Annotated in this window: 50 protein-coding genes; 24 read left to right on the plus strand and 26 right to left on the minus strand. The window is 71.1% G+C overall.

The annotated features are described in order from the left end of the window. Both ACZ6R6_RS43910 and ACZ6R6_RS43915 read left to right on the plus strand, forming a co-directional pair. Positions 1-180: AraC family transcriptional regulator (locus ACZ6R6_RS43910; RefSeq protein WP_470102882.1), on the plus strand; the 180-nt coding region annotated here is incomplete at its 5' end. 568 nt (positions 181-748) lie between these two features. After that, positions 749-1132 (plus strand): hypothetical protein, encoded by a 384-nt coding sequence (locus ACZ6R6_RS43915; RefSeq protein WP_470102884.1) that lies wholly within the window; start codon positions 749-751, stop codon positions 1130-1132. Positions 1133-1563: 431 nt separating this feature from the next. Here ACZ6R6_RS43915 and ACZ6R6_RS43920 read toward each other — a convergent pair whose 3' ends face one another. Then, the gene (locus ACZ6R6_RS43920; RefSeq protein ID WP_346117410.1) at positions 1564-2202 is read right to left on the minus strand and encodes a TetR family transcriptional regulator; all 639 of its coding nucleotides are present in this window, start codon (positions 2200-2202) and stop codon (positions 1564-1566) included. Between the two features lie 3 nt (positions 2203-2205). Continuing rightward, entirely contained in the window at positions 2206-3078 is an 873-nt protein-coding gene (locus ACZ6R6_RS43925; protein ID WP_470102886.1) for an enoyl-CoA hydratase/isomerase family protein, read from the minus strand. Between the two features lie 97 nt (positions 3079-3175). On the opposite strand from ACZ6R6_RS43925, the gene ACZ6R6_RS43930 reads away from it, so the two are divergent. Continuing rightward, on the plus strand, positions 3176-3814 hold the full coding sequence (locus ACZ6R6_RS43930) for a DedA family protein (protein WP_470102888.1): 639 nt from the start codon (positions 3176-3178) through the stop codon (positions 3812-3814). A gap of 838 nt (positions 3815-4652) precedes the next feature. Here ACZ6R6_RS43930 and ACZ6R6_RS43935 read toward each other — a convergent pair. Next, a complete protein-coding gene (locus ACZ6R6_RS43935; RefSeq protein ID WP_470102890.1) occupies positions 4653-4886 on the minus strand; it encodes a heavy-metal-associated domain-containing protein in 234 nt (77 codons plus the stop codon). Between the two features lie 165 nt (positions 4887-5051). On the opposite strand from ACZ6R6_RS43935, the gene ACZ6R6_RS43940 reads away from it, so the two are divergent. Next, a complete protein-coding gene (locus ACZ6R6_RS43940; protein WP_470102892.1) occupies positions 5052-6017 on the plus strand; it encodes a helix-turn-helix transcriptional regulator in 966 nt (321 codons plus the stop codon). A 113-nt stretch (positions 6018-6130) separates the two neighbouring features. Here ACZ6R6_RS43940 and ACZ6R6_RS43945 read toward each other — a convergent pair whose 3' ends face one another. Then, entirely contained in the window at positions 6131-6400 is a 270-nt protein-coding gene (locus tag ACZ6R6_RS43945) for a hypothetical protein (RefSeq protein WP_470102894.1), read from the minus strand. 52 nt (positions 6401-6452) lie between these two features. Between ACZ6R6_RS43945 and ACZ6R6_RS43950 the strand changes: the two genes are divergently transcribed. Then, positions 6453-7118: a GNAT family N-acetyltransferase gene (locus ACZ6R6_RS43950; RefSeq protein ID WP_470102895.1), complete on the plus strand. Its 666-nt coding sequence runs from the start codon at positions 6453-6455 to the stop codon at positions 7116-7118. Positions 7119-7324: 206 nt separating this feature from the next. On the opposite strand, the gene ACZ6R6_RS43955 is transcribed toward ACZ6R6_RS43950, so the two are convergent. Then, on the minus strand, positions 7325-8017 hold the full coding sequence (locus ACZ6R6_RS43955; RefSeq protein ID WP_470102896.1) for a Mut7-C RNAse domain-containing protein: 693 nt from the start codon (positions 8015-8017) through the stop codon (positions 7325-7327). A 247-nt stretch (positions 8018-8264) separates the two neighbouring features. On the opposite strand from ACZ6R6_RS43955, the gene ACZ6R6_RS43960 reads away from it, so the two are divergent. Further along, the gene (locus tag ACZ6R6_RS43960; RefSeq protein ID WP_470102898.1) at positions 8265-9128 is read left to right on the plus strand and encodes a universal stress protein; all 864 of its coding nucleotides are present in this window, start codon (positions 8265-8267) and stop codon (positions 9126-9128) included. 4 nt (positions 9129-9132) lie between these two features. Here the strand turns inward: ACZ6R6_RS43960 and ACZ6R6_RS43965 are convergent, their stop codons facing one another. Then, positions 9133-9528 (minus strand): pyridoxamine 5'-phosphate oxidase family protein, encoded by a 396-nt coding sequence (locus tag ACZ6R6_RS43965; RefSeq protein ID WP_470102899.1) that lies wholly within the window; start codon positions 9526-9528, stop codon positions 9133-9135. 161 nt (positions 9529-9689) lie between these two features. Between ACZ6R6_RS43965 and ACZ6R6_RS43970 the strand changes: the two genes are divergently transcribed. Next, positions 9690-10391 (plus strand): hypothetical protein, encoded by a 702-nt coding sequence (locus ACZ6R6_RS43970; protein WP_470102901.1) that lies wholly within the window; start codon positions 9690-9692, stop codon positions 10389-10391. 171 nt (positions 10392-10562) lie between these two features. Beyond that, positions 10563-11414: a universal stress protein gene (locus ACZ6R6_RS43975; RefSeq protein ID WP_470102903.1), complete on the plus strand. Its 852-nt coding sequence runs from the start codon at positions 10563-10565 to the stop codon at positions 11412-11414. Positions 11415-11522: 108 nt separating this feature from the next. Here the strand turns inward: ACZ6R6_RS43975 and efeO are convergent, their stop codons facing one another. Further along, a complete protein-coding gene (gene efeO / locus ACZ6R6_RS43980) occupies positions 11523-12662 on the minus strand; it encodes an iron uptake system protein EfeO (protein WP_470102904.1) in 1140 nt (379 codons plus the stop codon). 13 nt (positions 12663-12675) lie between these two features. Continuing rightward, complete coding sequence (gene efeU, locus ACZ6R6_RS43985) at positions 12676-13509, minus strand: iron uptake transporter permease EfeU (protein ID WP_470102906.1); 834 nt, start codon at positions 13507-13509, stop codon at positions 12676-12678. Positions 13510-13809: 300 nt separating this feature from the next. On the opposite strand from efeU, the gene ACZ6R6_RS43990 reads away from it, so the two are divergent. Together ACZ6R6_RS43990 and cydB are read left to right on the plus strand one after the other, a co-directional pair. Further along, a complete protein-coding gene (locus ACZ6R6_RS43990; RefSeq protein WP_470102908.1) occupies positions 13810-15198 on the plus strand; it encodes a cytochrome ubiquinol oxidase subunit I in 1389 nt (462 codons plus the stop codon). 24 nt (positions 15199-15222) lie between these two features. Beyond that, entirely contained in the window at positions 15223-16206 is a 984-nt protein-coding gene (cydB, locus tag ACZ6R6_RS43995) for a cytochrome d ubiquinol oxidase subunit II (protein ID WP_470102910.1), read from the plus strand. Positions 16207-16283: 77 nt separating this feature from the next. On the opposite strand, the gene ACZ6R6_RS44000 is transcribed toward cydB, so the two are convergent. The 6 genes from ACZ6R6_RS44000 to ACZ6R6_RS44025 form a co-directional block, all read right to left on the minus strand. After that, entirely contained in the window at positions 16284-17258 is a 975-nt protein-coding gene (locus ACZ6R6_RS44000; RefSeq protein ID WP_470102912.1) for an ABC transporter ATP-binding protein, read from the minus strand. Continuing rightward, positions 17255-18259 carry an ABC transporter ATP-binding protein gene (locus tag ACZ6R6_RS44005; RefSeq protein WP_470102913.1) on the minus strand — a complete coding sequence of 335 codons (1005 nt, stop codon included), beginning with the start codon at positions 18257-18259 and terminating at the stop codon, positions 17255-17257. The genes ACZ6R6_RS44000 and ACZ6R6_RS44005 overlap by 4 nt, the downstream gene beginning before the upstream one ends. Then, positions 18256-19245 carry an ABC transporter permease gene (locus ACZ6R6_RS44010; protein ID WP_470102915.1) on the minus strand — a complete coding sequence of 330 codons (990 nt, stop codon included), beginning with the start codon at positions 19243-19245 and terminating at the stop codon, positions 18256-18258. Before ACZ6R6_RS44010 ends, ACZ6R6_RS44005 begins: the two co-directional genes overlap by 4 nt. Continuing rightward, a complete protein-coding gene (locus tag ACZ6R6_RS44015) occupies positions 19242-20195 on the minus strand; it encodes an ABC transporter permease (RefSeq protein WP_470102917.1) in 954 nt (317 codons plus the stop codon). The genes ACZ6R6_RS44010 and ACZ6R6_RS44015 overlap by 4 nt, the downstream gene beginning before the upstream one ends. After that, positions 20192-21901 (minus strand): ABC transporter substrate-binding protein, encoded by a 1710-nt coding sequence (locus ACZ6R6_RS44020; RefSeq protein ID WP_470102918.1) that lies wholly within the window; start codon positions 21899-21901, stop codon positions 20192-20194. Before ACZ6R6_RS44020 ends, ACZ6R6_RS44015 begins: the two co-directional genes overlap by 4 nt. Before the next feature lie 133 nt (positions 21902-22034). Further along, on the minus strand, positions 22035-22991 hold the full coding sequence (locus ACZ6R6_RS44025) for a LysR family transcriptional regulator (RefSeq protein ID WP_470102920.1): 957 nt from the start codon (positions 22989-22991) through the stop codon (positions 22035-22037). A gap of 266 nt (positions 22992-23257) precedes the next feature. On the opposite strand from ACZ6R6_RS44025, the gene ACZ6R6_RS44030 reads away from it, so the two are divergent. Next, entirely contained in the window at positions 23258-25831 is a 2574-nt protein-coding gene (locus tag ACZ6R6_RS44030; protein ID WP_470102922.1) for a collagenase, read from the plus strand. Between the two features lie 193 nt (positions 25832-26024). Here ACZ6R6_RS44030 and ACZ6R6_RS44035 read toward each other — a convergent pair whose 3' ends face one another. Together ACZ6R6_RS44035 and ACZ6R6_RS44040 are read right to left on the minus strand one after the other, a co-directional pair. Next, complete coding sequence (locus ACZ6R6_RS44035) at positions 26025-26207, minus strand: hypothetical protein (protein WP_470102924.1); 183 nt, start codon at positions 26205-26207, stop codon at positions 26025-26027. Between the two features lie 5 nt (positions 26208-26212). Next, on the minus strand, positions 26213-26461 hold the full coding sequence (locus ACZ6R6_RS44040; protein WP_306858469.1) for a hypothetical protein: 249 nt from the start codon (positions 26459-26461) through the stop codon (positions 26213-26215). A gap of 412 nt (positions 26462-26873) precedes the next feature. Here ACZ6R6_RS44040 and ACZ6R6_RS44045 point away from each other — a divergent pair, with 412 nt between their 5' ends. Beyond that, positions 26874-28046: an SEL1-like repeat protein gene (locus tag ACZ6R6_RS44045; RefSeq protein ID WP_470102926.1), complete on the plus strand. Its 1173-nt coding sequence runs from the start codon at positions 26874-26876 to the stop codon at positions 28044-28046. 88 nt (positions 28047-28134) lie between these two features. Here ACZ6R6_RS44045 and ACZ6R6_RS44050 read toward each other — a convergent pair whose 3' ends face one another. From ACZ6R6_RS44050 to ACZ6R6_RS44080, 7 genes are all read right to left on the minus strand, one after another. After that, positions 28135-28527 (minus strand): DUF6463 family protein, encoded by a 393-nt coding sequence (locus tag ACZ6R6_RS44050; RefSeq protein ID WP_470102928.1) that lies wholly within the window; start codon positions 28525-28527, stop codon positions 28135-28137. After that, positions 28524-29078 carry a TetR/AcrR family transcriptional regulator gene (locus tag ACZ6R6_RS44055; protein WP_451934149.1) on the minus strand — a complete coding sequence of 185 codons (555 nt, stop codon included), beginning with the start codon at positions 29076-29078 and terminating at the stop codon, positions 28524-28526. The genes ACZ6R6_RS44050 and ACZ6R6_RS44055 overlap by 4 nt, the downstream gene beginning before the upstream one ends. A gap of 149 nt (positions 29079-29227) precedes the next feature. Further along, a complete protein-coding gene (locus ACZ6R6_RS44060; protein WP_470102930.1) occupies positions 29228-29629 on the minus strand; it encodes a VOC family protein in 402 nt (133 codons plus the stop codon). Between the two features lie 225 nt (positions 29630-29854). Further along, the gene (locus ACZ6R6_RS44065) at positions 29855-30970 is read right to left on the minus strand and encodes a methyltransferase (protein ID WP_470102932.1); all 1116 of its coding nucleotides are present in this window, start codon (positions 30968-30970) and stop codon (positions 29855-29857) included. Positions 30971-31276: 306 nt separating this feature from the next. Continuing rightward, positions 31277-31630 carry a VOC family protein gene (locus tag ACZ6R6_RS44070; protein WP_470102934.1) on the minus strand — a complete coding sequence of 118 codons (354 nt, stop codon included), beginning with the start codon at positions 31628-31630 and terminating at the stop codon, positions 31277-31279. A gap of 121 nt (positions 31631-31751) precedes the next feature. Continuing rightward, a complete protein-coding gene (locus ACZ6R6_RS44075; RefSeq protein ID WP_470102935.1) occupies positions 31752-32627 on the minus strand; it encodes a universal stress protein in 876 nt (291 codons plus the stop codon). A 595-nt stretch (positions 32628-33222) separates the two neighbouring features. Continuing rightward, positions 33223-34446: a beta-ketoacyl-[acyl-carrier-protein] synthase family protein gene (locus tag ACZ6R6_RS44080; RefSeq protein ID WP_470102936.1), complete on the minus strand. Its 1224-nt coding sequence runs from the start codon at positions 34444-34446 to the stop codon at positions 33223-33225. 418 nt (positions 34447-34864) lie between these two features. Here ACZ6R6_RS44080 and ACZ6R6_RS44085 point away from each other — a divergent pair, with 418 nt between their 5' ends. The 6 genes from ACZ6R6_RS44085 (at position 34865) to ACZ6R6_RS44110 (ending at position 41029) form a co-directional block, all read left to right on the plus strand. Next, positions 34865-35731 (plus strand): universal stress protein, encoded by an 867-nt coding sequence (locus tag ACZ6R6_RS44085; RefSeq protein WP_470102937.1) that lies wholly within the window; start codon positions 34865-34867, stop codon positions 35729-35731. A gap of 124 nt (positions 35732-35855) precedes the next feature. Next, complete coding sequence (locus ACZ6R6_RS44090; protein ID WP_470102938.1) at positions 35856-36521, plus strand: CBS domain-containing protein; 666 nt, start codon at positions 35856-35858, stop codon at positions 36519-36521. Positions 36522-36534: 13 nt separating this feature from the next. After that, on the plus strand, positions 36535-37533 hold the full coding sequence (locus tag ACZ6R6_RS44095) for an Acg family FMN-binding oxidoreductase (protein ID WP_470102940.1): 999 nt from the start codon (positions 36535-36537) through the stop codon (positions 37531-37533). A 19-nt stretch (positions 37534-37552) separates the two neighbouring features. Next, the gene (locus tag ACZ6R6_RS44100) at positions 37553-38419 is read left to right on the plus strand and encodes a universal stress protein (RefSeq protein ID WP_470102941.1); all 867 of its coding nucleotides are present in this window, start codon (positions 37553-37555) and stop codon (positions 38417-38419) included. A gap of 137 nt (positions 38420-38556) precedes the next feature. Then, positions 38557-39198: an acyl-CoA-like ligand-binding transcription factor gene (locus ACZ6R6_RS44105; protein WP_470102944.1), complete on the plus strand. Its 642-nt coding sequence runs from the start codon at positions 38557-38559 to the stop codon at positions 39196-39198. A gap of 253 nt (positions 39199-39451) precedes the next feature. Beyond that, positions 39452-41029, plus strand: coding sequence for an MDR family MFS transporter (locus tag ACZ6R6_RS44110; protein WP_470102945.1), 1578 nt, complete (start codon positions 39452-39454; stop codon positions 41027-41029). Positions 41030-41111: 82 nt separating this feature from the next. Here ACZ6R6_RS44110 and ACZ6R6_RS44115 read toward each other — a convergent pair whose 3' ends face one another. Continuing rightward, positions 41112-41462, minus strand: coding sequence for a DUF3073 domain-containing protein (locus ACZ6R6_RS44115; protein WP_470102947.1), 351 nt, complete (start codon positions 41460-41462; stop codon positions 41112-41114). A 71-nt stretch (positions 41463-41533) separates the two neighbouring features. Between ACZ6R6_RS44115 and ACZ6R6_RS44120 the strand changes: the two genes are divergently transcribed. From ACZ6R6_RS44120 to ACZ6R6_RS44140, 5 genes are all read left to right on the plus strand, one after another. After that, positions 41534-41782, plus strand: a complete 249-nt coding sequence (locus tag ACZ6R6_RS44120; RefSeq protein ID WP_306858484.1) for a hypothetical protein — start codon at positions 41534-41536, stop codon at positions 41780-41782. A 2-nt stretch (positions 41783-41784) separates the two neighbouring features. After that, on the plus strand, positions 41785-42120 hold the full coding sequence (locus ACZ6R6_RS44125) for an ArsR/SmtB family transcription factor (RefSeq protein WP_470102950.1): 336 nt from the start codon (positions 41785-41787) through the stop codon (positions 42118-42120). A gap of 26 nt (positions 42121-42146) precedes the next feature. After that, entirely contained in the window at positions 42147-42335 is a 189-nt protein-coding gene (locus ACZ6R6_RS44130) for a hypothetical protein (RefSeq protein WP_470102951.1), read from the plus strand. 128 nt (positions 42336-42463) lie between these two features. Further along, a complete protein-coding gene (gene icmF / locus ACZ6R6_RS44135) occupies positions 42464-45685 on the plus strand; it encodes a fused isobutyryl-CoA mutase/GTPase IcmF (protein WP_470102953.1) in 3222 nt (1073 codons plus the stop codon). A gap of 50 nt (positions 45686-45735) precedes the next feature. After that, entirely contained in the window at positions 45736-46503 is a 768-nt protein-coding gene (locus ACZ6R6_RS44140) for a helical backbone metal receptor (protein ID WP_470102955.1), read from the plus strand. Between the two features lie 69 nt (positions 46504-46572). Here the strand turns inward: ACZ6R6_RS44140 and ACZ6R6_RS44145 are convergent, their stop codons facing one another. Further along, entirely contained in the window at positions 46573-47817 is a 1245-nt protein-coding gene (locus tag ACZ6R6_RS44145) for a glycosyltransferase (protein ID WP_470102957.1), read from the minus strand. A 154-nt stretch (positions 47818-47971) separates the two neighbouring features. Continuing rightward, complete coding sequence (locus tag ACZ6R6_RS44150) at positions 47972-49675, minus strand: AMP-binding protein (protein ID WP_470102959.1); 1704 nt, start codon at positions 49673-49675, stop codon at positions 47972-47974. Positions 49676-49840: 165 nt separating this feature from the next. On the opposite strand from ACZ6R6_RS44150, the gene ACZ6R6_RS44155 reads away from it, so the two are divergent. Continuing rightward, entirely contained in the window at positions 49841-50656 is an 816-nt protein-coding gene (locus ACZ6R6_RS44155; RefSeq protein WP_470102961.1) for a PIG-L family deacetylase, read from the plus strand. Positions 50657-50747: the final 91 nt, after the last annotated feature.

Genomic DNA, 50747 nt, shown 5'->3' on the forward strand with positions numbered 1-50747 from the left:
AACCTGCCGGTGGACCGGCTGGCCGAGCGCTGCGGCTTCGGCTCGCCCGCGACCTTCCGCCACCGGTTCGCCCAGCATGTGGGGATCAGTCCCAGTGCCTACCGGGCCGCGTTCCGCCTACCCGCGCCCCCGTTCTCCCGGTTCGGCCCACCACGGCCGGCGGATGATGGGTGCCCGTGAGAACTCTGTCATGAGCCCCAACGGCGTTGATCTTGTTCGGAATCGATCGTCTGTCGACACTCCACCGGGAAACTACGAGGTCGCAGGTGGTGAGCGTCGAGAACTCGTGCGGAGAATCAACGTCGGTAAACGGGTCGGTGAGCGGATTTCGACAGGCATCGGCGCTGTCCTGACCTGGGGGTACGCCCCTACTTTGCGGCCTATGACACCGACCCGAGCGGAGGGCCATATCCGTTGGATTTTTCGGCGAGCACTGCCGGGGCCCCTTCCTGACGGGGCCCTGGGGGTAACGGCACAGAAAGCAGCGGACACGCAGGTCAGCGGCCCGCCTTCCAGCCTGTGCCCGAAGGCCCTTACAGGGGCTCCGGGCTGTATATTCGTTGGAAATTTCTTCATTTTTCCCCCGTATTTGGCCTGCCCTCTTAAAGTTAATCCAAAAAATGGAACCGCAGGGTGGACAACGTAGTGCGACGTTTTCTGATACTTGGATATGGCTTCTGGCGCCCTAGCCTTTCTGGGCGGCCTCACAACTGGAGTGGCGAACCACCCCAACAGCAAAGGAGCCGAGATGTTTCGTCGTATCAAGGACCGGGCGCTGCTCGGCGTCGCAGTAGTATCTGCAATAGCAGCGTCTTTGCTGCTCATCGCGCCAGACATACTCTTTGCGGCCACCAACGAAGCTTGCTCGTCCAGTCAACGCTGGAGCCGCTACTTGGGGAGCTCGAACCTCACCGGAGCAAGCGTCAAACCGTGCAAGGAGAAGTGCGGCGACCAGTTCGCGTCGGACATAATCATCTGCAACCAGATCAGAAAAAAGGCCGCGCGTGATCGATGCACAAAGGATGCCTACGAGTGGTGGGATTACTGCGAAAAGAAGTGCGGAGGTCCCGGTTTTCTCCCCGACCCGGACAAGGGGAGGCAGGGGGAGGACCGAAAGCCCCCAAACCTCTAAACTCGGTCGCGACCTTCTAGGCCCTCCACTCGGGTCCGTGGCTATGAAGGTGGATCCGGGCTCTGGCGCACACTCCGTGAAGGACGCCGCCGGCCTTACAGGCGGACCACCGTGACCTGCGCAGAAAGACCAGCAGGACACATCTTGGTCACCCGGATCTCCTAGTTTCATGGAATGTGCGCCAGAGCCCGGATCCGAGAGCCATATGTTGGTCGGTTTGAGAGCCACTCACTGATCAACCGCCTTGAGTGTTGGTGAAAATGAGAGCCATGCCCGTGGGTCTGGAGCATGGCTCTGGTTACGCTGTGTGAGGGGTCCCGGTAGTAATCGCGGAAAATCCAATGAATATGCCACTGACCTGCCCTGATATGAGGGCGTCGCATGACTGGTGTGCCGGTTGGTAGATGCGGTGGCCGTCCTCAACCCCGGGTTCAACCTTCGGTGCCGCGGAGCGACAGGCCGGATTCGAGGTGGGCCAGCGCATCATCGAGTAGTTGCCGGTGGCGTTGGGTGAAACCTTCGGAAAGGTCGTTCGCGGCGGCGTTCCAGGCGGCGATGGCGACTCCGATGGCAGCTCCTGAGACGGTGAGGAGATGGATGTCGTCGGTGGAGCGGTTGAGGCGCAGGGCGAGGGCTTCGGTGAGCAGCGGCAGCGCGGCGGCGATCTGGCCGGGGACTCGGGCACGGAGGTCGGGGACGCTGCGCAGTAGTTCTTCGCGTTGCCGGTTGAGCGTGTGTTGTTCAGCTGTGGCGGTGTCGATGAGCGAGGTGATGGCGTTGCGCAGAGCACCGACGAGGCTCGTTTCTTCGAGATGCTGTGGGAGTGCGTCGATCACCATCAAGTCGGCGATGTCATGCAAGACGAGGTCGGCTTTGGTCGGGAAGTAGCGGAAGAACGTCGCCCGTGAGACTTCGGCGGCTTCGGCGATCTCGTCGATCGTGGTGGTCTCGTAGCCGTTCTCGGCGAACAGGCGCATGGCTTCGCGTTGGATCGAGGCCTGGGCCCTGGCCTTCTTGCGTTCCCGTAGCGACACCGGGCTGGTGTCGTCGGCCGACCGTCGTCTCGCCATCGTTTACTCCCGGCTGGATTCGCCCGTCTGCGGGCCGCGGAACCGTTCGGTCATCTGTCGTAGCTTGTCGAGTTGCCCTGCCTCGCCGATGGCCATCCCCCATAGCTGGTGGGCGGTGTGGAAACCGAGGTCGTCGACGAACGCGCGCTTCCACGGCCTGCTGGCGATCGCATGGGTGAGCAGCCGTGAGGCGCGTGGTCGCGCCATCATCATCTCAGCGAGCTCCCAGGCCCTCGGCAGCAGGCGCTCGCGTGGCAGTACCTCATTGACCAGGCCGAGCCGGAGCGCGGTTGGCCCGTCGATCGGTTCGCCGGTGTACATGTAGTAGGACGCGCGCTTGGTGCCGATCGTGTGCTGCAGGGTCAGCCCCATCCCGTCTCCCGGTACCCCGCCGCCCAGGAAATGCGGGTCGAAGAAGTCGGCGTCCTCCGCGCAGAGGGTGATGTCGCAGGCCGTGGCGAACTCACAATGCGTGCCCGGTCCGTTGACCGCGGCGATGGTGGGGATGTCTATGGCGGACACGAAGTTCTCCAGCAGCTTGACCATGTCGCCGTACATCTTGAGCTGGCTGTCGGTGCTCCACTGCGGGAATGGGGTGTGCCACAGCTCGGCCGGATCGCCGGTGTGCCACCGTTCACCGGTCCCGGTGATGATCAGAACCTCGTTCTCCGGGTCGTTGCCGACCTCGGCCCACGCCTGATGCCAGGCATTGTGGCCGACCCAGCTGTGCCTGAACGGCCCGCCGTCGGTGTGCATCCGCAGCTCGATGATCCCGTCCCGGCGAGTCATCACGAAGAACTCCTCGTACTTCTTGGAGTACTCCTCGAACGGCGTCGGCGTGACGCGACCGTCCCATGGTGACAGTTGCTCTGGCATGTGCTGCTCCTGACTGATCGAACTGCTCGTCGTGGTGTCCCGCTGTTCCCATAATGATACTAGTCTCAATTAAGACTAGTATCATTATGGAGGGAAATTGACTGACGTCGTGCTCGACCTGGCCGGCAGCCTGATGGGCTCACCCTGGCTCTACCTGGTGTTGTTCCTGTGCGCGGTGCTGGACGGCTTCTTGCCCCTCCTGCCCAGCGAGGGCATCCTGCTCCTGTCTGGAGCGTTCGCCGCCACCGGCCGTCCCAGCGTTGTGCTGGTGGCCCTCGTCGCAGCCTTCGGCGCCTTCGTCGGCGATCACATCTGCTACCTGATCGGGCGGCACCTCGGGCCGCCCGTGCTACGCCGCCTGCGGCCCGGCACAAAACGCCACACCGCTGCCAGATGGCTGTCCGAACTCCTCGATCGTCGCGGTGGCGTCATCGTCGTCATCGGCCGCTTCCTTCCTGGTCTACGGTCGATCACCACACTGACCGCCGGAGTGACCGCCTACCCGTGGCGCGCCTTTGCGCTTTTCGACGCGATCGGCGCACTGATGTGGGGTATCTCGGGTACGTGCCTGGGCTACTTCACCGGCACCGCGTTCCAGGACTCACCGGCGCAGGGGCTGGTCGTCGCGCTCGTCCTCGTGGCCGTAGTGATCACGATCAACGAAATCGCCCGGCATGTACAGCGCCGTCTGAGGTCGTCCGGCGGGGGGGATGACTGTGCGGACGTGCGGGAATGAGGTTCTTTTCGATTCTGCCGAGGGGCGCTGCGGGTGAGCTTCCTGGCCTTCCCCCCCGGGGAGTGGACACCCGGTTTCATGTGGTCAGTGAGGCCGGCGTAACGGGCTTGATCTTCGTACCGGATCGGTGTGAGGTTCTTCAGGGCCGAGTGCCGGCGGCGCCGGTTGTGGCGGGCCACCCAGGAGAAGATCTCCATGCGCGCCTGCCGCCCGGTCGACCGGCGACGTCTGCCTTACCCGTGGAGTGGCTCACGTTTGAGGACGGCGAAGAACGGCTCGGCCGGCGCGCTGTCGTAGCTCGTGCCGACCTTGCCCATCAACGGGGTTGAGGAACAGCGGAACAGCCGCTAGCGCTGAGGTGTCCCGCCGCGGGTCAGGGGAAGGTCCGGCAGGCTGCCGCAGCGGCTTTTCCGTGGTCGTGACCCTCGTTTCAGATGGGCCCAGCTTCTTGGCGCTTCACGTTTGGCCAGCTCACGGCAGCTACGATAAGCAAGATCGTTCTCACCGCTGATGACTGTTCCGCTGTTCCTCAACCCCGAACTCACTACGCCCTGGGGCCTTCTTCGTGATCAATATCCGACGATCATGTGTCACCGGGATCTCGGCCAAGACACCTGGAGGGCGGGAAGCAGGACGGCGGCATGGTGCGCAGTTGTGGGGCGGAGGAGAGGGCGCCTCCCGCGGCCATCGACGTGTCCAAGCGTGATTGGACCGGCGACGCGGTTGCGCGGGGCGTCGCGCCGAGCGGCGCCCGGACGCGCCCGAGGACGGTGGCGAGGCGACGGCCACGGTCTGAGCACGCCGCTCCCGGGAGAGCGGCGTGCTGCCGTACCCATGGTCAGTCGCCTCGGACCTCGCAGCCCGCCGCTTCCAGCGCGTCGAGGACCAGGCGTTCGGGGACGGGGCCGTCGGTGAGAATGGAAACTCGCCCGGTCTCCGGCGTCAGTTCCACTCCCACGATGCCCGGCACCTGGATGAGCTCGACTCGGATGCTGTCCAGGCAGTGCGCACAGGTCTCGGACGAGATTTCCGAGACTTGATAGGAAACGAGACTGTAGGCGACGGTGATCATGCCGTTCTCCTCTGGCTAACGTGGACGACAGGGTGTGGGCATCGACTCGAGTCCGCCTCCGCCACCATCGTGGCGTAGTCGCGCAGGGAAGATCGAGGGCAACCGGCTTCCGGAACCCGCCATGACGGGAACCGGAAGCGGCTTCGGTAGCATGAGCCGATCATCATGACCGAGACCACAGACGATCACGTCGCATATGAGCTGTACGCTCGCATGCACGAGCAGGGGGAGTCGCCGGCAGAGGCCGCCGAAGCGCTCGGGCTTGCGGCTGCGGATGTCGCCCGGGCCGGACAGCGGTTGGCACGGCTGCGCCTTTTCAATTCTCAGACAGAGACGACTGTGGATTCCACGGTCGCTCTCGCGCGCATCCTGGAATCTCAGCACCGGGCGCTGGACCAGATGCTGGAGCAGCACGTGATGACGGCGTCGCTGGTCAAAGACTATTTGGGCGTCGCCGCCAAGCGCGGGGACGACATTCATGTGGAATTCTACGAGCGGGACCGCGTGGGCGCCCTCCACCAGCGGATCGACGAGTGCGCCGCGATGGTCAAGCATGAAGTGGTCGCGATGCATCCTCCGGCGAAATGGACACGCGATGGTCTCGAGGCGGCCCTGGCCCACAGCCGGCGCAACCTGGACCGGGGGGTGCGCATACGCTCCATCCATGCCCAGCGGATGGTCAACGATCCGCTGATCCGCGAATTCCTTCCGGTGTGGTTGGCCGCGGGCCTTGAGGTCAGGGTCACGCCGGTGATTCCCACCAGGATGCTCATCTACGACCGGCAGGTCGCGATCGTGCAGTCGGAGCCCAGTGACCTCGCCGGAGGCGCGGTGCTCATCCGTGGGACCCTCCTGGTGAGGTCTTTGACCGCACTGTTCGAAACGGTCTGGACGGCGGCTTCGGAGCCCCGTGACATCCCCCGCGCCGCCGGCGGCGCGGCGCTGACAGACCAGCAGACAGCGGTGCTCCGCCTGCTGGCCACCGGAGTGAAGGACGAGGCCATCGCGCGGACGCTGGGTGTGTCGACACGCACGGTCACCCGGATCGTCGGGGAGCTCACGGCGCTGTTGGGGGCGGGCAGCCGTTTTCAGGCCGGTGTGCGTGCCGCTCGCCTGGGCTGGCTTGACTGACCTGGCACCTGGTGGTGCAGAGCTGGTCCGGCTGGTGACGTGCGCCCCGCCGGCGCGCCCAGGACGCCAGTACTGGTCGAGGTTTTCCCCGGCCCGGTGGTCGAACGGTGACGTCAGTCCAGATGGCGAGGGCACCTGCCGCCGGGCCTCGACGGGTGACTCCACGCCAGGGCGACCGGCCGGAGAGGGAATCTCCGTAACGGGCGAGCGTTGCGGACAGCACCGGAGCGGGAGAGATCCAGATAGCCCTGGAGCAGCGCGGGGGAGTGGGCCATGGTCGCGACCATGTCGCCGACGACGCCGTGCCTTTCGATGATGTCGGTCAGCAGCTCGCGAGACTTGTCCGGCGCGTCAGCGGGCTGCAGGGAATCCAAACGTCGCATGTCGACCTCCTGGCGATGTACTATACCCCCCTACCGTATAGGAGTGTGTGAGATGAGACCGGAGCAGCGGCTGGCGGGGCATCTGTCCCATTGGCTGGGCCGGTGGCCCGCCGGGGGCGGCCTTGACGTCGTCGGCTCCCGTGAACGCGTCCGCCCGGCCTGGGACGGCCGGATCCATCCGGCCCTCGGTGTCGCGAGCCCGATGGGTGGCGTGCTGTCGGTCCCGCCGGAGCTGGTCGAAAGCGTGGCGGAGCAGTACGACATCGGAGTTGACGGGATCGCCGCCCTGGTCGGCCGCCCTGGGCACGGCTGGTTCACCGCGGTCTTCCGCTGGAGCCTGGCCCCGGCGCCGCTCCCTGACGCGGGGGAGTGGCTGCCCGCCCGGGCGCCGGGCGTGCCCGAATGGCTGTGGCCCTTCGGAGGCGAGGTGCTGGTGGCGGTGGATCCGGAAACCGGCGAGCACCTGGCCGGGGTGGGGATCAAGCGGCATGACGAGCACGGGCACGAGCTGGCCGTCGTGACCGCGCCCGCCGCGCGTGGCCGTGGCCTGGCTCGCCGGTTGGTCGCCCAGGCGGCACGGCGGGTGCTGGATGAGGGGGCGATACCCACGTACATGCATGATCCGGGCAACCTCGCTTCCGCAGCCGTCGCGGCAGCGGCGGGCTTCCCGGGCCTGGGGTGGACCGCGTTCGGCGTGACCGAGAATCCGGTCCGCTGAGGCGACTCCACGCCCGTGACGGCCGGCCTTCGCGGGTACGTACGCTGCAGGTGTATCCCCCCGAGGGGTATACAACGGCGCCAACTCAGGGAGCCGGCTCGGCTGAGCTCTCCCGCCGAGCCGGCTTCCCTGACCACATGCCCCACCGGGCGGGCGCTGAGAGCGACGCAGGTCTCAGCCTGGGCCGGTCTCCGGCGGAGCGCCGCTCATCCGCAGGCCCGCTCGACGATCGCCTCCAGATGTCGCTGGTGGGCGCCCCGCCAGTACAGGTGGCCGCAGGAGCGGCAGCGGGCGAAGGTGTCGTAGGTGCGGCGGGTGGCCGGTTCGAGGAGGTGCTCCACGTCCTGCTTGGCGACCGGCGCGAGCAGCCCGTTGCAGGCCGTGCACCGCGTCCACGGGGACAGGGAGGGCGCGAACCGGTCCAGGACGTCGGCGAGCTGGTCGTCGGGCCGGACTCCGCGCACGTACGCCCCCGACCACAGCGCCCTGCGGCGCAGCAGGCCGCGGTCCCGGGTCAGCAGCACCCGGCGCTCCGCGTTCGCCTGGACGATCAGCTCATCGTCGTCGCGGTCGTTGCCGTAGGCCGCGTCGACGCCCAGCAGCCGCAGCCGCCGCGCGAGCGTGCCCAGGTGGACGTCCAGCACGAACCCGGCGGAGCCGACCCGCTGCGGCCTCCGTACCGGCAGGACGTCCACGGTGTCGCCGTCATCCGGCCGGTGGGACGGCGCCCTCCGTCGTCCGCCGACCACCAGCCCCCCGACCTCGGTGAGCGGCACGCCGGCCGACTCGACCAGATGACCCAGCGAGGAGGTGCCGTCATGGGGCACGCGCACCTGCCCGCCCCGCCGGTCCGGGGCGAGGAACATCCGCAGTTCGTCGGCGAAACGCAGGCAGACCACCCATCAAGCATCCCGCACGCCGCGTCGCGCCGGTGCCGGGGACCTGCGGCGGGCGGGCCCGATCCGGCGGCCCGGCCGCCCGGCCCGGACAGGGCGCAGGACCACCCGGGCCGGAGCCCGCGCGGAGGGAGGAACGGCAGGAAGAGGAAGTAAAGGAGGAAGGAGTGCGGAAGGTCCCGGACCGGTGGGACCTTCCGCCCTGCCGCGCCGGGGCCGGGGCGCCGAGCATGGGAGGGAGGTGAGGAAGATGACCGAGACCCGTGACGTCGTCGTCGGCTACGACGGTTCCGACTTCTCCATGCAGGCCCTGGAATGGGCGATGGACGAGGCCGAGCTCAGGAAGCTGCCCCTGGCGGTGACCCACACGTGGTGGTGGCCGTACGGCGAGGCCGGTGACGAGGCCAAGCTTCACCTGCGCAAGGCAGCCGAACACGTGCTGCACCACGGGGCCGACTGCGCCCGCTCACGCAGCACGATCACCGACGTCACCGCCGACCTGTACGAGGGGGCCGCCGGCGACCGGCTGGTGGAGCTGTCGGCCCGCGCGGAGCTGGTCGTGGTGGGCTCCCGCGGCATGGGCACCCTGGCCAGGACCGTTCTGGGGTCGGTGGCCGGCTACCTGGCGGCGCACGCGAGCTGCCCGGTGGTCGTGGTGCGCGGCCCCGGCCCGATCCCCGTCTCCCGGCGCCGCGGGGCCGTGGTCCTGGGGATGGCCGGGGACACAGCCGACGAGGTGATCGAGTTCGCCTTCCACGAGGCCGACATCCGGCGGCTGGACCTGGTGGCCGTGCAGGCCAGGCGCCTGCAGCCGGCGGCGTGGAGCGCGCCGATGCCGCTGGTGCCCGACACGGAGGCCGTCGCGAGGGGCGCCGAGGACGACCTGCTGCGACGCCTGGAACCGTGGCAGGCCAGATATCCCGCGGTGCCTGTCCAGGCCCGCTCCGTCGCCGAGGCCGCCAAGAGCCTCCTGCCGGACCTGTCCAGACAGGCGAGCCTCATGGTGGTCGGCGGCGCGCGCGGGCACGGCAGGGTCGGTCCGGTCGCCAGGTCGCTCCTCCAGCGGGGGATGTGCCCTGTCGCGGTCGTCCCCGTCCCGAGGCAGGACGGCTAGCGCCCTAGCGTCGGACGCGGCGGCCGGAGATCTGCTCGGTCCGCACCACGATGAAGTGGTCCTGGCCGCCGAGCGCCCAGGTCGTCAGCGGCAGCACCGACAGCCGGGCGATCTCCGCGGGGTCGTACACGGCTCGCGCGTGCCCCACGGCGGTGACCGACCAGCCGGTGAGCGCCTGCAGGTCGAAGGCGTCGGCCTCGAAGGCCACCACGGTGTGGCGGGTGGCGGCGGCGAGTTTTGACCCTCCGCCGGTGCGGATGACGATGTCCTCGCCGTCGAGGCAGAAGCCGACCGGCTGCACCGCGGGGAGCGCCCGGTCGGTGAAGACGATCCGCCCGATCGGCGTCGAAGCCAGCAGATCGATGCACTCCCGGCGCGAGAGCGCCTCCAGTCCTTTCATACCCCCCAAGCTTGCCGACCGTTCTCACCCGCGTTTAGGGCCGAAGGTCCTCCCATCCCGGTCGATCGGCCCTCAGGCGCCCCGGGGCAGCCGAAGTAGGGACCTTCGGCCCTGGAAGTGTCGGCGGGAGCGGCGAATCGTTGAGCGTGGGGGTGATTCACGTGAAGGAGAGTCACGAGTTCCGATGGGGCGGCCTGGCGGGCATCGGCGCGCTGGTGTTCTGGATCGTCGGGCGGCTGGTGACGGGAGGGGCGCCGAGGGTCACGGCCCCGGTGACGACGATCGCCGGATACCTGGCGGAGTACCGGGCCCAGATCCTGGCCGGAGCGCTGCTGTACGCCATCGCGATCGCGCTGTTCCTGTGGTTCGGCGCCGCGCTGGCCACGGCCTTCCGGCGCGCGGACGAGAGCAGCGACGCGCCCGCGCTGGTGCTCGCCGGCTACATTCTCGTCTCCGCGATCGGGTTCGTCGGCGTGGCGGTGTTCGCCGGAATGACCTACGCGATGACCGTGCACAGGCCGCTCCTGGCGATCGCGGCCGGGCCGTACACCGCTCTGACGGTGATGGGCACGGTCACCGGGATCGCGATGGCGGTGCCGTTCGGGGCCTCGGCCGCGGCCATCATGCGTACGCGCGTGTTCCCGCTCTGGATGGCCTGGGCCGCCGTGGTGGTCGCCGTGGTCATGGTGCTGGCCGCATTCGCGATCGGGAGCACCGGGGGCGTGCTGGCGCCTGACGGCCCGCTGGTCGGGTACTTGCCCGGCGTGCTGGCGGGGCTGTGGGTGCTGGCCGCGAGCGGGCTGCTCATCCGCGAGCACCTGCCGGTCCCGGCCGCGGGGGCGAGGCCCGTGATGGGCCACTAGCGCCGCCCGGCCACGCCCGCCGTCGTGGCCGCGGGGGTCCCTCCGGCCGGAACCGGGAAGGAGTGAAGGAGGGGGTCCCTCTCGTGCCGGGACGGCCGCCGCCGGGCGGGGACCACCCAGGTCCACGCTCCGACGGAGCCCCAGCAGGCGCAGAGAGCAGGAGGGCGAGCCATGGCTGAACTGGTCGCCGTCGGGACGGACGGCTCGCCCACCGCCACGGCGGCCGTGAGATGGGCGGTCGACGACGCCTCCCGCAGGGGGCTGCCGCTGCGGATCGTCCATGTCGTGGACAGCTGGCCGTACGGCGTCGCGGTCTTCCCCCCGCCCGACTGGCCCGAGTTCATGACGCGCGCCGGTGAGCAGGTGCTGGCCGAGGCGGCCGCAGCGGCCGTCGAACGGCGGCCGGAGGTCGACGTGACCACCGTGCTCATCGAGGGGGCACCGGTCGAGGCCCTGCGCGACCAGGCCGGGACGGCCACCGAGCTCGTGATCGGCAGCCACGGCGCGGGAGGTTTCGCCGGGGCGCTGCTGGGCTCGGCGGTCGTCCACGTGGCCGGTCACACCCCGGGCGCCGTCGTGGTCGTCAGAGGGGAGGAGGGCGGGCCGCACGGTGAGGTCGTCGTGGGCATCGACGGCTCCTCCGGATCCGAGCCCGCGCTGGGCTTCGCCTTCGAGCAGGCGAGGCTGCGCGGGTGCACACTGCGCGCCGTCTACGCCTGGCAGGTGGTGGCCCACGCGTTCACGCCGGAGAGCGCCTATGACGTCGGCGAGGTACGGCGGGCACAGCGCCTGGTGGCCGCCGGCCAGCTCACCGCCTGGCAGGAGAGGTTCCCCGGGGTCGACGTCGTGCAGGACGTCCCCCACGCCCACCCGGTGTCGGCTCTCGTGGACGCCTCGGCCCGGGCCGACCTGCTCGTCATGGGCTCGCACGGCCGCGGCGCCATCAGGGCGATCATCCTGGGATCGGTCAGCCGAGGCGTGCTCCACCACGCGCACTGCCCGGTGGCGGTGGTCCGGTCGTGATCGCCGGACGCGCCACGCGGCACGCGTCCGCCGATCACCCCGGCCGGCGGGCCCGGGCCGCGCGGCTCACCTCACGCGGCTCAGGCCATGCGCTTCACGGCACGCGGTTCACGCCGTGACGGCGGCGGCCAGCTTGCTGATCGGCTCGGCCAGCGAGTTGATCGCGTCGGACAGCTCCTTCAGCTCCGCCTTCGACAGCTCGTTGTGCAGCTTCCAGCCGCTGCCCTTCTGGTGGGCGCCCAGCGCGGCCTCGGCGAGGGCGAACTTCTCGTCGAGCGTCTTGACCAGCTCGGGCGAGCGCTCCTCCAGCACCGGGCGCAGCGCCTGGACGGCGGCCTTGGACCCCTGCAGGTTGGCGTCGAAGTCCCACAGGTCGGTGTGCGACCAGATGTCCTCCTCACCGGTGATCTTCCCGGTGGCGACCTCGTCGAGCAGCTCCTTGGCGCCGTTGGCCAGCTGGAGGGGGGAGAGCTGGGCCTCGTTGGCCTTCTGCACGATGGTCTTGACGTCGGTCATCAGCTTGTCGGCGATCGGACCGTCCTTGGCGACGTCCTTCTTGATCCACAGATCCTTCTCGATCCGGTGGAACCCGGTCCACTCCTGGCCTTCCTCGAGGTCGGCCTCGCGCGCGTCGATGGCCGGGTCGAGGTCGCCGAAGATCTCGGCGACCGGCTCGATGCGCTCCCAGTAGGTGCGCGCGACCGGGTAGAGGTCCTTGGCCTTGTCGATCTCGCCGGCCTTGACGGCGTCGACGAACTCCTGGGTCTTGACCAGCAGCGTGTCGCTCTGCGACTTGATGTAGCGCTTGTAGCCCGCGGTCGCCTCCGCGAGCTGGGCGTCGTCGGACAGCGGCTTGTGCTCGCCGCTGACCTTCAGCGGGTTGCGGATGCCCTTGCCGACCATGCCGGGCTTGCAGGCGGCCTCGTAGGTGCCGGGCGGCAGCTCGATGATGACCTCGCGGGTCAGGCCCGGCACGATGTTCTCCACCTCGCCCATGACCCGGTCGCCCGCCGCGTAGACGTAGAACTCGGTCACCTTGGACCCGCCGTTGGTGATCGCGAAGGTGGAGGTGCCGGCGTTGAGCTCGCTGACGGCGACCTTGCACGCGGTGTCGCTGGCCGCGACGGCAATCTTGGCGTCCTTGGCCGGGCTCGCGCCCGTCGTGGTGGCCGTCTGGGGCTCCCCGGAGCAGGCGGACAGCGTGGCCAGGGCCAGCCCGGCGGCGGCCAGGATGATGGGGTTACGCATGATTCTTCTGCTTTCAGGCGGTGGTGGAGACGGTGGGGGTGGGCCGCCTGGACGACGGCGGGCGCAGGAACAGCACCAGCGTGGGCACCGCGTAGGCGACCCACGCGATGGTCTCCAGCACCGTCGGCTGCGGTGTGATGTTGAACATCCCCGAGACGAGCGCGCCCCACCACGAGTCGGCGGGCAGGACGGCGCTGATGTCGAACGCCTGGGTGGACAGGCCCGGCAGGATGTCGGCCTCCTGCAGGTCGTGCACGCCGTACTTGAAGATTCCGGCGGCGACCAGGATCAGCAGCAGCCCGGTCCAGGTGAAGAACGTGGTGAGGTTGATCCTCAGGGCGCTCTTGTAGAGGCCCCAGCCGATCACGATCGAGGTGAGGATGCCGAGGCTGATGCCGATCAGCGGGGTGGCGCTGGTGGTCGCACCCTGGACGGAGGCGAAGAACAGCAGCGCGGTCTCCAGGCCCTCGCGGGCCACGGCCAGGAACGCCATCACGACCACGGCGACCGGGCCGAGCCGCAGCGCGTCGGTGAGCTTGGCGCGCAGCTCGCCGGAGAGCGAGCGGGCGGCCCGGCGCATCCAGAAGATCATCCAGGTCACGAAGACCGTGGCGAGGAGCGAGGTGACCGCGTCGAAGAGTTCCTGCTGCCGGTGCCCGAGATGGGCGGCGGTGAAGGTGAGCAGCGCGCCGAAACCGATCGAGAGCGTCGCGGCGGCGATCACTCCCAGCCACACGAGGGGGAGCCGGTCCCTGCGGTCGCTCTTGACCAGAAACGCGACGAGGACGGAGACCACGAGCGTGGCCTCCAGCCCCTCGCGCAGGCCGATGAGGTAGCTGGCGAACACCGTCACTCCAGGGCAGTTGGAAAGGGTTACCTTAATTAGGGCAGGTAAACCTTACTCGACGTCCATCGCCGGGTCGAGGTACGGGGTGTCCCAGGGCCGGGAGAAGACGGGGCCGCGGCCCGGGAGCGGGCATCCGCCGGCCAGCCGTACCCCCACCACGCCGGTCCGGCCCGTGCGACGGACCGGGGTGCGGTCCGCGCGGTCGGGACCAAGGTCCTGTCAGGCGAGGTCCGCCGGCCCTACGCCGGACTCCGCCCGTCCGGCCACCCTTCAGTGACCCACTGATGACCTGGAGCGCTGATGGACGTCCTGGACCTGTCCCGCTGGCAGTTCGGTATAACAACCGTCTACCACTTCCTGTTCGTGCCGCTGACGATCGGCCTGTCGATCGTCGTCGCGGGACTGCAGACCGCCTGGCACCGCACCCGGAAACCGGCCTACCTGCGGTTGACCAAGTTCTGGGGCAGGCTCTTCCTGATCAACTTCGCGATGGGCGTGGTCACCGGCATCGTGCAGGAGTTCCAGTTCGGGATGAACTGGAGTGACTACTCCCGCTTCGTGGGTGACGTCTTCGGCGCCCCGCTGGCCATGGAAGGGCTGATGGCCTTCTTCCTGGAGTCCACCTTCCTCGGCCTGTGGATCTTCGGATGGGACAGGCTGTCGCCCAGGCTTCACCTGGCGACGATCTGGGTGGCCGCGATCGGCACGAACATCTCGGCCTACTTCATCCTGGCGGCCAACTCCTGGATGCAGCACCCGGTCGGCTACCGGCTCAACCCGGTCACCGGCCGGGCCGAGCTGACCGACATCTGGGCGGTGCTGACCAACTCCACCACGCTGGTGACGTTCCCGCACGTGATCTTCGGCGCGTTCGTCACCGCCGGCGCCTTCGTCCTCGGGGTGAGCGCCTGGCAGCTCGCCCGCGGCAGGGAGGTCGAGCTGTTCCGGACCTCCGCCCGCCTGGCGTTGACCGTCACCCTGGCCGCCTCCGCCGGGGTCGCCCTGTCGGGCCACTGGCAGGCGCAGATCATGACCGAGCAGCAGCCGATGAAGATGGCCGCCGCCGAGGCGCTGTGGGAGGACGAGACCTCCGCCGGCTTCTCGCTGTTCGCCGTCGGCGACGTCGAGAACGGCCGCAACCACATCAACCTGCAGATCCCGTACGGCCTGAGCCTGCTGTCCACCAACACGCCGGACGGCCGCGTCGAGGGGATCAACGACATCCAGGCCCGCTACGAGAGCCTCTACGGCCCGGGCGACTACAGGCCCGTCGTGGGCGTCGCCTACTGGTCGTTCCGCTTGATGATCGGTTTCGGGGCGCTGGCCGCGCTGCTCGCGCTCGCCGGCCTCTGGGCCACCCGGCGCGGGCGGCTGCCGCGCGGCCCGTGGTTCCACCGGCTGGCGATCCTGGGGATCGGCCTGCCGTTCCTGGCCAACTCCCTGGGGTGGATCTTCACCGAGATGGGCCGCCAGCCGTGGACCGTCTTCGGGATCATGCGCACCGCCGCCGCGGTCTCGCCCGGCGTGGACGTCACCGAGGTCGCCGTCTCGCTGGCCGGCTTCACCCTGATCTACGCGGTGCTCGCGGTCGTCGAGGTCCGGCTGCTGCTGAAGTTCATCCGGATCGGCCCGGACGACGAGGGCGAGCCCGACCGGCCCGCAGACACCGTCCCCGCCCTGTCCTACTGAACCCGTCCTGCCGAAGGAGCAGTCATGGAGCTCACCACCGTCTGGTTCCTGCTCATCGCCGTCCTGTGGACGGGTTACTTCGTGCTGGAGGGTTTCGACTTCGGCGTCGGCATCCTGCTACCGCTGCTGGGCCGTGACGAGGCCGACCGGCGCGTCCTCGTCCAGACCATCGGGCCGGTGTGGGACGGCAACGAGGTCTGGCTGCTCGTGGCGGGCGGCGCGACCTTCGCCGCGTTCCCCGAGTGGTACGCGACCCTGTTCTCCGGCTTCTACCTGCCGCTGTTCGTCATCCTGGTGGCCCTCATCGTGCGCGGCGTCGCCCTGGAGTTCCGTAACAAGAGCGACAGCCCCACCGGCTGGGACCGGGCGTTCTTCTGGGGGTCGCTCGGGCCGGCGTTCCTGTGGGGAGTGGCCTTCGCCAACATCGTGCGCGGCGTCCCGCTGGACGCCGACCACGAGTACACCGGCTCGCTGCTCACCCTGCTCAACCCCTACGCGCTGCTCGGCGGCCTGGCCACGCTCGTGCTCTTCACCCTGCAGGGCGCCCTGTTCGTCCGGCTGAAGACCGGCGGGGAGCTGCGCGAGCGCGCCGCGCGGCTGATCCGGGTGGCCGCTCCGGCGGCGCTGGCCGTCGGCGGCCTCTTCCTCGTGATCACCCAGTTGACGGTGGGCAGACCCGTCACCTGGGCCACCGTGGCGCTGGCCGCCGCGGCGATCGCGGGCGCCCTGGCCGCGACGGTGCGCGGCCGCGACGGCTGGGCCTTCACCGCCAACACGGTGGCCATCGTCGCGGTCACCGTCACCCTGTTCGCCACCCTGTGGCCCGACGTGATGCCCGCGCTCGACCCGGCCAACAGCCTCACCGTGGACAACGCCGCCTCCAGCCCGTACACGCTCACGGTGATGACCTGGGTCGCGGCCGTCTTCACGCCCCTGGTGCTGGTCTACCAGGGCTGGACCTACTGGGTGTTCCGCCGCCGCCTGACCCGGCCGCTCGGCGACGGCTGAACGCCACGGACCCGGCGGGCACCGGTCCGCGCCGTCAGCGGGGAGGCCGTCAGCCGGAGACCGTCGGCGGGCGACCGTCAGCCGGGGAAGTGGCAGGCCACCCTCCTGCCGCCGGCGCCGTGCGGTTCGAGCGGGGGCGCCTGGCTCCGGCACAGGTCCCGGGCCGAGGCGCAGCGGGGGTGGAAGGAGCAGCCCGGGGGCGGGGCGGCCGGGCTGGGCGGGTCGCCCAGCAGGACGATCCGCTCACGGGTGAGCTCCACCTCCGGGTCGGGGACCGGCACGGCCGACAGCAGGGCGCGGGTGTAGGGATGGGCCGGGTCGGTGTAGACGGACTCGCGGGGGCCGATCTCCACGACGCGGCCGAGATACATCACCGCGACCCGGTCGCACATGTGGCGCACCACCGACAGGTCGTGGGCGATGAACAGGTACGCCAGGCCCAGCTCCCGCTGGAGGTCGGCGAGCAGGTTGACGATCTGCGCCTGGATCGACACGTCCAGCGCCGACACCGGCTCGTCGCAGACGATCAGCCTGGGCCGGGACGCCAGCGCCCGGGCGATGCCGATGCGCTGGGCCTGGCCGCCGGAGAACTCGTGCGGATAGCGGTCGGCGTGCTCGGCGCCCAGACCGACCCGCTCCAGGAGCTCGATCACGCCGCGCCGGTCCAGCAGCCGTAACGGGCCGGAGACGATGCGCTCGACGGTCTGGCGGGGGTTCAGCGACGCGGACGGGTCCTGGAAGATCATCTGGATGTCCCGGCGGAGCGGGCGCAGGTCGCGCGGGCCGAGCCGGGTGATGTCGCGGCCGTCGAAGGTGACGGTGCCGCCGGTGGGTTCCAGCAGGCGGACGATCATCCGGCCGGTGGTGGACTTGCCGCAGCCGGACTCCCCGACCAGACCGAGGGTCTCCCCGGGCCGTACGTCGAAGGTGACGCCGTCCACGGCCTTCACCCCGTCCCGCCGCCCGCCGAAGGTCATCCGCAGGTCCCGTACGGCCAGCAGCGGCGCGGTCCGGCCCGCCGCCTCCGGCCCGGCGGTGGACTGTCCGGTCATCGTGTGCCTCCGGGGATCTCGGCGAGGTGACAGGCCGTCCGGTGGCCCGCGCCCAGCGGCCCGGAGCCGCCGGGCGCGGCCGGGCGCGGTTCGGGGGCCTCGGTGATGCAGGCGTCGTGGGGGGCGGCGGCATAACGGGCGCAGCGCGGGTGGAACCGGCAGCCGGACGGCGGCGCGAGCAGCGACGGCGGGTTGCCGGGGATCGCCCGCAGCCGTCCTCCGTCCTGCCCGTCCGCGGCCGTCAGGCGGGGCACCGAGGCGAGCAGTCCCCGCGTGTAGGGGTGGCGGGGGGCCCGGAAGACCTCCCGGGCGGGGGCGTGCTCGGCGGTGCGCCCGCCGTACATCACCAGGACCTCGTCGGCGACCCGCGCCACGACGCCCAGGTCGTGAGTGATCATCATGACCGCCACGCCGCGGTCCTCCTGAATCCTCTTGATCAGCTCCAGGATCTGCGCCTGCACGGTCACGTCCAGGGCGGTGGTCGGCTCGTCGGCGATGAGCAGGTCCGGCTCGCAGGACAGGGCCATCGCGATCATCACGCGCTGCCGCATGCCACCGGAGAAGTGGTGGGGATACTCGCCCGCGCGCCGCCTCGGCTCGGGGATGCCCACCTCCGCGAGCATCTCCACCGCGCGCTCGCGCGCCGCCCGCCGCGAGGCCCGCAGGTGCAGCCGGTAGGCCTCGGCGATCTGCTCGCCGACGGTGTAGAAGGGGTGCAGCGACGACAGCGGGTCCTGGAAGATCATCGCCATCCGGCGGCCGCGCAGCTCGCGGAGCCGGGAGGCGGGTGCGCCCACCAGCTCCTCGCCGTCGAAGACGATCGAGCCGGAGACGGCGGCCTCGCGGTGCAGTCCCATGATCGCAAGCGATGACGCCGACTTGCCGGAGCCCGACTCGCCCACGATGCCGAGCGTGCGGCCCCGGTCCAGGGTGAAGCCGATCCCGTCCACCGCGGTCCCGGCGGGGAAGCTCACCCGCAGGTCTCTGACTTCCAGGATCACGCGTACCTCACACGGGGGTCGATCACGGCGTAGACGAGGTCCACACCGAGGTTGGCCAGGGTGATGAAGAAGGCGGCCAGCAGGGTGACGCCGAGGACGACGGGCTGGTCGGCCTTGAAGATCGCGTCGTAGGTGAGCTGTCCGATGCCCGGCAGGCCGAAGACGTGCTCGGTGATGACCGCCCCGGCGAGCAGGCCGCCCAGGTCCATGCCGAAGATCGTGACGATCGGGGTGAGCGCCGAGCGCAGGCCGTGCTTGGTGACGACGGTCCGCTCGTACAGGCCCTTGGCGCGGGCCGTCCTGATGTACGGCTCCGCCATCGTCTCGATCATCGAGGCCCGGGTGAGCCTGGCGTACATGGCGGCGTACAGGCTGGCGAGCGTCATCCAGGGCAGCAGCAGGTTGCCCGCCCAGGCGGCCGGATCCTCGGTGATCGGCCGATAGTCGGGGTAGGGCAGCCACTCGAGCTGCTGGACCAGGACGAGCAGCAGCATCATCGCGGTGAAGTAGACCGGCACCGAGGCTGAGGCGAGCGTGGCCGCCATGAGCGAGCGGTCGAGCGTGCTCCCCCGGCGCAGGGCCGCGACCAGCCCGATGGCCAGGCCGCCGGCGAGCCAGAGCACGGCCGAGCCGAGGGCCAGCGAGACGCTCACCGGCAGGCGGTCGGTCAGCAGGTCCCAGACGGGCAGCGCGTTCTGGTAGGAGTAGCCGAAACAGGGGACGGAGCACTCCAGCGCGGCCGGGCCGGTGCCCAGCGTGCGGCCGGCGAAGATGCCGGCCACGTAGGTGCCGAACTGCTCGTACACCGGCCGGTCCAGGCCCATCTGCCCGCGCACCAGCTGCACCTGCTCCGGGGTGCAGGTCTTGCCGCAGGCGTGGGCGGCCGGGTCCGAGGGGATCACGTAGAAGACGGCGAAGGTCACCGCGCAGATAACCAGCAGCACGCCCGCCACCGCGGCCAGCCGCCGCAGCGTGTAGAGGGTCATCGGCCCGCTCCCTTCGGGTCGAGGGCGTCGCGCAGCGCGTCCCCGAGGAGGGTGAAGGCCAGGACGGTCAGGAACAGGCAGATGCCGGGGATCATGAAGTAGGTCGGCACGGTCTGGTACCAGAGCAGGCCGTTGTCGATCATCTGGCCCCATGACGGGGTGGGGGGCCGCACGCCGACGCCGAGGAAGGACAGCGCGGCCTCGGTGCCGATGTTGGCCGGGATCGCCAGCGTCGTGTAGACGAGGATCGGCGCGGTGAGGTTGGGCAGGATCTCCTTCAGCAGGATGTGCGCCCCCATGGCGCCGTTGACCCGGGCGGCGTCCACGAACTCGCGGTGCTTGACGCTCAGCGTCTGCCCGCGCACGATGCGCCCCACGTACGGCCAGCTGAACATGCTCATGATCAGCACGAGCAGCAGGACGCGGTCGGCGTCGGGCGCGACCGACAGCAGCGCCAGCATGAAGATCAGGCTGGGGAAGGACATCACCAGGTCCATGATCCGGCTGAGCACGGTGTCCACCCTGCCGCCGAAGTATCCGGCGGTCAGGCCGACCGCGGTGCCGACGATCACGGTGACGGCCGTGGAGGCCACCGCGATCAGCAGCGACACCCGCGCGCCGTACACGATGCGGCTGAAGACGTCGCGGCCGTTTCCAGGCTCGACGCCGAGCCAGTGCTCGGCGCCGATCCCGCCGAAATCCCCCTTGGGGATCCCGCCGAGCGCCTGGTCGATCGCGGTCTTGTCGAAGGTCTCGGGCTCCCAGCCGTTGAGGCCGGTCAGCAGCGGGGCGGCCAGGGCCATGGCGACGAAGACCGTCACGACGGCGAGGCCGGACAGCGCGGCCGGGTCGCGGCGGAGCCGCTCGTAGGCGATCCGCCCGGGGGAGCGGCCGCGGCGGGGCGGGGCCGCGGGTTCCACCGCGGCCGCCTCGCGCGCGGTGGCGGTCACTTCCTGATCCCGAGCGTGGCGTAGTCGAACTGGCCGGACCAGATCAGGTGGCCGAACGCGCCGCCGACCCCGGAGCCGGTGAGCAGCGGCTTGCGGGCCCAGACCAGGGGGACCATCGGGGCCTTCTGCATGATCGCGGCGTCCAGGTCGACCCAGGCGCGGTCGGCGGCCTTCAGGTCGGTCATGGCGTAGATCGCGTCGATCCGGTCCATGGTCTCCTGGTCCTTGAACAGCGACATGTTGCCGCTGTTGCCCTTTTCGGTGATGGTGCGGCCGTCGAACATCATCGGGATGAAGGAGGAGCCGGACGGGTAGTCCTGGCACCAGCCGTACAGCGCCATGCCGTCGAACTTGGCGGTGTCGCCGATCGTGTCGTAGAAGACCGACGGGTCGAAGGTGCTGATCTCGGTCTCGACGCCGACGCGCTTGAGCGACTCCTGGATCGCGGTGGCGGCCGCCTTGTCGCCGGTGGAGGCGTACATCTTGACCTTCACCGGCGTGACCACGCCGGACTCGGCGATCAGCGCCTTGGCCTTGGCGACGTCGCCGGTCGGCGGGATCTTCAGGGTGTCCTGCGGGACGCCGCCGGACAGCGACGGCGGCAGGTAGGCGGTGGCGATCTCGCCGGCGGCCGGGCCGCCCTTGGTGGTCTGGTAGGACTCCTTGTCGATCGCGTACTGCAGAGCCAGGCGGAAGGCCGGCTTGTCGAAGGGCGCCTTCGTGCTGTTCATGGCCAGGGTGTCGGTGCAGCCGCGGATCTCGTTGTGGAAGCGCGCCTTGACCTTGGGGTTGGTGAGGATCTTGGCGAAGCTCTCGCCGTTGACGTCGGCGTAGGTGACGGCGTTGCGGTCCTCGCCCTGGTCGGCGATGAGCCGGTCGACGATCACGCTCTGCCGCAGCCCCTGCTTGACGACGACCTTGTCCGGCGGCGCCTTGCGGACCGGATCGGTCTCCGGATCCCAGTGCTCGTTCCGGCTGAGCACGAGCTCCTTGCCCCGGTCGTAGGTGTCGATCTTGTAGGGGCCCGAGGAGAAGACGCGGCTGTCGTACTGTGCCTTGGTGTCCTTGGCCCGGGGCACCGGCGCGAAGGTCGGCAGGGTGGCGTAGTAGGGGAATTCGGCCACGGGGCGCTTGAGCCTGAAGACGATCTTTCTGTCGTCGGGGGTCTCGATCGACTTCAGGGAGCCGTCCTTGTAGGGGCCCCGGTACTTCTCGCCGCCGGCCAGGACCAGGCGGGCGTAGTTGGGGCCGCCGGGCAGCTCGGGGGCGAAAGACCGCTCCACGTTGTACTTGACGTCGGCGGCCACGATGGGCGAGCCGTCCTCGTACTTCAGGCCCTCCTTGAGGGTGAAGGTCCAGGTCTTGCCGCCGTCGGACATCTCGCCGGTGGTGGTGGCCAGGTCCGGGACGACCTGCAGGCTGGCCGCGCCGGGCTCGGCCCGGTAGGTGACCAGGGAGCGGTAGAGGTAGCGCAGGCCGAAGTCCATCTCCGGCATCGTCCAGTTGCGGGCCGGGTCGAGGTGGCCGAAATCCTGGTTGGACAGGATCGTGAGCGTCCCGCCCCGGGCGGCCTCGCCGGAGGAGGGCTGCGAGGCCTCCCCGGACCGGTCCGCGGCGGGCGCTCCGCCGTTCCCGCCGCAGGCCGCCGTGCCTGACAGAACCGCCGCTGCGAGCAGGCAGACGCCCGCCGTAGTCCTGGGGGACATTGATCACTCCACGTCGCTGGGGGAAGATCGAGAGTGATGCGTAACATAGTAATGTGAAATACCATTCACAATAGAGCGTTATCAATCCGTAGTCATTCCCGATGGCCGGATCCGGCCAGGCCCCCCCGGCCGCTCAGATGAGCGGATGCACCTCCGGATGCGCGTCCCACCAGCGCTTGAAGACCGGATTGTCGCCCACGTGGTCGGTGTAGGCGGTCGCGAGACCGCGGTAGAGCGCCGCCGCCTGTTCGTTGCTCAGCCGGTCCCGGCGCCAGGCCACGACCAGCCGGGCGACCTGGGGCTGACCGGCCAGGGGGCGGACGACCGTGCCGGGCGGCGCCGGCCAGGAGGGATCGACCAGGCGCACCCCGTGCCCGGCCGCGACCAGCGGGCGCCCGGCGCCGCTCGGGGCGTCGTAGCGTATGTTCGGTTCGAACCCGGCCGCGCGGCAGGAGGCCCGCAGCGCGGCGAGCGAGCCGTCGTCGGCGCCCGGCGGGCTGATCCAGGACTCGTCCTTCAGGTCGGCGAGGTGGATCTCCTCCTGTCCGGACAGCCGGTGGGCCGCCGACAGGGCGATGAATATCGGGTACCTGGGGACCAGGGTACGGCTGACGACGGGCGCCGTCAGCGTGATGTCGAACCCCTCGATGACGCCCAGCAGCGCCGCGTCGAGCTGGCCGTGCGAGAGCGCCTCGGCCAGCAGGGTCGCGGAGGGCTCGATGCGCAGCGAGACCTCGCGTCCGGGCAGCGTCTCGCCGACCCGGTCGACGACGCTCGCGACGCAGGCCAGGTGCACGCAGCCCAGCCGGACGACCCCGGCCGGGCCGGTGGGTCCGCGCAGGTCGCCGAAGAGCGCGTCGACCTCCGCCAGGACGATGCGGGCGCGGGCGACGATCTGGCGTCCCAGGGGCGTCGCCTGCACCCCTGAGTGGCTGCGCACGAACAGCGCCCCGCCGACCAGCTCCTCGACGCGGTGCAGCTGGTTGGTCATGGCCGGCTGGGACAGGCCCAGCCGGGCGGCGGCCCCTGTGACGCTACCTGTTTCCGCTATCGCACAGATCATGCGGAGATGCCTGATGTCGAGATCCATAGTCAAGAATTATGTTCCGGGTTATGACGGCAGGACGCATCCGGCCATGAAACTTCGGGCAATGCGTCCCTCCGATTCTCCGGATCTGGAGTCCCGGAACCCTGCGCTCCACCCCCAGGCCCGGCGGAGCCCCCGACTTCTCCCTGCTGAATCGGCAGCACACCCCCCGGTTGCCGGATCACCGGGACACCCCCCGCACCCCCGTCGTCCACCGCCGGCCGAGCCCAACCTCGCATCCCGTCGTGGATACCCCCCGGAGGTTTTAATTGAGAACCACGCCGTCCCCCCGCGAGTTCGGCAGGCGCCTGCCGGCGCTGCTCGCACCCGTCCTCGCCCTGGGGCTCGTCCTCCAGCCGCTGGCGGCCTCGCCCGCGAGCGCCGCCCCGTCCGGGACCGCCGCCGCACCCAACGGCGCCGTCACGGGCCCCCCGCCCGTCGGAGCGGACCCCGCCGGCGGCGAGACGCCGCACGTCCAGGCGTCCCCGCAGAAGGTCAAGGAGCGCCGGCCGCTGCCCGCCTCGACGGACGCCCTGCGGCACGACGAGGACGAGCCCGCATCCGCACCGGAGCATCCGAGGCCCTCGGCCACCGGCCGGACGGCCAAGGCGGCGGCCGCGTGCAACATCGGTGACTTCACCAGCCGGTCCGGGAGCGCCCTCGTCCAGCAGATCAAGGCCTCGACCACCGACTGCGTCAACACCCTGTTCCGCCTGGCCGGCAGCGACGCCTACTACGCCTTCCGCGAGTCGCAGATGACCAGCGTCGCGTACGCGCTGCGCGACAACGCCGTCTCCTACCCGGGGGACAACAGCACGAGCACCGCCCAGCTCGTGCTGTACCTGCGCGCCGGCTACTACGTGCAGTGGTACGACCCCTCCACGGTGGGGGCCTACGGGCCCGCCCTGAAGACCGCCATCCAGTCCGGCCTCGACGGCTTCTTCGGCAACTCCCGCTCCTCGACCGTCAACGACGCCAACGGCGAGATCCTCGCCGAGGCCGTCACCCTGATCGACAGCGCCCAGGAGAACGACCGCTACCTCAACGTCGTCAAGCGCCTGCTCAACGGCTACGACACCTCCTACGACGCCCACTGGTGGATGCTCAACGCGGTCAACAACGTCTACACGGTGCTCTTCCGCGGCCACCAGGTCCCGGCGTTCGTCAGCACGGTCAAGGCGGACCCGAGCGTCATCGACACCCTCAACACCTTCGCGCTGAACCACCTCGGCCTGCTCGGCACCGAGCGCTCCTTCCTGACCGCCAACGCCGGCCGGGAGCTCGGCCGCTTCCTCCAGTACGCCACGCTGCAGACCAAGATCCGGCCGATGGCCAAGGACCTGCTCGGCCGCAGCAACATCACCGGCGCCACCGCCCCCCTCTGGGTCAGCGTGGCCGAGATGGCCGACTACTACGACAAGGCCAACTGCTCCTCCTACGGCACCTGCGACCTCCAGCAGCTCCTCGCGCGGCACGTGCTGCCCGTCAACTACACCTGCGGCACCAGCATCAAGATCCGCGCCCAGGAGATGACGTCGGCGCAGCTGGCCGAGAGCTGCCGGAGCCTCACCGACCAGGACGCCTACTTCCACGGCGTCGCCAAGGACGGCAACCGTCCGGTCGACGGCGACAACAACACCACCATCGAGGTCTGCGTCTTCGACTCCAGCACCGACTACCAGACCTACGCCGGCGCGATGTTCGGCATCGACACCAACAACGGCGGGATGTACCTGGAGGGCAACCCGTCCGCCGCGGGCAACCAGCCCCGCTTCATCGCCTACGAGGCCGAGTGGGTGCGGCCCGACTTCCAGATCTGGAACCTCAACCACGAGTACACCCACTACCTCGACGGCCGGTTCAACATGCACGGCGACTTCAAGGCCGGCGTCGCCACCCCCACCATCTGGTGGATCGAGGGCTTCGCCGAGTACGTCTCCTACTCCTACCGCAAGGTCGCCTACGACGCCGCGATCACCGAGGCGGCCAAGCAGACCTACGCCCTCAGCACGCTGTGGAACACCACCTACGACCACGACACGACCCGCATCTACCGCTGGGGCTACCTGGCGGTGCGCTACATGCTGGACAAGCACCCCGGTGACGTCGCCACCGTCCTCGGCCACTACCGGACCGGCGCCTGGGACTCCGCCCGGACCTTCCTGACCACGACGATCGGCAGCCGCTACGACAGCGACTGGCGGACCTGGCTGGCGGCGTGCGCGGCGGGCGGCTGCACGGGCGGCGGCGGCAACCAGGCGCCCCAGGCGGCCTTCACCTTCACCGCCGACGGCCTCGCGGTGAACTTCACCGACACCTCGACCGACTCCGACGGGACGATCGCCTCGCGCCGGTGGGACTTCGGCGACGGCGCCTCGTCGACCTCGGCCAACCCCTCCCACACCTACACCACCGCCGGCACCTACACGGTGAAGCTGACCGTCACCGACAACGGAGGCACCACCGCCGCCGCCAACCAGCAGGTCACGGTCACCTCGGGCGGATCCACCACCCCCGAATGCACCTCCAGCAGGACCGACGAGCTCGGCCGCAACTGCCAGCGCGGCAACCTGTCGGCCCCCGCCGGTGACTACCGATACCTCTACCTCTACGTCCCGGCGGGCACCGCCAAGCTGACCATCACCTCGTCGGGCGGCACCGGCAACGCCGACCTCTACTACAACCCCACCAACTGGGCCAGCACGTCGGCCCACACCCACCGCTCGACCAACTCGGGCAACGGCGAGACCCTGACCATCACCAACCCCCCGACCGGCTACAACTACATCAGCCTCCACGCGGCCCAGAGCTTCTCCGGGGCCGCAGTCAAGGTCCAATACTGACCCCGCCGTGAACACGCGCCGCGCCGCCGTACCGGATCCAGACGTCCGGTACGGCGGCGCGGCGCTGCCGCCGTGGCGCTGCCCGGCGGCCGGCGGCACGCTGTCCCGGCCGCCTCGACGAGGTCGCCGCCCGTGTCGCGGCGGCCGGGGCGGCAGGCCCTCTCCGCTCCGCACGATGATCCGGACGGAACGCCTAGTCGCCGTCGCGGCGGTCGTCGAGCAGGCGGGGGAGGATGCCCATGGCGGCCCCGCCCGCCGCTCCGGCGCTCAGCAGGGCGGTGGGCCAGGGCGCGCCGGCCGCCAGGGTGAGCGCGCAGGCGATCGCCGCCACCAGCACGGTGACGGTGAGGAGAAGGAGCACGGGCGTCGAGAACATCGGTTTCACTCCTGCGGTGGCACCGGCGGGTGGCCGGTGGCGGTCTGCTCGTCTGCCCAGAACGCGATGAGCTCGGCCTCGCTGAGCTGATCGGCGGGGCGGTTGGGCGGGACCCGCCCGGTGGCCAGTGCCCACGTCGTCACCAGGAGGATCAGCAACTGGTCGTCGCCGTGGACCCAGGGCGCCGGCGGGTGGCCCGGCCGATCGCCGGTGGCGCGGAGAAAGGCATGCGGACCAGCGGCGGTGCACGGCATGGGCTCTCGCCTCCATCATCGGCGGTCGGGGTGCGGCACCAACGATGCGGCAGCGGCCGGCCCGCTGCCACCGCTCCAAACATCTCCGGACGACCCCGGGCGGGCCGGCCGCCCGGCGGGACGGGAGCGCTTCCACGTGACGGAGGGCCGGCCCGGCGTCCGGTGCCGCCCGCCGGGGTCCGGGATCCTCCGATCCCGTCCGGCCCCGGCCGGGCTCCTCACCGATCTCATCCGGACTTATCCGGAAACATCCGGGCCAGCCCCGGCGCGTCCGGTGCCTCACTCCAGGTCGTCTGTCCGTTATTCCGGACGAAGTGGGATATGCGATCTAGCCCGCTTGACCATCCGTTAATGCGAATATGACTCCCGTTACCTCTTGTAGATCGTGGATCACTCATTTCCGGCTGGGGCGATGGTTGAACAACATCGCGTTGCGGCGCGCTGCGCCTTCATCGAGCAGCTCAACGAGCTGTGCGAGCTGGCTGGCTCCCCAACGCTGGCTGAACTGCGCAGGCTGTCGGTGCGCGTCGATGGTGGCGGTGGCCGACGCAGGGAACTGGCGGAGAGCACCACGAACGACATCCTGACCGGCAAGCGGAAGCGGGTCCCGGACTGGTCGTGGGTGGCCTCGTTCGTGATCGCCTGTCATATGGCGGCCGAGGAGACCCACCTCGACGTCCGGGAGCTGGGCAGCCTCCAGGACTGGAACGCTCGGTGGCGGGCCGCCCGCGCTCCTCTGCCGTCTCCCGCCGGCTCGGCGCCCGCCGGGACAGGGGCGGCCGCGCAGGCCGTGCCGTCCGCCGTGCCGCGGACCGTGCCGCCGGTCGAGCCGTATGCGGCGCTGTCCGCCGTGCCACCGGTCGAGCCGTATGCGGCGCTGTCCGCCGTGCCGTATGCCGAGCCGCCGGTCGAGCTGTACGCGACGCCGTCCGCCATGCCGTCCGCCATGCCGTCCGCGGGCAGGAGGACGGCCCGGCCCCAGGCCGCCGCGAGCGCGCCGCCGCCGATGTCCGGGCCGACCCAGCGCCATTTGGAGATCTACGGCAGGACCGGTGCCCGGCTGCTGCAGCGGACCGACGCCGACGACGGCCGGGCCTGCATGCGCCTGGCGGTCATCGCCCTGCTGCGGGACTGGCCTGAGGAGGCCCATCAGTGGCTGCGCCGGGCCAACGACGCCGGTCACGCCGACGCGCCGGGCCTGTTCAACCATCCGCACCGGTGCGCGGCCGCCGCCGAGCTCGCCTACCGCTACGGCCGCGAGTACCAGAGCGCGACCCCGGCCCAGGTCAGCGTCGCGATGTTCTTCTACCGGCTGGCCGGCGAGTGCGGACATGCCGAGGCCGCCTACGAGCTCGCGATGATCCATCAGCGCCAGGACGAGGACTGGGCGGCCGCGGCCTGGTTCAACCGCGCGGCCGGCCACGGTCACCCGCACGCCGCCGCCAAGTTCAACGGCGTCTCGGCGCAGATCAGCCACGCGCCCTGGAACGCGGACGGAGTGCTGCCGGTCGGCCTGATCGAGGCGCCCACCGCGGTGCTGCGCCCGCCGTCGGCGACCGGTGAGCCTCCCGTGGCCCTTTCCTGACCGGTGTCCGCGGCCGTCACCGCCGGGGCCGCCGGGCCCGGGGCGAGACGGCCGCCCCGGGCGGCGGGCCCGGGAGTCCCGCGCTCCCTCAGCCGGTCTCCTGCGGCGGGCGGCGGGCGGCGACCAGGGCGAGCACGCCGATGACGGGCAGCACCCAGCTGCCGGTGACCGGGAAGTAGATGACGCACAACGGCACGCCGATCACCAGCAGGTACCACCCGACCTGCGCGGGCAGCCGCCCGGTCGCCCGGACCACGGACCGGCTGAGCGTACCCATCGCCAGGAGTGCGGCACCCCCCGTCAGGAACCACACGCTCGCCTCGCGCGGCCAGTATCCGGCGGCGCCGGTGTCGACGACGGTGCTGAGGAACCCGTCGCCGGCGATCTCGGACCAGGCGTTGGGCTGGGCGAAGGCCCAGACGAAGTGGAGCACCGCCGTCGCGATGATCAGTCGTGGCACCCAGCGGGTCAGCCCGTTCATCCGTCTTTCCCGTCATCCGGCATCAGGCGCATCGCCAGCTCGTAGACGTCGCGCAGCTCTTCGGCGGGCACCGGCGGGGCGATCTGCCCGGCCCCGATCAGTATCAGATACAGCATGCGGGCCATCGGGAGGGCGTCCGCCTCGGCGCCTCCGGCCTCGTGCCACAGCGACCGCAGGTAGTCGATGCGCAGCCGGTCGACCAGCTCCTGCGTCGCGCGCACCTCCGTATCCTGCAGCGCCCAGGCGCGGATGGCCGGCTCCGGATCGCCCGATCCCTTCTCGTCGGCCAGGACCAGCTCCAGGAGGCGGTCCAGCCTGGCCCGGACGGAGCCGCCGGCGTGCTCCACCGCGTCGATGTAGCGGGTGGTGTGCTGGGCCGCGAAATGCCGCAGCAGCTCGGTCTTGAACCCGGCCATGCCTTTGAAGTGGTGGTAGAAGGAACCCTTGGTCAGGCCGAGCCGCCCGCACAGCAGCTCCACGGTCAGCGCGGGCGCCCCCTCCTCGCCCAGCACGCCGAGTCCCTCCTCCAGCCAGTCGTGTCTGCTCGCCAATGTCTCCGCTCCTCCGTCGATCAAGCACCAGAACCGTACCATACGGTATGGTATGGCGCTGATGCCGGGTCTGGCGCCCCGCGGGCATCGTGCCGGGGTCCGGCGGCATCCCGGGCCGGCCGTACCGGTCGGTCCGGAGAGGGTCCGCCTCAGCGCACGGGCTGGCCGATGCCCAGGAGGTTGCCCTCGCTGTCGCGGAACCAGGCGGCCCGCTCGCCGACGCCGGCCGAGGGATAGTTCCCCTCGACGTGGGCGATGCCGCCGACCGTCCGCAGGCCGGGCAGGTCGACCTCCTCGAAGACCACGCCCCTGCTCCGCAGCCGCTCGACCACGGCCTCGATGTCGTCGACCTCCCACGCCATCTGGGTGTGGTCGCCCGAGGCCGCCCCCGCCGACGCGAACAGCGCGAACCGGCCGCCGCCGCACCGGTAGAGCAGGCCGCCGGGCCGCTCCTCGACGGGTTCGAGACCGAGCTTGTCCGCGTAGAACGCCCTGGCCCGCTGGAGGTCCTGGGCCGGGAGCCGGGTGGCGACGGGGCTGTCGTTGAGCATGTGACGACTCTGTCACGGCGGAGTCCGGATCACCACGCCAATCGCCGCCGGGCGGATCAGCCGGACGCGGCGCCTGGAGGGTCATGCCGGTTCAGCCGTCCCGGGACCGTTCCGGCATGCCGTACGGGCCCTGACCGGGCCGGACCCCGCCTCGCGCGGCCCCGCGCGTACGGCACGGCGCCGGAGCCGGGCGAGGGGAGTCCGGCCGATCAGGGACCGGTCCGGTCAGGGGCCCGCGCCGAGCCGCCACAGGGACGTGACCTCGGCGGCGCGGGCCGTGTGGAGGGGGTCGGTCCCGTCGAAGGCGCGTGGGTGTCTCGGCCGCGCCTCCAGCCGGTCCACGACCCGCAGACCCGCGGTCTCGAAGGCGGACAGGAGCTCGGCGCGGGTCCGCAGGGCAAGGTGTTCGGCCAGGTCCGACAGGATCAGCCAGCCCTCGCCGTCCGGTTCCAGGTGCCCGGCGAGCCCGTTCAGGAAGCCGCGCAGCATGCGGCCGCCGGGATCGTAGACCGCGCGGTCGAGGGGCGAGGCGGGCTCGGCCGGGATCCACGGCGGGTTGCAGACGACGAGCGGCGCGCGGCCGGGTGGGAAGAGGTCCGCGTGCACGACGTCGACCCGGCCGGCCAGGCCCAGCCGTTCGAGGTTGTCGCGGGCACAGGCCAGGGCGCGCGGGTCCTGGTCCGTGGCCACGAGGCGCTCGACGCCCCTGCGGGCGAGGACTGCGGCGAGCACGCCTGTTCCGGTGCCGATGTCGAAGGCCCTGGAGCGCGAGGCGAGCGGCGCCCGGGCCACCAGGTCGACGTACTCGCCGCGGGTCGGTGAGAAGACGCCGTAGTGCGGATGGACGCGGTCGCCCAGCGCGGGCACCTCGACGCCCCTGCGGCGCCATTCGTGTGCCCCGGCGATGCCCAGCAGCTCGCGCAGCGAGGTCACCGACGGCCCCGCCGCCGGACCGTAGACCTCCACGCAGGCCTGTCGCACGTCCGGGGCGCGCCGCAGGGGAACGGTGTAGTCATGATCGAGCGGCACCAGCAGCCTGCCCAGCGTGCGGGCGCGCCGGGAGCGCGCCTGGCGGTGCAGATGGAAGGCGTGGGCCGGGGACCGGGCGGGAACGCGCGGACGGCGCCCGGCGCGCCGTGCCATGGCGCGCAGGAGTAGGCGGGCGTTGTGGAAGTCGCCGCGCCACAACAGCGCGGTGCCCTCGCGGGCCAGACGGTAGGCGGTGTCGGCGGTGAGGCGGTCATCGGCGGTCACCACGCGGGTGGGTGGCGGCGAGCCGTTCTCGGAACGCCAGCGGGCGGACCGGGCTCCGCCGTCTTCGGTCCAGCAGACCTTGAGCACTCAGGCTCCTCATGATCGAACCAGTGATGGTCATGAAGAGCACTCCGTCGCGGTGGATCAGCCTGTGGCGGCCTCCCGCGAGGGAGTGCGCGCCGAGGCGTCGCCGAGAACCATGCCGGGCGGTGGGAACGACATGATCAACCTCCTCGTGGGATCTGGAACCATCTCATACTAGGGCTTGCCGGCGGCTCGCATGATCGACCGGACACGGCCTGCCGCCGGCCCGCCGGCATCCTGCGCGGATGCCGCGCAACCGGCTCCCGTACGGCGAGACCACCACCTGGCCGCACCCCTCGGGCGGTGCCGTCAGGGGAGCGGTTCGAGGAACTCCAGCCGGTTGCCGTGGGGCTCTTCACTGTAGAAGCGCCGCATCCCCGGGAAGTCGTCGTCGAACACGACCGGGTAACCGGCCTCGCCCAACCGCCGGGCCCATCGGTCGAGGTCGCGGACCAGGAGGCCGGGGTGTGCCTTGCGCGCCGGCCGGAAGTCGGCTTCGACGCCGAGGTGCAACTCGATGCCGTGGCCACGGAACCAGCAGCCGCCGCGTGCGGCGAGCACGGGCGGCTTGGGGATCTCGGCCAGGCCGAGCACGCCCTCGTAGAACCCCCGCAACACCGATTCGCTGCCGGGCGGGCAGGCCAGCTGGACATGGTGGAGCATCACGCCTCCTCAGAAATACCTTGACATGAAGATACTTCTGCCAGGGTTCTGGACGGCGCCGCTCCGACGTGCCCCGGCGGGTGTCCGAGACGACGTGGTCGCCCGGTTCCGGCAGGCGCGTTCAGCTCCGGTAGGTGTGCGAGGCCGCGTGGTGGACGACGGCGACGGGCGCGCGGGCGTGCTGGACCAGGGCGTGCACGGGCGAACCGAAGAGTCTCGCCCTGCTGGGAGGGCCGACGACGACCAGCTCGGCGCCGTCCGAGGCGTCGATGAGCGCCTTGGCGGGATGCTCGTGCACGACGTGCTCGATGAGGGGCACGTCGGGAAAGCGCTCGCGCCAGCCGCTGATGGACTCGGCCAGCAGGCGGGCCTCCTCCTCGCCGACGCTCGTGATGTCGAAGACGAGCGGCTGCATGTCACCGGGTGCCCTGACGGCCGGGCGGGTCCAGGCGTGCACCGCCCGGAGCGGGACTCCCCGCCGTGCGGCCTCGCAGAAGGCGAACTCCAGGACGGGATCGCGGCCGGGGTGTCCGGTGACGCCGAGGACGACCTCCATGCCGCGCCCGGTGCGCGGCCGGCTCACGATCACCACGGGGCAGGGGGACCGGGCGGCGAGGTCATGGCCGACCGAGCCCAGCAGCAGCCCGGTGAATCCGCCCCGGCCCCGGCCGCCGACGACGACCAGCTGCGCGGTCTCGGCCGTGGCGGCGATCGCCTCGGCGGCGGCACCGTCAAGGATCTCGGTGGTGACCTCCAGGCTGGGGGCGCGGATGTGGGCCTGCTCGGCGGCCCGGCGGAGCAGCTCCCAGGAGGCGGTCTCCGCGGCCGGCCCCCAGTGGGCGGGCTGCGGGACGAGGGGGACGTCATAGGCCCAGCGGAGAGCGGCGTGCACGATGCGCAACAGCGCGCCCCTCAGCATGGCCTCCTCCGCCGCCCAGGTCACGGCCTGCATCGAGGACGCCGAGCCGTCGACGCCGACGACGACGGGGTCAGCCATGGCCGTCACCCCGAGTCTTTCTCCGCCGGTAGGGCGTGCCGCTCGTGGTGGCCGGGCCTGAGGCCGTGTGAGGTCATGTCCGTCACCTCGAGTCTTTCTCCGCCGGTAGGGCGTGCCGCTCGTGGTGGCCGGGCCTGAGGCCGTGTGAGGTCATGTCCCCGCCTCCTGTGTCCGGGTCCCCTCTCCCCATGCTCGCCCGCCCTCCGGCCGCCCGGGTAGGGGCGAAGGTCCCATGGGCCCGGGAACCGGCCGCTCCGGGCCCACCGGATCTTCGCCGCCGGGCGGGGCCAGAAGACGGGTGCACCCAGTCCGCCTGCCCCGCGAGGCGGCCCGCCCGGTCGCGGTCGTCGGATCCGCCCACGCCGGCCCGGCCCAACCGGGATCCCTGTCCAGGCCGGCGGGCCGGGTCGACCCGTTCGGAAGGCGGACCCGGTCAACCCGTTCGGAAGGCGGACCGGGAGAGCCCGTTCGGGAGGTGGGCCCGGGGAACCCTGTTCGGACGCGGATCCGGAGAACCCCGTTGGGGGCGGATCCGGTGCGTCCCGTTCGGGGACGGGCTCAAGGAACCCGTTCGGGGCGGGTCGGGGGAATCTGTTCAGGGAGCGGAGGTGAAGACCAGGGAGGCGTTGTGGCCGCCGAACCCGAAGGAGTTGGTCAGTGCCGCGTCCTGCCGCCCTCGTCGAGGCCGGCCGGTGACGATGTCGAGCTTGATCTCCGGGTCGAGATCGACCAGGTTGCGGGTGGCGGGGACGATCCCGTCGCGGATGGCGAGGATCGCGGAGATGGCCCCCATCGCCCCGGCGGCGCCGCACATGTGGCCGGTCATCGACTTGGTCGCGGTGACCGCCGGGTGCGTCCCGACCGCCTCGGCGATCGAGCGGGCCTCGGTCACGTCACCGGGCGGAGTGGAGGTGGCGTGGGCGTGCACGTGCCCGATGTCGAGCGCGTCCAGGCCGGCGGAGGCCAGGGCCAGCCGGATGGCGCGCACCTGCCCGTCGGAGTGGGCCGCGGTGATGTGGTGGGCGTCGGAGGTGACGCCCGCGCCGGCCAGCATCGCATGGACGCGGGCGCCGCGGGCCGCGGCGGACTCCGCGCGCTCCAGGACCACCAGGGCGGCCCCTTCGCCGAGGACGAACCCGTCCCGCGCGGCGTCGAAGGGGCGCGATGCCTCCTGGGGGGCGTCGTTGCGCGTGGAGAGTGCCCTGGCCTGGGCGAATCCGGCGATGGTGAGGGGATGGACGCACGCCTCGCTGCCGCCCGCGACGACGACGTCGGCGCGGCCGAGGCGGATGAGGTCCAGGCCCATCGCGATCGCCTCGGCGCCGGAGGCGCAGGCGCTCACCGGGGTGTGGGCGCCGCCGCGGGCGCCGAGCTCCATGCTGACCACGGCCGCGGGCCCGTTGGGCATCATCATGGGCACGGTGTAGGGCGAGACCCGCCGAGCTCCGGAGGTCTCCAGGATGTCGGCCTGGGCGAGGGTGCTCAGCAACCCGCCGACTCCGGTGCCGACGACCACCGCCAGGCGCTCCGGCTCCGTCTCGGGGGCTCCGGCGTCGGCCCACGCCTCACGTGCGGCGATCAGGGCGATCTGCTCGCAGCGGTCCAGCCGCCGGGCCTTGACCCGCCCGAGCACCTCCTCGGGCTCCACCCGTAGCCGGCCCGCGATCCGCACCGGCAGAGCGGCCGCCCACTCCTCCTCGATCAGGGTGATCCCGGACTGCCCGGCCAGCAGGGCGGCCCAGGTGGAGGTCACGTCACCGCCCAACGGTGTGGTGGCGCCCAGCCCCGTGACCGCCACATCAGCTCTGTCGACCGCCATCGGACAACCCCCTTCTCCGTGAGGCACCGCTCTGAGATGCCTCGCAAGCCGTTCGGTCCCGGATCCACGCTGCCAGCGCGTGGCCGTTCCCGTAGATGCCGCGGTCAACGAAGATTGCGCGCGAGGATTTGTCGGGAATCTCTCATGGTTCCGGCGCCGGAGTCGGGCACCATCGCGCCGTCCGCGCCGTCCGCGCCGTCCGCGCCGTCCGCGCCGTCCGCGCCGTCCGCGCCGTCCGCGCCGTCCGCGCCGTCCGCGCCGTCCGCGCCGTTCTCGCGGTCCTCGCCCTCCTCCTCGGCGCCGGGACCGCCCGGGACCGGTGGGCAGAGGCCGGAAGTCCCTGACGGCCGGGTCTTTCGGCCACTGTGGGAAACACCGGGAAAGGGTCGGATGGAAGGGGAGAAACGAGGAGGACGCCATGACAGCGCATGTAGTGGTGGGCACGGACGGCTCACCTTCCTCGCAGGTCACGGTCGGGTGGGCGGCCGCCGACGCCGCGCGGCGCGGATGCGCCCTGCGGATCGTCCATGTGTCCGGGCCGTGGACCTATGACATCCCGCTCCAGACCCCGCCCGGCTTCCGTGACTCCATGACCGAGCACTCCCGGGGCGTGCTGGAGGCCGCGGCCGGCCTGGCGCGCGAGCGGGCCCCACGGATCGAGGTGGAGACCGTGCTCGAAACCGGCCGGACGGTCGAGGTCCTCCGGCGCGAGGCCGAGGCGGCCGAACAGATCGTGGTGGGCCACCGGGGTCGCGGCGGATTCGCCGAACTGATGCTCGGATCGGTCTCCCTGGCCCTGGCCGGGCACACGGCCGCGCCGCTCGTGGTCGTCAGAGGTGAGCCGGAGCGGACCTACGACGAGGTCGTCGTGGGCTTCGAGGGCTCGGCCCACTCGGCGGCGGCCCTGGAATACGCCTTCGAGGAGGCCACCAGGCGCGGCGCCCGGCTGCACACGGTCCACACCTGGCAGATGCCCGTCACGGGGCAGGGGGCCACCGCCTACACGCCGCTGATCGAGGAGATCTTCGACACCGAGCGGCGCGTGGCGGCGGACATGCTCACTCCCTGGCGGGACAAGTACCCGCAGGTGGAAGTCACGCAGACGGCGGTCTGCGGGCATCCCGTCGCCGTCATCTGCGAGGCGTCGCGGAGCGCGGACCTGGCCGTCGTCGGCTCGCGCGGGCTGGGCCGGCTCGGCTCGGCCGTACTGGGCTCGGTCAGTCACGGGGTCCTGCACCACGCCCGGTGCCCCGTCGCGGTGGTCAGCGCCTGGGGCGGGACGTGAGGGACACGCGGGTCTCGCCGCCGGCCGGTCCGCGGACGGCGGACCGTAGGTCCTCCGCATCGGGGACTTTCGTCGCTGACGCGGCCGGCCGGGCTCCGGGAGGCTCGTAACGAGGAGGCCAATCATGAAGGTCATGGATGTCATGGGTGTCAGGGCCGTCGCGGTGCTGCCGGAGGCGTCCTTCACCGAGATCGTCGACGCCATGCGGCGTTTCAAGGTCGGCGCGGTCACCGTCATCGACGCCGGCGGGCGCCCCGTCGGCGTGGTCTCGGAGGATGACCTGCTGCTCAAGGAGATCGATCCCGACAGGCACACCGGCGGCGTCTTCGGCGGCCGCGGCAGGCGCGAGGAGCGCAGGAAGGCGGCCGGCGGCACGGCCGGGGAGATCATGACCACCCCCGCGATCACCGTCACCCCGGAGACCTCTGTCCGGGACGCGGCGCGGCTGATGCACCGGCACCGGATCAAGCAGCTGCCCGTGGTCGACACGGCCACCGGACGCGTCACCGGGATCGTCCACCAGAGCGATCTGCTGAAGGTCTTCACCCGTCCGGCCGACGAGATCGACCGCGAGGTCACTGAGGTCTGCGACCGGCTCGGCATCGACCGGCGGGAGCTGGCCGTCGGCGTCGAGACGGGTGTGATCACGCTGGCGGGACAGGTCGGCCGCCGCTCCCAGAGATCGCTTCTCGTCGCCGAGATCCGCCGGATCGACGGTGTTGTCGGCGTCAAGGGCGGCCTGACGTACCGCTCCGACGACCTGGTCCCTGTCTCGACCCCCTACCTGTGACGGAGGTGGGCACGTGAGCGCTCGCACGACCGAGGAGATCGCCTCGGTGATCCACACGGCGGTGCAGGCCGCCGTGTGGGCGCCGTCGGTGCACAACACCCAGCCGTGGTCCTTCGCCGTCGACGGAGAGGAGATCTCCCTGCGGGCCGACAGCGACAGGAAGCTGCGGCTCGGCGACCCCGCGGGCCGGGAGCTGCTGATCAGCTGCGGCGCCGCCCTGATGAACCTGCGGCTCGCGCTGCGCGTGCTCGGTTGCGAGGCGCGGGTGCGGGTGCTGCCCGACCCCGACCGTCCCGCCCTGCTGGCGACGGTGCGGATGGGGGAGGACGTCGCAGCCGACGAGCACACCCGGCTGCTGCACGGTGAGATCGAGCGCCGCCGCACCCACCGCGCCGGATTCACCGAGCTGCCCGTGCCGGACCGCCTCCTCGGAGCCCTCGTCTCCCAGGCCGGCGCCGAGAGGGCACGGCTGACCCCGGTCCGCTCCGAGGCCGCGGTCCGGGTGCTCGCCGCCCTCACCTGCGCCGCCCAGGACGTGCAGTCCCAGGACCGGCTGTTCACCCTGGAGATGATCAGTTGGGCCCAGCCGCCGGGAAGCTCCCGTAAGGAGGGGGTCCCGGCCGAGGGCTATCCCCGCGAGCCCAGGCGGACCCGCCCGCACTTCGCCCAGCGCGACTACGCCCACGGCCACCCGTGGGGCGGCGACACCGACCAGTTCTTCTCCGCCTCCACCGGGACCGTGGCGGTGCTGACCACGCCGGGGGACTCCCGCGAGGACTGGATCGCGGCCGGTCAGGCGCTGCAGCGCGTCCTGCTGCACGCCTCCGCCTACGACGTCGGCGCGGCCTTCCACACCCAGGCGCTGGAGATGCCCCACCTGCGGGAGTTCCTGCGGCAGGAACTGCTGTCCGGTGAACACCCCCAGATGATCATGCGTCTGGGCTACACCTCCAGCGCGGGCGGGGGCATCCGGCGGCCGGTCGCCGACGTGCTGCAAGAGCGCCGGCCGTAGTGACCGGAAGGGAGAGGTCATGATCCTGGTAGGAGTCGACGGCTCGCGGGCCGGCCTTGAGGCCGTGGGCTGGGCGGTGCGGGAGGCGGGCCTGCGCGGCGCCGGGTTGCGCATCGTACACATCATGCCGGTCTGGGCCTATGAGATGCCGCAGGGTGTCCCGCACGCCGCCGTGGGACAGTGGATGCGCGACGGGGCCACGTCCATGCTGACCGAGGCACTGAGGCGGGCGCGCGAGGAAGACGGCGACGTCGAGGCGGAGACCCTGCTGCTGCCGGGCGACCCCCGCCTCGGCCTGCTCAAGGCCGCCGAGCACGCCGAGCTCCTGGTGGTCGGCAGCCACGGGCTGGGCGGTTTCCGCGGCATGCTGCTCGGATCGGTCGCGCTGGGAGTGGCCGGGCGCGCCGCCTGCCCGGTGACCGTCGTCCGCGATCTGCCCGCGCACCTCCGCGGTGAGGTCGTCGTCGGCGTCGACGGCTCCCTGACCGGTGCGGCCGCCATCGGATTCGCCTTCGCCGAGGCGTCCGTGCGCGGCGCCGCTCTGCGGGCAGTCCACGCCTGGAGACGGCCCGCGGCCGGCGGCGGTCTCTTCACCCCGCAGGTCGCGCAGGAGATGGCCGGGGGCGAGCGACGCCAGTTGGCCGAGGCGCTGGCGGCCTGGAGCGGGTCCTATCCGGATGTCAAGCTCGTCGAGCAGGTGGAGCACGGGCACCCGGTGGACGTGTTGAAGGACGCCTCGGCGCAGGCGGACGTGCTGGTCGTGGGATCGCGTGGGCGCGGCGAGCTGGCCGGGCTGCTGCTGGGGTCGGTGAGCCACTCGCTGCTGCACCACGCCGCCTGTCCCCTCGCGGTGGTCCCCGCCGCGACATGTCCCCAGCATGTCTGACCGAGGGCTGTCCTCCCGGGGGGCCAGGAAGGAGGCGTGGGCGGGGAACAGCCGGACACGCCATTTCACTGTGTCGTATATCACTTCACGCTATGAAAACATGCAGAAGGTGAAAATTTTCGCATATGCTGCATGGTGTGACCATCGTGGATACGAGTGATCGGCCGGGCGCGGTCGACCTGGGCCGGCGGGACCGGAAGAAACAGGAGACGCGCGCAGCTCTGGAGCGGGCCGCTCTGGAGCTGGTCGCCGAGCGGGGCATCGGCGGGGTCACCGTGGAGGACATCAGCCAGGCCGTCGACGTCTCCTCGCGCACCTTCTTCAACTACTTCTCCTGCAAGGAAGAGGCGGTCACCGGAAAGGGGCCGGGGGCCGGCACGCAGATCGGCGAGATGATGAGGTCGGCGCCGGCGGAGCTGCCGGTCGTCGAGGTGCTGCGGCGGGCGCTGCGCGCCGAGGCGGACCAGATCCAGGCCCGGCAGGAGCAGTGGCTGCTGCGGTTGAAGGTGTTCGAGCAGAATCCGTCGCTGCTGCCCCGTCTCGTCGCCAACGGCGCCGAGGCCGAGCGGATGATCGCGGAGGCGGTCGCCGCGCGGATCGGCGCGGATCCGGTCGCGGACGGCTACCCGATCCTGGTCACGGCCGTGGCCTGGACGGCGTTCCGGGTCGCGATGATCCGCTGGAGCGCCGAGGGCGGAGGTCGCGAGCTGGGGGAGCTGCTCGATGAGGCCTTCGACCATCTGACGACGGGGCTGGCGGACCCCTCCTCTCCCGCCTGACCTCTCCCTCCTTCCATCAGGTCCCGTGACCCGTCAGGTTCCGTGACCCAACAGGTCCCGTGACCCGTCAGGTTCCGTGACCCGTAATGTCCCGTGACGCCCTCTTCCCGCCTGGTCCCGTCACGTCCGTCTCCCATCCGGCTCCGTCCCCGGCCGCACCACCCGGTGCCGGTCACACCACTGCCCTGTCACCCGTTCCAGGCCCGGCGCCCTTTCACGCCGGGTCCCCTGAAGCAAGAGAACCCGAGGAAGAATGACGACCACCAGTGTGCCGCCGGAAGCGGCCGTCGACGCCGCCGCGCGTCCCTCCCGCCGCAAGGTGCTGCAGGCGCTTTCCGGGCTGATGGTGGGCATGTTCGTGTCCATCCTGGCCTCCACCGTCGTGGCCAACGCGCTGCCGCGCATCATCACCGACCTGGGCGGCAGTCAGACCGTCTACACCTGGATCGTCACCGCCGAGCTGCTGGCGATGACGGCCACCGTGCCGCTGTGGGGCAAGATGGCCGACCTCTACAGCAAGAAGCTGTTGATCCAGCTCTCGCTGGGACTGTTCGTGGTGGGCTCGCTGATCGCGGGTCTCACGCCGAACGTGGAGATCCTGATCGTGAGCCGGGTGGTGCAGGGCGTCGGCGCCGGAGGCATGACCGCGCTGTCCATGATCGTGATGGCCGCGATGATCCCGCCCCGTGAGCTGGGCCGCTACGCCGGCATCTTCGGCGCCGTGTTCGGCGTCGGCACTGTCGCCGGGCCGCTGATCGGCGGCCTGCTGGTCGACACCTCCTGGCTGGGGTGGCGCTGGTGCTTCCTGATCGGCGTGCCGTTCACGATCCTGGCGATCGTGTTGCTGCAGCGCACCCTCAAACTGCCGGTCGTCCGGAAGCAGGTGAAGGTCGACTATCTCGGCGCCTTCCTCATCACCGCGGGCGTCTCGACGCTGCTGGTGTGGTCGTCGCTGGCGGGCAACCAGTTCGCCTGGGCCTCGGCGTGGACGGCCGGCCTGGTCGGCGCCGGAGTGCTCATCCTGGCCGCCGCGGTGTGGGTGGAGTCACGGGCGGCCGAGCCCATCATCCCGCTCGGCGTCTTCCGCAACCGCACGGTCGCGCTGGCCACCGTCGCCAGCGTGCTGGTTGGCGTCGCGATGTTCGGCGGGACGGTCTTCCTGTCGCAGTACTTCCAGGTGGCCCTGGGCAAGTCGCCGACCGTGGCGGGCCTGATGAGCCTGCCCATGATCTTCGGCCTGCTCGTCTCCTCCACCGTCGCCGGGCAGCTCATCACCAAGTGGGGCCGCTGGAAGGGGTTCCTGGTGGCGGGTGGCGTGATCATGCTGGCCGGCATGCTCCTGCTGTCCACGATCGGCGCCGACACCGGCGTCCCCGTGCTCTCGCTGTACATGGCGGTGCTCGGCGTCGGCGTCGGCATGCTCATGCAGAACCTGGTGCTCGCCGCGCAGAACGACGTCCCGGCCCACGACCTGGGCGTCACCACCTCCGTGCTGACGTTCTTCCGCAGCATGGGCGGCGCGGTCGGCGTCAGCGCCCTGGGCGCCGTGCTGGCCAACCGGGTCACCAGCCTGATGGCCGAGAAGCTCGGCCCGGTGGCGACCGCCTCCGGTGGCGAGCAGAGCCACGCCGTACCCGACATCTCCACGCTGCCCGCGCCGGTGGTGCGCGTGATCCAGGACGTCTACGCCACCGCCACCGCCGACCTGTTCCTCATCGGCGCCCCGCTGACCGCGCTCGCCCTCGTGGCGGTGCTGTTCATCAAGGAGAAGCCGCTCAACACCCTCACCGGTGACGAACGGCTCGCCCAGGAGAGCGCGGCCACGCACTGAGTGTGCGACCACCGACGTCTGGACGGACCCGGCCCGCCCCCCTGTGGAAGGGGGGCGGGCCGCAGGTCAGCCGGTCACCGACCTAGCCGCCGGGGGACCCGTCGGCGGGGTCTTCGGTCTCGGTCTCGGGCGCGGGATCGTCACCGGCGCCGAGCTCCCTGCGGAGCCGCTCAAGATCGATGTCGTGGGTGCCGTACTTCAGCTGGCGAGCCACCTTCGTCTGCTTCGCCTTGGCTCGACCCCGCCCCATTGGCTGCACTCCCTCTACGCACGCAGGCGTGCTCGACCTCTTGTCACAGTCGCGCTGCCGGCTGACGCAGCGTGACACCCTGGGCCGGCCCTGCCGCCGGCGGCCGTGCCCGGTGTGCCCCGCTCCGCCGCCGACCTGGTCCGGACCGGGAATCCGGGCCGGCTGAGCGACGTCCGAGAACATATCACTGCCGTCAGCTTACCTATAAACCTTACAATTTGAACAATTATGCAACTTGGCACATGATGAGTGTCGTGTATTCGCTGTTCGGGAGCCGAAGTTCACCTGATCTACGGGAAGCGGAAGGCCGGGGCGAGTTCGCGGCGCGGCTGCGGGCACGTGTCGACGAGGTCGACGCCGAGCTGCGGATCACGCGGCACGCCTTCGACGGCCAGGCGGTCGAGATCCTGTCCGGACGGCTGGAGAGCCTGCTACGCATCGCCGACCGGCACGGCATCGATGTGCGGTACGCGGGCGGCGGGCCCGCCGACGGGGCTGTGTGATCATGCCGGTGCCGCTCTATCAGGCCAAGGCCGACTTCTTCCGCACCCTCGGCCATCCGGTCCGCATCCAGGTGCTCGAACTGCTGCAGGACGGCCCGCTGCCCGTCCGTGATCTTCTGGCCGCGATCGACGTCGAGGCGTCCAGCCTGTCCCAGCAGCTGGCGGTGCTGCGCAGGGCCGGGATCGTGACCGCCACCCGCGAGGGGCCCACCGTCGTCTACGCCCTGTCCACCGCCGATGTGGCCGATCTGATGGTCGCCGCCCGGCGGATCCTGACCGAGCTGCTGGCGGGTCAGGGAGAACTGCTGGCCGAGCTGCGGGCGGAGGCCCGTGGATGAGCGCTCACCCCGACCCGAGGACCGCCGTGACCAGCCGGAAGAGGAAGACCCTCGAAGAGCGGATCGCCGACCGCCAGGCGCAGCGGCCCGCGCTGAAGGAGGGCAGCCAGTTCGAGCACGGGCCCGCGAAGTTCGTGTTCGTCTTCCTCATCGCGGTGGTCGTGCTGATCCACCTCGTCGGCCTGGCGGTCGTCATGGCATGGGATCTCGGCTGAAGCCGGCACGGGGATTCGGTCGAAGCCGGAGCGGAAATCAGTAGGACGTCCTAGTATTTACTAGGACGTCCTAGTAATTTTGAGGGAAGTCCAGGTGGAGTAGTCGGCCGTCAGTCGGAGGAGCCCTCGTGCACGTTCCCGTCAATCCGGTCCGCGTCGTCACGGCGGCGGCGCTGTTCGACGGCCACGACGCGGCCATCAACATCATGCGGCGGATCCTGCAGTCGCAGGGCGCCGAGGTCATCCATCTGGGCCACAACCGCTCCGTCGACGAGATCGTCACCGCGGCGATCCAGGAGGACGCGCAGGGCGTGGCCGTCAGCTCCTACCAGGGCGGGCACGTGGAGTTCTTCACCTACCTGGTGGACCTGCTGCGCGAGCGCGGGGCCGGGCACGTGAAGGTCTACGGCGGGGGCGGCGGGGTGATCGTGCGCGAGGAGATCGACCTCCTGCACGCCCACGGCGTCGCCGGGGTCTTCTCGCCCGAGGACGGCCAGCGGCTGGGGCTGGCCGGAATGATCAACAAGGTGGTCGAGGCGTGTGACGTGGACCTGACCGCCGGCGGGGCGCCCGCGATGGCCGAGGTAGTCGCGGGTGACCACCGGGCGCTGTCGCGCGCGATCACGACGGTGGAGTCCGGCACCGCGGACGTCTCGTGGCTGGAGGCGCTGCGGGGCGCCGCCGCCGCCCGCACGGTCCCGGTGCTGGGCATCACCGGCACCGGCGGTTCGGGCAAGTCCTCGCTCACCGACGAGCTGCTGCGCCGGATCAGGATCGACTTCGAGGACAAGCTCCGGGTCGCCGTCATCGCGGTCGACCCGACCCGGCGGCGCGGCGGGGGAGCGCTGCTGGGCGACCGGATCAGGATGAACAGCCTGGCCGGCGGCGGCGCCTACTTCCGGTCCCTGGCCACCCGGGGGGCGCAGGAGCTGCCCGCGCACCTCGGCGACGTGATCGCGGCCTGCCGGGCGGCGGGCCACGACCTGGTGATCGTGGAGACCCCGGGCATCGGGCAGGGCGACGCGGCGATCGTGCCGTTCGCGGACGTGTCGCTGTATGTGATGACACCGGAGTTCGGCGCGGCCTCCCAGCTGGAGAAGATCGACATGCTCGACTTCGCCGACGTGGTCGCGATCAACAAGTACGAGCGCCGGGGCGCCGAGGACGCGCTGCGCGACGTGCGCCGCCAGCTCGTCCGCAACCGCGAGGCGTTCGGGGTCCCGCCGGAGGAGATGCCCGTCTACGGCACGATCGCCTCCCGCTTCAACGACGCCGGCGTCACCGCGCTCTACCAGCGCCTCAGGGGCCTGCTCGGTGAGCACGGGCTGCCCGAGTCCCCGGGCGTGCTCCCCGAGGTGAGCGGGAGCACCTCGAAGGTCGCCGACGGCATCGTGCCACCGGCCCGGGCCCGCTACCTGGCCGAGATCGCCGAGACCGTCCGCGGCTACCACGCCCACACCGCGGATCAGGCGGAGGCGGTGCGCAGCCTGCAGCGGCTCACCGCCGTCCGGGAGATGGTCGCCGGGGAGGGCGCCGACACCGCCACCGTGGACCTCCTGCTGGGCCGTGCGGCCGCCGGAGTCGATCCCGGCAGCCAGGCGCTCCTGGAGGGATGGAGCGCCACGGCGGAGGAATACCGGGCCGACGAGCTGGTGGTGAAGGTCCGCGACCGGGAGCTGCGGACCCCGCTGTGGCGTCAGACGCTGTCGGGCAACCGGATCCCGCGGGTGGCGCTGCCGCGGCTGTCCGACCACGGCGACCTGCTGCGGTTCCTGCGCGCGGAGAACCTGCCCGGCCGCTTCCCGTTCACCGCCGGCGTCTTCCCCTTCAAACGGGACGACGAGGACCCGACCAGGATGTTCGCCGGAGAGGGCGACCCGTTCCGCACCAACCGGCGCTTCAAGCTCCTGTCGGAGGGCCAGCCGGCGACCCGGCTGTCCACCGCCTTCGACTCGGTCACGCTGTACGGCAACGACCCCGCGCTCCGCCCCGACATCTACGGCAAGGTCGGCACGTCGGGGGTGTCGATCGCGACGCTCGGCGACATGAAGGCGCTGTATGACGGGTTCGACCTGTCCGCGCCCAACACCTCTGTCTCCATGACGATCAACGGGCCCGCGCCGACGATCCTGGCCTTCTTCCTCAACACCGCCGTCGACCAGGCGCTCGACCGCTTCGGCGACACGCACGGCCGCCCGCCCTCGCCCGAGGAGGCCGCTGAGCTGCGCGCCAGGACGTTGGCCACCGTGCGCGGCACCGTGCAGGCCGACATCCTCAAGGAGGACCAGGGGCAGAACACCTGCATCTTCTCCACCGAGTTCAGCCTGCGGATGATGGCCGACATCCAGGAATGGTTCATCGCCAACGGGGTGCGCAACTTCTACTCGGTCTCGATCTCCGGCTACCACATCGCCGAGGCCGGGGCCAACCCGATCAGCCAGCTCGCCTTCACCCTGGCCAACGGCTTCACCTACGTCGAGGCCTACCTGGCCCGCGGCATGAAGATCGACGACTTCGCGCCCAACCTGTCGTTCTTCTTCTCCAACGGCATGGACCCCGAATACAGCGTGCTCGGGCGGGTGGCCCGCCGCATCTGGGCGGTGGCGATGCGCGAGCGGTACGGCGCGGCCGAGCGGGCGCAGAAGCTGAAGTACCACATCCAGACCTCCGGCCGATCCCTGCACGCCCAGGAGATGGACTTCAACGACATCCGCACCACCCTGCAGGCGCTCATCGCGATCTACGACAACTGCAACAGCCTGCACACCAACGCCTTCGACGAGGCCGTCACCACCCCGTCCCCCGACTCGGTACGGCGGGCCATGGCCATCCAGCTCATCATCAACCGCGAGTGGGGCCTGGCGATGAACGAGAACCCGCTCCAGGGCTCGTTCATCGTCGACGAGCTCACCGACCTGGTCGAGGAGGCCGTGCTCAAGGAGTTCGAGCGCATCTCCGACCGGGGCGGTGTGCTGGGGGCGATGGAGACCGGCTACCAGCGCGGGCGCATCCAGGACGAGTCGATGCTGTACGAGACCCGCAAGCACGACGGCTCCCTGCCCATCATCGGGGTCAACACCTTCCGCAACCCCAGGGGCGAGGCCGACCACGGCCCGCTGGAGCTGGCGCGCGGCACCGAGGAGGAGAAGCAGTCCCAGCTACGCCGCCTGCGCGACTTCCAGGAGTCGAACGCCGGACAGGCCCCGCAGGCCCTGCAGCGGCTCCGCCAGGCGGCGGCGTCGGACGAGAACGCCTTCGCCGTGCTGATGGACGCCGCCCGCGTCTGCTCCCTCGGCCAGATCACCGAGGCGCTGTTCGAGGCCGGCGGGCAGTACCGCCGTAACGTGTGACAGGGGCCGGCCCGGCAGGGGAGCCGGCCACGGGCCGAGAGGGCGGCGAGATGAGAGACGACACCGGCGCCACGGTCGCGGTCCCCGCGAGGGTGCGCCGGATCGTCTCCCTCGTCCCCTCCCTGACCGAGACCGTCGCGGCGACCGCGCCCCGGCTGCTCGTGGGAGCCACCGACTGGTGCAGCCACCCCGCCGACCTCGACGTCACCCGGGTCCGGGGCACCAAGAACCCGGACCTGGAGCTGATCAGGTCGCTCCGCCCCGACGTCGTGCTGGCCAACTTCGAGGAGAACCGGGCCGCCGACCTCGACGCGCTCCGGGCGGCCGGCGTCCCGGTGTGGGTGACGGTCATCCGTACCGTCGACGAGGCGCTGGCGTCGCTGGAGCGCGTTCTCACCCAGGCGTGCCGGCTGCCCCGCCCGGCCTGGCTGGACGGGGCGGAGGCCGCCTGGCGGCAGGAGGCCCGCGCCCCGTGGTGCCGGGCGGTCATCCCGGTGTGGCGCCGGCCGTGGATGGTCGTCGGCGGGGAGACCTTCACCGGCGACGTGCTGGCCCGGCTGGGCGTGGTGAACATCTACGCCGACCACCCCGAGCGCTACCCGAAGATCCCGGTCGACCGGCTGCGGGAGGCCGGGCCCGATCTGGTGGTGCTGCCGGACGAGCCGTACCGCTTCACCGCGGACGACGGCCCCGAGAGCTTCCCCGGCGTCGCGGCGGCCCTGCTCGACGGGCGCCGCCTGACGTGGTACGGCCCCTCGCTCGTCGAGGCGCCCGCGGTGCTGTCGGCCCAGCTACGCCGTACGATCACCGGCGGCTGAACCCCGGGGTCGGGACGTCGGCGGTGCGGTCCGGCGCGGAGCACTCCCCGGCTCGGCGATCCCGCGTGTTCACGCGGACACCGGCGGCCTTTCTCGGCTGACCGTGTCGAGCAGCAGCCTCGCGGCCACCGTCGCCCCGTCGGTGCGGATCGTGCCGGCCACGGCCCTGGCCCGGGCGCGGGTCTCGGGGGCCAGGGCCGTGCTGAGCGCGGCCGACAGGGACTCGGTGGTCGGGGCCGGGCCGTCGTGTGCCGCGCCGATGCCCAGCTCGGCCACCCGGGCGGCCCAGTACGGCTGGTCCGCCATCTGGGGCACCACCACCTGGGGCGCGCCGGCCCGGGCGGCCGCCGTCGTGGTGCCCGCGCCGCCGTGGTGCACGACGGCGGCCACCCGGCCGAACAGCGCCTGCTGGTTGACCTCGCCGACGGCGAAGCAGTCGTCCCGGTCGTCGCTCAGGGCCAGGTCGGCCCAGCCGCGGGACAGGAGTGCGCGGCGGCCGTGCGCGCGGACCGCCTCGACGGCCGCCCGGGCGACGTCTTCCGAGGCGCGCATGGGCATGCTGCCGAAGCCCACGTACACCGGTGGTGCGCCGGCGTCCAGGAACGCCTCCAGATCGGCCGGGAGCGGGCGTCCGTCCGGCCGGATCCACGCGCCGGTCTGCACCACGTCGAGGTCCGCCGGCTGCAGCCACGGGCCCAGGGTCGGGTCCGCCGCCAGCCACGGCCGGTCGGTGAAGACGTGGTCGCGGACGTCGTCCACCGGGGGCAGGCCGATCGACGCCCGGTGGCCGTTGATCGCCTCGCCGAACAGCGCGTTCATGTCCTCCGTGTTCAGGTCCCACAGCACCCGGTTGTCGGTCACCTCCGGTGGGAGCGGCCGGGTCCACGCGAGCGGCGGGTGGTGCGGCGACGGCAGGTAGGTCGGGAAGCAGGCCACGAACACGTAGGGGATGCCCAGCTTCTCGGCCACCGACCGCGCGGCGGCCGCGGCCGGGATCAAGCCGGTCGCCACCACCGCGTCACATCCCTCGGCCACCGCGGCGACCGGTCCGTACGTCGCGGCGACCATCTGGGCCGCGCGCTGGGGCAGGCTCGCCGCGGGCGGCGGCTCTTTCCCGGTCAGTGCCCCGGACGCCATCTCGCGCACCGACCGGCCGAGCGGCACCAGCGGGAGACCGAAACCGTCCAGCAGCTCCGCGAAGTCCGGCGGCGCGCACATCTGCACCTCCGCGCCGAGTTCCCGCAGACTCACCGCGAGTCCCACCATCGGTTCGACGTCCCCACGCGACCCGTACGTCAACAACAACACACGCATTCCGCGACTCCCATTTCCGCAGGTTCCAGCCTCGGCCGACGATTCTGCGGCACGACCCGGGTCTTGTGGCAAGCCCTCCGGTGCACTATAGGTTGAGAGCGGAAAGGAGCGGGCGCCCCCGTTGAGTCCGGTCCGTACCGGCCCCGCACACCGCTCAGGTCCGCAGCTCGGGGAACTGGTCGTCGCGCCACTCCGTGGCCGGGCCGGTGCCCGCGGCCCGCTCCTCACGGGCGCGGAGCTCGACCCGGCGGATCTTGCCCGAGATCGTCTTGGGCAGCTCGGCGAACTCCACCCGGCGCACCCGCAGGTAAGGGGCCAGCTTCTCCCGCGCGTGGCGCAGGATGGCCAGCGCGGTCTCCCGGTCCGGCGCCCAGCCCGGGGCGAGCACGACATACGCCTTGGGCACGGCCTGCCGGACCGGGTCGGGCGCGGGCACCACCGCGACCTCGGTGACGGCCGGGTGCTCGATGAGCACGCTCTCCAGCTCGAACGGCGAGATCTTGTAGTCGGAGGCCTTGAACACGTCGTCGGTCCGCCCGATGTAGGTGATGTAGCCCTCCGCGTCCCGGGAGGCGATGTCACCGGTGTGGTAGTAGCCGCCGGCCGTCGCCTCCCGCTCCCGCCGGGGGTCGCCCTGGTAGCCGGTCATCAGGTTCATCGGCCTGCGGGCCAGGTCGACGCAGATCTCGCCCTCCTCGGCCGGCTCCCCGGTGACCGGGTCGACCAGCACCACCGGCACCCCGGGGAGCGGACGGCCCATCGAGCCGGGCTTGACCGGCGCCCCCGGGGTGTTGCCGACCTGGGCGGTGGTCTCGGTCTGCCCGAACCCGTCGCGCAGCGTCAGCCCCCAGGCGTTGCGGACCTGCTCGATGACCTCCGGGTTCAGCGGTTCGCCGGCCGCCATCACCTCCCGCAGCGCGCCGGGACCGCCGGACAGGTCGGACTTGATCAGCATCCGCCACACCGTCGGCGGCGCGCAGAACGTGGTCACCCCGGCCCGGCGGATCTGGGCCAGCAGCGCGCCCGCGTCGAAGCGGGCGTAGTTGTAGACGAAGATCGTCGCTTCGGCGATCCACGGGGCGAAGAAGCAGCTCCACGCGTGCTTGGCCCAGCCCGGCGAGCTGATGTTCAGGTGCGTGTCGCCCGGCCGCACGCCCATCCAGTACATGGTGGACAGATGTCCGGCCGGGTAGGACACCTGCGTGTGCTCCACCAGCTTCGGCCGGCTGGTCGTGCCGGAGGTGAAGTACAGCAGCAGCGGGTCGTCCGGCGCGGTGCCCGGGTGCGCCACGGGCCCGGCCGCGGTGGCGTAGGCGTCGCGGTAGGCGGCCCACCCCGCCGGTGCCTCGCCGACGCAGATCCGGGTGTAGTCGCCCGCCACCCCGGCGAACTTCGCGGTGTCCGCGCTGTTGGCGATGACGTGCCGGGCGCCGCCGCGCTCGATGCGGTCGGGCAGGTCCGCCGGGCCCAGTGCCGTGGTCGTCGGCATGATCACCGCGCCGAGCTTCATCACCGCCAGCATCGACTCCCACAGCTCGACCTGGTTGCCCAGCATGACGAGCACGCGGTCGCCGCGGCCCACCCCCTGCCCGGCCAGCCAGGCCGCGACCTGGTCCGAGCGGCCGGCGATCTCGTCGAAGGTGTGGCGGGTCTCCGACCCGTCCTCCTCGACCAGCCACAGGGCCGTCCGCCCGTTGCCGCGGGCGATCACGTCGAACCAGTCGTGCGCCCAGTTGAAGGCGCCCTGGAACACCGGCCACGCGAACCGTCCCACCGCCCCCTCGTAGTCCCCGCCCAGGCTCAGCAGCAGGTCCCGGGCCTCTCGGTAGATCTCGGTGTTCTTCGTCGTGCCCACCATGACGGCTCCCTCCGGCGGCGACGGGGCGTCGCGCGTGACTGTCAGGACTCATCTACCCGCCCGGCGGGGGGCGAGATCGGACGGACGGCCCGATTCCGGCCGCCCGCCGGCCGCCGTAGAGTGATCGGGGCCGCGTGGCCTTCATATCCGGAGGGGTCGATATCCATGGCTGACGAGTTGACATTGATGGCTGTCCACGCCCATCCCGACGACGAGGTGATCGGGACGGGCGGCATCTTCGCCAAGTGCGTCGACGAGGGCATCCGCACTGTCCTGGTCACCTGCACCAACGGCGAGCAGGGTGACGGTCCCGGCGGGGTGAAGCCGGGAGAGCCCGGCCACGACGAGGCGGCGGTGCGCGAGCGGCGGCTGGAGGAGCTGCGCGAATCCGTGGCCCACCTCGGGATCGACCATGTGGAGCTGCTCGGCTACCGCGACTCCGGCATGGTGGGCTGGGCCGCCAACGAGGCGCCGGACGCCTTCGCCAACGTCCCCGTCGAGCAGGCCGCCGGGCGGCTGGCCGCGCTGATGGAGCGCTACCGGCCGCAGGTCGTCGTCACCTATGACGAGAACGGCAACTACGGTCACCCCGACCACATCCAGGCCAACCGGATCACCCTCGCCGCGGCCGAGGCCTCCGGCATCCCCAGCAAGCTCTACTACACCGCGGTGCCCCGGGAGCGGGTCGCCGAGCTGTTCGAATACCTCCGCTCGATCGGCGGGGCCCCCGACGACCTGGAACTCCCCCCGGACTTCGGCACCCCGGAGGAGCAGATCACCACCGTGGTCGACGTGGAACCCTACGTGGAGCACAAGCGCAAGGCGCTGGAGGCGCACGCGAGCCAGGGCGAGAACATCTTCCTGCTGCGCATGCCCGCCGAGGCCCAGCAGCGGGCGCTCGGTCACGAGGCGTTCATCCGCCATCTCAGCCGCGTCCCCGCCGCCGACCGTGAGGACGACCTCTTCGACGGCCTGCGCTAGTACTACAACAACATATTGTGATGCCTTAGTCTGACCGTATGTCGAGCGTGGTGACCGCCGAGGACCTTCAGGCATGGATGGCTGGCCTGGA

It is taken from the genome of Streptosporangium sp. NPDC048886 (assembly GCF_055586905.1).

What these genes read in the sequence shown, in the direction of transcription:
- ACZ6R6_RS43915 (WP_470102884.1), top strand. Translation starts at nt 749, where the DNA reads ATGTTTCGTCGTATCAAGGACCGGGCGCTGCTCGGCGTCGCAGTAGTA.
- ACZ6R6_RS43920 (WP_346117410.1), bottom strand. Translation starts at nt 2,202, where the DNA reads ATGGCGAGACGACGGTCGGCCGACGACACCAGCCCGGTGTCGCTACGG.
- ACZ6R6_RS43925 (WP_470102886.1), bottom strand. Translation starts at nt 3,078, where the DNA reads ATGCCAGAGCAACTGTCACCATGGGACGGTCGCGTCACGCCGACGCCG.
- ACZ6R6_RS43935 (WP_470102890.1), bottom strand. Translation starts at nt 4,886, where the DNA reads ATGATCACCGTCGCCTACAGTCTCGTTTCCTATCAAGTCTCGGAAATC.
- ACZ6R6_RS43940 (WP_470102892.1), top strand. Translation starts at nt 5,052, where the DNA reads ATGACCGAGACCACAGACGATCACGTCGCATATGAGCTGTACGCTCGC.
- ACZ6R6_RS43945 (WP_470102894.1), bottom strand. Translation starts at nt 6,400, where the DNA reads ATGCGACGTTTGGATTCCCTGCAGCCCGCTGACGCGCCGGACAAGTCT.
- ACZ6R6_RS43950 (WP_470102895.1), top strand. Translation starts at nt 6,453, where the DNA reads ATGAGACCGGAGCAGCGGCTGGCGGGGCATCTGTCCCATTGGCTGGGC.
- ACZ6R6_RS43960 (WP_470102898.1), top strand. Translation starts at nt 8,265, where the DNA reads ATGACCGAGACCCGTGACGTCGTCGTCGGCTACGACGGTTCCGACTTC.
- ACZ6R6_RS43965 (WP_470102899.1), bottom strand. Translation starts at nt 9,528, where the DNA reads ATGAAAGGACTGGAGGCGCTCTCGCGCCGGGAGTGCATCGATCTGCTG.
- ACZ6R6_RS43975 (WP_470102903.1), top strand. Translation starts at nt 10,563, where the DNA reads ATGGCTGAACTGGTCGCCGTCGGGACGGACGGCTCGCCCACCGCCACG.
- efeO (WP_470102904.1), bottom strand. Translation starts at nt 12,662, where the DNA reads ATGCGTAACCCCATCATCCTGGCCGCCGCCGGGCTGGCCCTGGCCACG.
- ACZ6R6_RS43990 (WP_470102908.1), top strand. Translation starts at nt 13,810, where the DNA reads ATGGACGTCCTGGACCTGTCCCGCTGGCAGTTCGGTATAACAACCGTC.
- cydB (WP_470102910.1), top strand. Translation starts at nt 15,223, where the DNA reads ATGGAGCTCACCACCGTCTGGTTCCTGCTCATCGCCGTCCTGTGGACG.
- ACZ6R6_RS44000 (WP_470102912.1), bottom strand. Translation starts at nt 17,258, where the DNA reads ATGACCGGACAGTCCACCGCCGGGCCGGAGGCGGCGGGCCGGACCGCG.
- ACZ6R6_RS44010 (WP_470102915.1), bottom strand. Translation starts at nt 19,245, where the DNA reads ATGACCCTCTACACGCTGCGGCGGCTGGCCGCGGTGGCGGGCGTGCTG.
- ACZ6R6_RS44020 (WP_470102918.1), bottom strand. Translation starts at nt 21,901, where the DNA reads ATGTCCCCCAGGACTACGGCGGGCGTCTGCCTGCTCGCAGCGGCGGTT.
- ACZ6R6_RS44025 (WP_470102920.1), bottom strand. Translation starts at nt 22,991, where the DNA reads ATGGATCTCGACATCAGGCATCTCCGCATGATCTGTGCGATAGCGGAA.
- ACZ6R6_RS44035 (WP_470102924.1), bottom strand. Translation starts at nt 26,207, where the DNA reads ATGTTCTCGACGCCCGTGCTCCTTCTCCTCACCGTCACCGTGCTGGTG.
- ACZ6R6_RS44040 (WP_306858469.1), bottom strand. Translation starts at nt 26,461, where the DNA reads ATGCCGTGCACCGCCGCTGGTCCGCATGCCTTTCTCCGCGCCACCGGC.
- ACZ6R6_RS44045 (WP_470102926.1), top strand. Translation starts at nt 26,874, where the DNA reads ATGGTTGAACAACATCGCGTTGCGGCGCGCTGCGCCTTCATCGAGCAG.
- ACZ6R6_RS44050 (WP_470102928.1), bottom strand. Translation starts at nt 28,527, where the DNA reads ATGAACGGGCTGACCCGCTGGGTGCCACGACTGATCATCGCGACGGCG.
- ACZ6R6_RS44060 (WP_470102930.1), bottom strand. Translation starts at nt 29,629, where the DNA reads ATGCTCAACGACAGCCCCGTCGCCACCCGGCTCCCGGCCCAGGACCTC.
- ACZ6R6_RS44070 (WP_470102934.1), bottom strand. Translation starts at nt 31,630, where the DNA reads ATGCTCCACCATGTCCAGCTGGCCTGCCCGCCCGGCAGCGAATCGGTG.
- ACZ6R6_RS44075 (WP_470102935.1), bottom strand. Translation starts at nt 32,627, where the DNA reads ATGGCTGACCCCGTCGTCGTCGGCGTCGACGGCTCGGCGTCCTCGATG.
- ACZ6R6_RS44080 (WP_470102936.1), bottom strand. Translation starts at nt 34,446, where the DNA reads ATGGCGGTCGACAGAGCTGATGTGGCGGTCACGGGGCTGGGCGCCACC.
- ACZ6R6_RS44085 (WP_470102937.1), top strand. Translation starts at nt 34,865, where the DNA reads ATGACAGCGCATGTAGTGGTGGGCACGGACGGCTCACCTTCCTCGCAG.
- ACZ6R6_RS44090 (WP_470102938.1), top strand. Translation starts at nt 35,856, where the DNA reads ATGAAGGTCATGGATGTCATGGGTGTCAGGGCCGTCGCGGTGCTGCCG.
- ACZ6R6_RS44100 (WP_470102941.1), top strand. Translation starts at nt 37,553, where the DNA reads ATGATCCTGGTAGGAGTCGACGGCTCGCGGGCCGGCCTTGAGGCCGTG.
- ACZ6R6_RS44110 (WP_470102945.1), top strand. Translation starts at nt 39,452, where the DNA reads ATGACGACCACCAGTGTGCCGCCGGAAGCGGCCGTCGACGCCGCCGCG.
- ACZ6R6_RS44115 (WP_470102947.1), bottom strand. Translation starts at nt 41,462, where the DNA reads ATGTTCTCGGACGTCGCTCAGCCGGCCCGGATTCCCGGTCCGGACCAG.
- ACZ6R6_RS44125 (WP_470102950.1), top strand. Translation starts at nt 41,785, where the DNA reads ATGCCGGTGCCGCTCTATCAGGCCAAGGCCGACTTCTTCCGCACCCTC.
- ACZ6R6_RS44140 (WP_470102955.1), top strand. Translation starts at nt 45,736, where the DNA reads ATGAGAGACGACACCGGCGCCACGGTCGCGGTCCCCGCGAGGGTGCGC.
- ACZ6R6_RS44145 (WP_470102957.1), bottom strand. Translation starts at nt 47,817, where the DNA reads ATGCGTGTGTTGTTGTTGACGTACGGGTCGCGTGGGGACGTCGAACCG.
- ACZ6R6_RS44150 (WP_470102959.1), bottom strand. Translation starts at nt 49,675, where the DNA reads ATGGTGGGCACGACGAAGAACACCGAGATCTACCGAGAGGCCCGGGAC.
- ACZ6R6_RS44155 (WP_470102961.1), top strand. Translation starts at nt 49,841, where the DNA reads ATGGCTGACGAGTTGACATTGATGGCTGTCCACGCCCATCCCGACGAC.